Annotated in this window: 37 protein-coding genes and 1 riboswitch (1 of these 38 running past the window's edge); of the genes, 19 read left to right on the top strand and 18 right to left on the bottom strand. The window is 67.6% G+C overall.

Translation table 11 applies throughout. From position 1 onward, the window contains the following. From FQU96_RS12490 to FQU96_RS12505, 4 genes are all read right to left on the bottom strand, one after another. On the bottom strand, positions 1-10,133 hold the 5' portion of the coding sequence (locus FQU96_RS12490) for a filamentous haemagglutinin family protein (protein WP_146541574.1). It extends 1,159 nt beyond the left edge of the window; only the first 10,133 of its 11,292 coding nucleotides appear in the window; its start codon is at positions 10,131-10,133; the stop codon falls past the left edge of the window. Positions 10,134-10,248: 115 nt separating this feature from the next. Beyond that, positions 10,249-11,220, bottom strand: a complete 972-nt coding sequence (locus FQU96_RS12495) for a DUF4880 domain-containing protein (protein ID WP_146541575.1) — start codon at positions 11,218-11,220, stop codon at positions 10,249-10,251. Beyond that, entirely contained in the window at positions 11,217-11,759 is a 543-nt protein-coding gene (locus FQU96_RS12500; protein WP_146541576.1) for an RNA polymerase sigma factor, read from the bottom strand. Before FQU96_RS12500 ends, FQU96_RS12495 begins: the two co-directional genes overlap by 4 nt. An 8-nt stretch (positions 11,760-11,767) precedes the next feature. Then, positions 11,768-12,385 (bottom strand): STN domain-containing protein, encoded by a 618-nt coding sequence (locus FQU96_RS12505; protein WP_178130472.1) that lies wholly within the window; start codon positions 12,383-12,385, stop codon positions 11,768-11,770. Between the two features lie 201 nt (positions 12,386-12,586). Between FQU96_RS12505 and FQU96_RS12510 the strand changes: the two genes are divergently transcribed. The 5 genes from FQU96_RS12510 to FQU96_RS12530 all read left to right on the top strand — a co-directional run bounded on the left by FQU96_RS12510 (position 12,587) and on the right by FQU96_RS12530 (position 16,397). Next, positions 12,587-13,066, top strand: a complete 480-nt coding sequence (locus FQU96_RS12510) for an isoprenylcysteine carboxylmethyltransferase family protein (RefSeq protein ID WP_146541578.1) — start codon at positions 12,587-12,589, stop codon at positions 13,064-13,066. A gap of 82 nt (positions 13,067-13,148) precedes the next feature. Further along, complete coding sequence (locus FQU96_RS12515) at positions 13,149-14,513, top strand: hypothetical protein (protein ID WP_146541579.1); 1,365 nt, start codon at positions 13,149-13,151, stop codon at positions 14,511-14,513. A gap of 74 nt (positions 14,514-14,587) precedes the next feature. Further along, positions 14,588-14,648: riboswitch (Fluoride riboswitch) on the top strand. Positions 14,649-14,681: 33 nt separating this feature from the next. Further along, entirely contained in the window at positions 14,682-15,074 is a 393-nt protein-coding gene (gene crcB, locus FQU96_RS12520; RefSeq protein ID WP_146541652.1) for a fluoride efflux transporter CrcB, read from the top strand. A 13-nt stretch (positions 15,075-15,087) separates the two neighbouring features. Further along, positions 15,088-15,489 carry a CrcB family protein gene (locus FQU96_RS12525; RefSeq protein ID WP_146541580.1) on the top strand — a complete coding sequence of 134 codons (402 nt, stop codon included), beginning with the start codon at positions 15,088-15,090 and terminating at the stop codon, positions 15,487-15,489. A 212-nt stretch (positions 15,490-15,701) separates the two neighbouring features. Continuing rightward, the gene (locus FQU96_RS12530) at positions 15,702-16,397 is read left to right on the top strand and encodes a PQQ-binding-like beta-propeller repeat protein (protein WP_146541581.1); all 696 of its coding nucleotides are present in this window, start codon (positions 15,702-15,704) and stop codon (positions 16,395-16,397) included. An 84-nt stretch (positions 16,398-16,481) separates the two neighbouring features. Here FQU96_RS12530 and FQU96_RS12535 read toward each other — a convergent pair whose 3' ends face one another. The 4 genes from FQU96_RS12535 to FQU96_RS12550 form a co-directional block, all read right to left on the bottom strand. Continuing rightward, positions 16,482-17,105 (bottom strand): YceI family protein, encoded by a 624-nt coding sequence (locus FQU96_RS12535; RefSeq protein ID WP_146541582.1) that lies wholly within the window; start codon positions 17,103-17,105, stop codon positions 16,482-16,484. A gap of 87 nt (positions 17,106-17,192) precedes the next feature. Beyond that, positions 17,193-17,783 (bottom strand): YceI family protein, encoded by a 591-nt coding sequence (locus tag FQU96_RS12540; RefSeq protein ID WP_178130473.1) that lies wholly within the window; start codon positions 17,781-17,783, stop codon positions 17,193-17,195. Between the two features lie 11 nt (positions 17,784-17,794). Next, positions 17,795-18,355 (bottom strand): cytochrome b, encoded by a 561-nt coding sequence (locus tag FQU96_RS12545; protein WP_146541584.1) that lies wholly within the window; start codon positions 18,353-18,355, stop codon positions 17,795-17,797. A 100-nt stretch (positions 18,356-18,455) separates the two neighbouring features. Then, a complete protein-coding gene (locus FQU96_RS12550; RefSeq protein WP_146541585.1) occupies positions 18,456-19,751 on the bottom strand; it encodes an FAD-binding oxidoreductase in 1,296 nt (431 codons plus the stop codon). Between the two features lie 125 nt (positions 19,752-19,876). On the opposite strand from FQU96_RS12550, the gene FQU96_RS12555 reads away from it, so the two are divergent. Both FQU96_RS12555 and FQU96_RS12560 read left to right on the top strand, forming a co-directional pair. Then, the gene (locus tag FQU96_RS12555; RefSeq protein ID WP_146541586.1) at positions 19,877-20,566 is read left to right on the top strand and encodes a response regulator transcription factor; all 690 of its coding nucleotides are present in this window, start codon (positions 19,877-19,879) and stop codon (positions 20,564-20,566) included. Positions 20,567-20,586: 20 nt separating this feature from the next. Then, entirely contained in the window at positions 20,587-21,948 is a 1,362-nt protein-coding gene (locus FQU96_RS12560; RefSeq protein ID WP_178130474.1) for a cell wall metabolism sensor histidine kinase WalK, read from the top strand. Between the two features lie 36 nt (positions 21,949-21,984). Here FQU96_RS12560 and FQU96_RS12565 read toward each other — a convergent pair whose 3' ends face one another. Beyond that, a complete protein-coding gene (locus tag FQU96_RS12565) occupies positions 21,985-22,494 on the bottom strand; it encodes a helix-turn-helix domain-containing protein (RefSeq protein WP_146541588.1) in 510 nt (169 codons plus the stop codon). A 174-nt stretch (positions 22,495-22,668) separates the two neighbouring features. Here FQU96_RS12565 and FQU96_RS12570 point away from each other — a divergent pair, with 174 nt between their 5' ends. After that, positions 22,669-23,226: a tautomerase family protein gene (locus FQU96_RS12570; RefSeq protein ID WP_146541589.1), complete on the top strand. Its 558-nt coding sequence runs from the start codon at positions 22,669-22,671 to the stop codon at positions 23,224-23,226. A gap of 50 nt (positions 23,227-23,276) precedes the next feature. Here the strand turns inward: FQU96_RS12570 and FQU96_RS12575 are convergent, their stop codons facing one another. After that, entirely contained in the window at positions 23,277-24,371 is a 1,095-nt protein-coding gene (locus FQU96_RS12575; protein WP_146541590.1) for an adenylate/guanylate cyclase domain-containing protein, read from the bottom strand. Positions 24,372-24,373: 2 nt separating this feature from the next. Next, positions 24,374-25,378 carry a threonine/serine dehydratase gene (locus FQU96_RS12580; protein WP_146541591.1) on the bottom strand — a complete coding sequence of 335 codons (1,005 nt, stop codon included), beginning with the start codon at positions 25,376-25,378 and terminating at the stop codon, positions 24,374-24,376. Between the two features lie 108 nt (positions 25,379-25,486). On the opposite strand from FQU96_RS12580, the gene FQU96_RS12585 reads away from it, so the two are divergent. The 3 genes from FQU96_RS12585 (at position 25,487) to FQU96_RS12595 (ending at position 28,261) form a co-directional block, all read left to right on the top strand. Further along, positions 25,487-26,908, top strand: a complete 1,422-nt coding sequence (locus FQU96_RS12585) for an enoyl-CoA hydratase/isomerase family protein (protein WP_146541592.1) — start codon at positions 25,487-25,489, stop codon at positions 26,906-26,908. 8 nt (positions 26,909-26,916) lie between these two features. After that, entirely contained in the window at positions 26,917-27,291 is a 375-nt protein-coding gene (locus FQU96_RS12590) for a hypothetical protein (RefSeq protein ID WP_146541593.1), read from the top strand. A gap of 256 nt (positions 27,292-27,547) precedes the next feature. Then, entirely contained in the window at positions 27,548-28,261 is a 714-nt protein-coding gene (locus tag FQU96_RS12595; RefSeq protein ID WP_146541594.1) for a hypothetical protein, read from the top strand. A gap of 4 nt (positions 28,262-28,265) precedes the next feature. Here the strand turns inward: FQU96_RS12595 and FQU96_RS12600 are convergent, their stop codons facing one another. From FQU96_RS12600 to FQU96_RS12610, 3 genes are all read right to left on the bottom strand, one after another. After that, positions 28,266-29,834, bottom strand: a complete 1,569-nt coding sequence (locus FQU96_RS12600; protein WP_146541595.1) for a hypothetical protein — start codon at positions 29,832-29,834, stop codon at positions 28,266-28,268. A 176-nt stretch (positions 29,835-30,010) separates the two neighbouring features. Continuing rightward, complete coding sequence (locus tag FQU96_RS12605; RefSeq protein ID WP_146541596.1) at positions 30,011-34,459, bottom strand: cytochrome P450; 4,449 nt, start codon at positions 34,457-34,459, stop codon at positions 30,011-30,013. Between the two features lie 39 nt (positions 34,460-34,498). Then, entirely contained in the window at positions 34,499-36,322 is a 1,824-nt protein-coding gene (locus tag FQU96_RS12610) for a tetratricopeptide repeat protein (protein WP_146541597.1), read from the bottom strand. Positions 36,323-36,513: 191 nt separating this feature from the next. Here FQU96_RS12610 and FQU96_RS12615 point away from each other — a divergent pair, with 191 nt between their 5' ends. The 3 genes from FQU96_RS12615 to FQU96_RS12625 are packed head-to-tail and all read left to right on the top strand — an operon-like array spanning position 36,514 to position 38,499. Then, positions 36,514-37,386: a helix-turn-helix transcriptional regulator gene (locus FQU96_RS12615; protein ID WP_178130475.1), complete on the top strand. Its 873-nt coding sequence runs from the start codon at positions 36,514-36,516 to the stop codon at positions 37,384-37,386. Beyond that, a complete protein-coding gene (locus FQU96_RS12620) occupies positions 37,383-37,586 on the top strand; it encodes a hypothetical protein (RefSeq protein ID WP_146541599.1) in 204 nt (67 codons plus the stop codon). Before FQU96_RS12615 ends, FQU96_RS12620 begins: the two co-directional genes overlap by 4 nt. Positions 37,587-37,629: 43 nt before the next feature. Further along, a complete protein-coding gene (locus FQU96_RS12625) occupies positions 37,630-38,499 on the top strand; it encodes a caspase family protein (protein WP_146541600.1) in 870 nt (289 codons plus the stop codon). Between the two features lie 436 nt (positions 38,500-38,935). Here the strand turns inward: FQU96_RS12625 and ruvX are convergent, their stop codons facing one another. The 3 genes from ruvX to FQU96_RS12640 all read right to left on the bottom strand — a co-directional run bounded on the left by ruvX (position 38,936) and on the right by FQU96_RS12640 (position 41,050). Further along, entirely contained in the window at positions 38,936-39,454 is a 519-nt protein-coding gene (ruvX, locus tag FQU96_RS12630; protein ID WP_146541601.1) for a Holliday junction resolvase RuvX, read from the bottom strand. Positions 39,455-39,462: 8 nt separating this feature from the next. Beyond that, positions 39,463-40,251, bottom strand: coding sequence for an alpha/beta hydrolase (locus FQU96_RS12635; protein WP_178130476.1), 789 nt, complete (start codon positions 40,249-40,251; stop codon positions 39,463-39,465). A gap of 157 nt (positions 40,252-40,408) precedes the next feature. Continuing rightward, the gene (locus FQU96_RS12640; RefSeq protein ID WP_146541603.1) at positions 40,409-41,050 is read right to left on the bottom strand and encodes a flavodoxin family protein; all 642 of its coding nucleotides are present in this window, start codon (positions 41,048-41,050) and stop codon (positions 40,409-40,411) included. A 118-nt stretch (positions 41,051-41,168) separates the two neighbouring features. Here FQU96_RS12640 and FQU96_RS12645 point away from each other — a divergent pair, with 118 nt between their 5' ends. The 3 genes from FQU96_RS12645 (at position 41,169) to gatA (ending at position 43,954) form a co-directional block, all read left to right on the top strand. Continuing rightward, positions 41,169-42,017: a helix-turn-helix transcriptional regulator gene (locus tag FQU96_RS12645; RefSeq protein WP_146541604.1), complete on the top strand. Its 849-nt coding sequence runs from the start codon at positions 41,169-41,171 to the stop codon at positions 42,015-42,017. A 146-nt stretch (positions 42,018-42,163) separates the two neighbouring features. Beyond that, positions 42,164-42,481 carry an Asp-tRNA(Asn)/Glu-tRNA(Gln) amidotransferase subunit GatC gene (gene gatC, locus FQU96_RS12650; protein WP_146541605.1) on the top strand — a complete coding sequence of 106 codons (318 nt, stop codon included), beginning with the start codon at positions 42,164-42,166 and terminating at the stop codon, positions 42,479-42,481. A 3-nt stretch (positions 42,482-42,484) separates the two neighbouring features. Beyond that, a complete protein-coding gene (gene gatA, locus FQU96_RS12655) occupies positions 42,485-43,954 on the top strand; it encodes an Asp-tRNA(Asn)/Glu-tRNA(Gln) amidotransferase subunit GatA (protein ID WP_146541606.1) in 1,470 nt (489 codons plus the stop codon). Positions 43,955-44,007: 53 nt separating this feature from the next. On the opposite strand, the gene FQU96_RS12660 is transcribed toward gatA, so the two are convergent. Beyond that, positions 44,008-44,913 carry a class I SAM-dependent methyltransferase gene (locus FQU96_RS12660; RefSeq protein WP_146541607.1) on the bottom strand — a complete coding sequence of 302 codons (906 nt, stop codon included), beginning with the start codon at positions 44,911-44,913 and terminating at the stop codon, positions 44,008-44,010. 265 nt (positions 44,914-45,178) lie between these two features. On the opposite strand from FQU96_RS12660, the gene FQU96_RS12665 reads away from it, so the two are divergent. Together FQU96_RS12665 and FQU96_RS12670 are read left to right on the top strand one after the other, a co-directional pair. Further along, on the top strand, positions 45,179-45,484 hold the full coding sequence (locus tag FQU96_RS12665) for a hypothetical protein (RefSeq protein ID WP_146541608.1): 306 nt from the start codon (positions 45,179-45,181) through the stop codon (positions 45,482-45,484). 13 nt (positions 45,485-45,497) lie between these two features. Next, positions 45,498-46,409, top strand: a complete 912-nt coding sequence (locus FQU96_RS12670; protein ID WP_146541609.1) for a 5'-methylthioadenosine/S-adenosylhomocysteine nucleosidase — start codon at positions 45,498-45,500, stop codon at positions 46,407-46,409. The last annotated feature ends 192 nt before the right edge of the window (positions 46,410-46,601 follow it).

Raw genomic sequence — 46,601 nt, forward strand, 5'->3', positions numbered from 1 at the left:
TATCGCTCGGCGAACGCGTCGTAGGCGATGCGGCCGGCGGTGCCCGTGGTCACGGCGACCTTGGCGCCCACGCCATCGGTCAGCCACGGGTTGAAACCGTTGCCGACCGTCTGGATGCCGTCGCTGCTGGCGAGCCTGACGTGGCGGCCGGCGCTGACCTCGAGTCGGCCAGGGCCGCCGATCTGGATGGCGTTGCCGGTCTGACGGTTGAACGTATAGGGCTCGAAGACGATGTCGCGCCCGGCCTCGACGACGGTGACGTCGCCGGCGTTGAAGTTCTGGCCGGCGAAGATCAGGTTACGGATATCCTTGCCGGCGCGGACGATCGCCGGCTTGGGCACCACGATCTGGATACCATTGCCGTTCGATTTGGCGATCGGGCTCGACAGGATGCTGCCCTCGAGCGCGTAGATGCGCACCGGATCGGTGTCCAGCGCGCGGTACAGCGTGCGGGCATGAACGCGGCCCTTGTCCATGCCGGCCGACGCGCTGCCGCTTTCGTTCGATGCGATCACCTCGGTCAGGCGATCCAGCAGGTCGTCGAACATCATGGTGCCGGGATTGAACACGCCGGGCATCTGCGCCGGATCGGCATCGGAGACCAGGATGTTGTTGCCGCGCGCACTGTTGGCCGCAGAATTCGCATTGGCCGTCAGGTCGATATCGTGGGCGGCCAGCAGGGTCAGGTTGCCGTTCTGCGCCGGCCACAACGTCATGCGTCCCGACGCGGCGCTGTTGTCGATGTAGTCGCGACCCACGACAATGTCGCTTTGCAACGACACGACCCGCACGCGCGGGGCATAGAAAAAGAACGGAGCGGCGCCGCTGCCGTATCCGAGACCGAGTTTCGACATCGTCTTCATGACGGCGTCCGGCATCGCGGACATCGTCACGCGGCCGACAGCCGATTGCACGTCAAGGGCGCTGTCGGTTGCGTAGGTCGAGAAGTATGTGCCGTCGGGTGTTCCCGGCGTGGCATTGAAGTTGGGGTCGGACGATCCCGTGGCGTTGCCCTCCATGCCCACCAGGGTGGGGTTGAACATGCCGCCGATGCTGATGTCGCCATGGGCGGAGACGTCGAAGCGTCCGCGTCCGAGTGCCAGCATGGTACCGACCGGTTGTAGGGGCTTGTTGTAGCTGTTCAGGTTCGGCACCCCCAACATCCCGATCGATCCGCCGGCGGTGATGTTTCCGCGCCCGTTGGCGACGTAGAACAGGTTGCCGTCGGCATTGCCGCCCGCGGTGACCGTCAGGTCGCCGCCGCCCCAGGTCTGCAGCATGCTGCCGGTGACCTTGCCGTTGTCGGAGGCCACGGCGGTGAGCGCCGAGATGCGGCCGCCGGCCGCGACGCTGACGTCGCCACCGCCAAGCGTGCCGACGCCCTGGGTGAATTTGGCGAAGTCGACGCCCCATGCGGTCAGCGGTTGTCCGTTTGCATCGTAGCCGCCGCGACGCAACAGCCAGTCGGCGACGTACTGCCGATTGGCGAATGTGCGCAGATCGCACGTCGCGGACCAACTGGCGCAACCGTACAGGAACAGTTTTGGACCCTGCACATCCTGCTGCGCCACGATGGTGAGATCGCCGCCTTTCTCCGCCAAGCTGATCGTGCCGGCATAACTTGCGTTGGGCAGCGTGCTCTGGATGGCCAGCGTTCCTGCCGCAGACAGGCGGCCGGCCGTGTAGACGACGCCTTCATGGTCGTTGTCGACGCCGGCGATGGTCGTCGACCAGACGTCCCATGACGAGCGCCAGGAAGCGTACATCGGCTTGATCGTGCCGTTGGTGTTCATGACCGCGCTGATGTCCTGCGGCGACAATGCGGGATTGGTGGGATGGTTCGCGCACTGGGCGTTGCGGCAGACCACGGTCGTCGTGCCCGGTTTGATGAACCAGCCGAGATACCGGAGATCGACCATGCCGTTGGGCAGAAACACCTCCATGACGTCGGCGACGCGGCCACCGCCGCTGCGCCAGCTGGCAGAGAACTGCGCGGTGAACGCGTCGTTGGCGTAGAGGCTGCGCCAGCCGCGATAGGCCGGCAGCAGCGCGCCGCTGGCATCGAAGGCGTCGAGGAAGCGGATCTGGCGCGATGGATCGGCCGGATCGTAGATGATGTCCAGGCCCGATACGCTGCGCCAGCCGCGATAGGTCGTGTTCAGCCGGCCGTCAGGTCGGAACGCAACCCTTGCGAAGTCCACGGCTGTGGACGGGTTGTTGGGGTCGAAGATGTAGTTGGTGTCGCCCGCAATCTTCAGCCATGACTCGTATTGCGTCTGCAACGCCAGACCGTCCGGCGTCACCGCCTGGCTGAGATTGATGATCTGGCTGGGGTTCTCGGGATTGAAGATCTGCTCGCCGCCCTGGCGCTGCAGGATGACGCTGCGGCCGGCACGGACCTGGATGTCGCCGGTGCCGGTGCGCACGATGGCGTTGGGGGCGATGATCACGTCGCCGCGGTTGACCGCAGCCAGGTCCGCCGGTTGGCGCAGGCTGAACACGTCGGCTGCATCCAGGCGGGCGCCGCCGATGAGCCGGTAGGACCAGGACTCGTCCGCCAGCAAGGCTGCACGGGCTGTGATGCCGTCGAAGCCGTCGCTGAGCGATGCCGCCAGCGTCAGGTTGCCGGCCGCGCGCAAGGTCAGGAAACCGGGCTTGCCGCCCGGCCGCGTCGCGTGCAGATCCCAGTCCGCGGCCAAGGTCATGTCGCCCGCCGAGCGCAGCTCGATGCCGGCCGCCAGGTCGAAGGCGCCAAGACGCGCCGGTGCTTGCGCCATGAACGTGTTGGCCGCGCTCGTCACGCGATCGATCAGCGCCCGGTCGATCGTCGCGACACCGTCGTAGGCCCAGAAGGCTTCCGCCGTGGCACCCAGGGCACCGACCACGGTGCTGTCGAGGTGGCGGGCCTTGATCGTACCGGCGACCTCGCCCGTGCGGGCAGCCCGCACATGCACCTTGCCGCCCAAGGTGGCGCCGCTGACGTCCAGCGTCGATCCTGCGGCCAGGTCGAGAGCGCCGCTGGCGGTCTCCAGATCGATGCGGCCACCCTTGCCCTTGCTGCCGCGCGCCGCGATCAGGGCGCCGCCGTCCAGGATCAGGTCATCGCGCGCCACCAGGCGGACGCTGCCGCCATTGTCGCTGTCGGCCAGCAGGCGGGCGCCGCTGCGCACGATGATCCTGCCAGTATCGGCCGTGACCTGCAGGTTTCGGGCCTGAGCCGTGCCATCGAGCGCGACATCGCCGCTGCGGACCGTCACGAGACGCTGCTCGAAGAAGCTGCCCGCGTTGAGGGTGGCCATCAGGGCGCCGATGTCGGAGAGCGTGCCGGTGTCGAGCGTAAACGAACCCCGTGTCGCGCCGGCTTTGGCGCCGGCGCGCACATCACCGGCGAGGATGAGGGTGCCCTTGGGAACGTTGACCCGCAGGGTGCCGGCGTTGCCGCCGTCGGTGGCGGAGAGGTCGATCAGCGCGCCGCTCTCGACGACGGCCGTGCCCGACGCGGCCTTGAGTTCGACAGTGCCGGCCGACGCGAAGGCTTCCTGGTCGAAAAACGCTTTGCGGAACGCCTTGACGCTGATCACCGACGCGCCCGCAACGGTGACGCCGTCGGCAGCGGCGTTGCCGGTGGCTTCCAGGCGAAGCGTGCCCGCTGGCATATCGATCGTGCCGCCGTGGAACACGCGCGCACCGCGCAAGGCCAGTGCACCGCCGAACAGCGTGATCGCGCCGAGATCGGCCGGCACCGCCGTGCGGATGGTGGTCAAGCCGCCGGTCGCCACTGCGGCCTGGTCGGCGCCGCCCTTGGCCGTCAGCCGCGGCGCCGACAGCGTCAGGTCGGCGGCATGCGCCGCGGTGCCGGCCGTGAAGCCGCCGCGGCCGGCAAAGACGATCTCGCGGTCGGCCGCGAGGATGACCGCGCCGAAGCCACGGGTGGCGCTCTGTCCGGCATCGATGGTGATCGTGCCGGCCTGCAGGCGCAGGGTGCCGGCAGCGGCGGGATCGTCGCCGGCGGCAACGGTGCCGCTGCTGTTGCGCACGTCGAGCGCGACGGCATGAAGCGATACATCGCCCGATGCGCGCTGCACGAAGGCGCCGGCATCCAGCGTCAGGCGAGTGAGCCCGGCGCCACCGATGTCCGTTGCGCCCCAGAAGTCCATCGTGCCGTAGCTGCGCAGGGTCAGGTCGCTGACGGCCGACAATGCGGCCAATGTCGACGACGACAGCACGAGGCCCGTGACGCCGTTCGGTACGGCGCCGAAGCTCACGGCGCTGGATGCCGCATCGAGCGCTTTTGCCCGCAGGACAGCGCCGCTGGCCAACTGCATGTCGCCGGTGGCGTCCAACACCAGGCGGCCGTCCGAGTGGAGGACCGCGCCATCCTGGATGTCGAGCACGCCGCGCACCGGTCCGTCGGCGGCCGCGATGTCGCGGCGTACGATGCGCGATGGCGCCGCGGTGCTGGCGATCACCAGCACGCCCATGCCGGTACCGCCCGGCGGCAGGGGGGTGGTGCTGCCGGGCGCAGCGGCGTTGCCGATGGTGATCGTGCCGCCGGGCCGGCCGCTGTAGGTGCCGGTCGCGTGCACGGCGCTGCCGCGCGCGAACGTCACGGTGCCGGTGCCGTCGACGGCCTGTCCGTCCACGATCTGCGTGCCGGCGGCGAACATGATCTCGGGGCCGACCAGCACGGCGGCGCTGTCGTTGGCGACCAAGATCTGGCGGGCGAGCGGCGTGATCTTCACGCCGTCGGCGGTTTGCGTGCGGCGGCCACCCAGCAGCAGGCTTTCGGCGCCCATGCGCGACAGTTCATCGCCGCGCAGGTTCAAGCCGTAGCCGGCCACGGGTTGGCCCGACGCACCGATGATGGCGATCGACTCGGCGGCAATGTCGAGCAGGCCGCCGCGGCCATCCTTGCCGGGCGCGAAAGAAATCGAGCCGTCGAGCCGCAGGGCTTGAGTGGCGCTCAGGATGACCTGGCCAGCGTCGACGGCCAGGCGGGGGATCACCCGGTCGGCATCCAAGGCAACCTGCGTGAAGAAGCGCTGGCCGGTGTAATCGCGATATTCGGAGAAAGTCCGCAGCACGTCTGCCGGCATGATACGCAGCAGGGATGTCCGCGAGTCGGCGACGCCCAGTCCCGCCACGCCGAAGCGGCTGGCGACGAGGAACGTGCCGTCGGCCTGCCGGGAGGCGAAGCCGGCCGGCACGTCGGCGGCTGCCCGCGCGATCGTCACACGGAATGCGCCGGGCATCAGCGCATAGTGGCCAGGCAGCAAAGTGTACCAGCCGGCCGACAGGCCCGGCACGCTGTCGAGATAGACAGCGTCGCCAACGTTGAGACCGGTATTGGTCGATGCGACCGAGTCGGCGGGGGCCGCCACACCGGCGTAGTGCGGCAGCACGGCGAACACCGGCGCGCCAGGTTGCGAGGCCAGAATGTCGCGCGAACCGCCTGGACCTGGCACCCACTCGAAGGCGCTGATATCGCCACCGCCCGATACGTCGAGCCGCGAGCCGGCCTGCATGTCGATCTGCTGGCCGGCGATCTCGATGCGCTTTTCCGGCGGCATGTCCATATCGATCAGGCCGGTCGGATTACCGACGACATCGCCGAGATACCAGGTCCGTCCGTTGCGCACGCGGCCCATCGGCAGAAGGGTGCCCTCGGTCGCGACCGACGTCAGGCTGCCGGGGGCGAGTGTGACGGTGCCGGTCGTACCGGCGTCGAAGCGGATCGCGCCCATCGGCGCGCGGATCACGCCGGCTTGCATGATGGCGGGGGCCGCCAGGGTGATGCCGCCGCCGGCCGACAGCGGTACGGGATGGGCGTTGCCGTTGGCGTGCACGGCAATCGATGTCGTGCTGGCGAGCGTGTAGTTGCTGAGGACCGTGGGGTAGATCTGGGCCGCGGTGATGTCGAGATCGCCTGCCGTCGCGAAGCGGCCGACGAGCGATGGCTTGCTGGCGTTGACGACCGGATCGTAGGTCCACTTGGTGACGCCGGTCAGCCGGACATCACCCGCGACGTCGAAGTGCGCCCGGTCAATGCCCATCAGCGTGACATTGCCGGTGATGTCGAGCAGATCGGCTTTCACCCGCAGCATGCCGTCGCCCGCGGTCGGCTCGCCGGCATGGTTCTGCTTGTCGTCGCGGGCGTTGGCGAGGCTGACATGGCCGGCTTCGATCAGCGCGGGTGCAGGCGTGTCGCTGGCGCCTACCGCAAGCTGGGGCGCCGCGATGACAATGCTGCGCCGGGCAGCGAGCCGGGTGCCACCTTCCATCATCACCTGGGCACCGGCCTGCAGTGTGATCGCATCGAAGCCGGCGTCGGCAAGCGCCGCGGCGGCGACGCTGGCCTTGTTGCCAAGATCGAGCGCAGCCCCGGGGCGGACTGTCGGCGCCGTCGGCGCCTGGGCCAGAACCTCAACGGTGCCGGTGTTCGACGATGGCAACAGGACGTCGCCGCTGAACAGGCTCAGCGTGCCACGGCGCGTGGTGCTACTGCCGGCCGCGGCGCGATAGCTGCCGTTCAACGACATGCCGCGGGCCGCGACGCTGATCATGCCGGCATCGCTGTAGACGGTCGCCGGCATGTCGGCCATCCGCATGCCCTGGAGTGACGGCACCTCGATGATTCCGCTGCCGCCGGACACATCGATCACCGATCCGGCTTGCGTTACGACGATACCGCGCGCGTTGTCGCTGATCCTGACCGTGCCGCCGTTCAATACCGAGCGATCCGGTTGACGGGTGAGGTCGCGCGGGTCGTAGACGACCATGGCCGTGCCGCTGACGTCGAGCGTGCTGCCCGACAACAGCCAGATCGATTGACCAGGATTGGTGACGGTCTGCGCGGCTTCGGCCAGGCTGACGTCGATGCGGCCACCGTGTGCCGTCACGGTGCCGTCGACGGTAACCAGGCGGCCTGCGGTGAGGCTTACCGATCCACCGGCGGCTGTGCGGATGTCGGCGCCGGTGCCGATTTCCAGCGTGCCCGTCGCTGTGACCTGGCCAGGGCGGGAGCCGGTGACGTCGTAGACCGGTCGGGTGGCGCTGAAGGACAGGTTGGCGGCGGGCCATGCCGCTATGCTCAGCGGCGTAAATGCCAGTGGCGTGCCGCTGGGCAGCGTGGTGTCAGCCACGGTCAGTGCGGTGCGCGTGGCCTCGATGCGGGTACCCGGCGCCACAACGAAACTGTCGTAGCCGTTGAGGACATAGGCGCCGAACCCTTGCCGGAACAGCGATGGGTCGATCTGCAGGGTGTCGGCCGGCGCGGTGCCGCCAACCTGGATCTGGCGCGCCGTCAGCGACAGCGTGCCGCCCTTGCCCATCGCCTCGGCGCTGACCGTGCCGTCAAGATGCAGTTCCTTGCCGCGCACGGTGAGCGAGCCGCCGTTGCCGGCCTTGAGCGTACCCTTGCCGGTCAGCTGGCCGCCGCCGGTGACATTCAGCACGCTGCCGCGCGCCACGGTGACGACGCCGACGTCGAAGTTCGGGGTCTCCCGGCTGCCCGCCGCGTAGCCCGGCGCCAGAATCTCGATGCGGCCGCCGTCGATCGCCAGCGGCAGTGTCGGTTCGCGATCGAGCAGGTCGTTGACCCACAGGCCGCTGACATCGAGCACGGCGCCGCGGCCGACGGTAATGTCGCGCGGTTCCGTCACGTTCAGAAACGACGTGGCGGCCGGCGCCAGGGTCGACAGCCGGATGGTGCCACTGCGGCTGATGATCGTACCGTCGATCGTCACGTTGGCGCCGGCCAACGACACCGTGCCACGCGCCGGCAGCGTGAGGACCGCATCGGCGGCAACCTCGATCTTGCCGGAGCTGTAGATTTCGAGATTGCCGAAGCCGCCTTGGCTCAGCATGTCGGTCGACAGCACCAGGGGCGTGTTCGGCAGTGGTGTCGGGTCGGTGAAGTCCGGCGCAACGGCGCCGGCTGGTGTCTGCGCTTGAAGCCGCACATCACCGACGCGCACGGCGCGGTTGGGATTGACGACGTCGTTGCCCAGCACCAGGGATCCGCCACGCGTGATGGCGTCACGGTCGCGATCGCCGACGCCGGCCGCCGCGTTCATCGCGCCGCTCAGCTGCGTGCGGGGTGCCGTCAGGTTGATCGTGCCGCCGGCGCCGCCCTGGGTGTAACCGGGATCGTAGCGCCGACCGCCGGCCAACGGCGATGTCCAGGTCTCGGACACACCCCAGCGTCCATGCTGGCGGGTGAACTGGCCGGCAATGCCGATGTAGGTCTGCGCCGGGTCGGCATCGCCGATATTGACCATGCGGCCGTTGGCGGCGACCAGGCGTGTCGTGTTCGCATAGCCCGGCGTATAGGTGATCGCGCCGCCCGAGGCGGTCAGCAGCGAACCGGCCTTGGTCACCAGGTCACCGGAGGATTGCAGCTTGATCGTGCCGCCGGCGGCTGACAACTCACCGATGCCGCGCCGGACCAGGCCGATGTAGCCGGACACATCGGCCAGCGGCGTGCCGTACCATTTGCCCGGTTCGCCCTTGAACCATTCCACGCCCTTCATCAGGTCGTCGGAGAAGGAGCCCGACTGGCGGGTGTCGACGTAGATCGACCGGCCGTAGAGAAACGACCGCCGGTGCAGCGGTGAATCCTTGAGTTCCGGGCCGCGCAATTCGACTTTCACGACGCTGCGCTCGCTGGGTGCCGAGGCGCCGAGCACCCCCGACACGTCGATCCAGGCGCCTTCCTCCATGAAGATCCGGGTCCTGAGGTCGCTGCCGATGGCCGCGGAGTCGACGACAGCCAGGGCGGCGACGTCGCCACCGGTGGCCTGCACGAGCGAATCGCGGCCGAAGCGGATCTGCCGGCCGACGATGTCGATCATCGATCGGTCCGTCAGCTTGGCGGTTGCGAGCGTGGTGGGATCATCGAGCTCCGGCCGGATCGACGTCAGGCTGCCGTCGCCCAGGATGACCGATCCGGTGCGCCCATACTCGATGCTGTAGGTCGAATACTCATAGGTGAAGCCATCGCGCGCATGCAGCGTAATGGAGCCGTTGGCCAGCACCGACGTGGTGCTGGTCGCGACGCCGTTTTGCGCGACGTCGAGGCCGACCAGCGAGATGTTGCCCCGGCGCGCCGTGATCAGGCCGTCGTTGGTCGTCGTGCCGCCGCTGCGTGTATTGATCTCGAACTCGAAGCCACGCAGGTTGCTGGTGTCGCTGGCGCGCATGACGACGCTTCTGCCGGCGACCAGGGCAACTTGTCCGTCATCGGCACGGATCTCACCTGAATTGGCCACGTTCTGGGCCAGCAGCATCACCCGGCCGCGGTCGTGGGCCACGATCAGCGCGCCGCGCTCGACGCGCACGTCACCGGCGGAACCGACATTGTATCCACCGAAGACGGGGATCTCGAACTGATCCCAGCGTGTGTCGGCCAGTGCGCCCTTGAACGTGGCGTCGGTGATGTTGAGCGTCGATGCCACCAGCGTGCCGACGTTGACCTGCGAGGCGCCGCCGAAGATGATGCCGTTCTGGTTGATGACATAGACCTGCCCGGGCGCCTTGATGGCACCCAGGATCTTGCTGGGCGCGGCTTGGGGATCGAGCACGCGATTGAGCGCCACCCAGTTGTTGCTGCCATCGGCCGCGGTGCCGGCGCGCTGGTCGAAGTGCAGCGTGGTGTCCGTGCCGATGTTGAATGTCTTCCAGGTCAGGATCGCTTTCTGCTGGTTCTGCTTGACCGTGACCTCCGAGTGGCCACCAGCGATGACCTCGGTCGGCAGGTCGGCACCCTGCCACAAGGTGGAGCCGGGGACGGCACCGGGGGCGACTTGCAGGCCGCCCGGCCGCAGGCCGTTGGGAACGCCGCCGGGTATCAGCCGGGCCGCGCCGCGCGCCGCGGCCTGTGACGCCTGCATGGCCTGGATCGCCCGGGTCGTGCGGCTCAGTGCATTCTGTGCGCGCTGCGCCGCGCGCGCTGCCTCCATCGCGCCGGCCTGTGCACCGGCGACGGCGGCTGCCGGCGAGGCCGGGGCCGATTTGCCGCCCAGCGGGCGTGCAGTTGCCATGGGCGCGGCCAACAGCAGCACCAGGGCGCTGACGCCGGTGAGCAGGGCGGCGCGGGACAGCACGACGGTCGTTTGAGCAGCACGCACGGACATCAGCCAGGATCCTCGAGGGGAGATTTGCGTTCCTGTCCGGTACGACCGTCTCAGACAGGCAAAACTACCGCGCGTCTTCAAAATTTTTTCGTCGGTCGGTGATGAATCGCGACTCTCAGCCCAGCAGGACGATCCCGCCCGGCAGGCGGCGTGCGGGGACGTGCAGGACCTCGACGATGAAGTCGAGGGCGCCCTCGATGTGGTCGAGGCGGAAGGTGGCCACCACGCGCCGGTCCCGCAGGGGCGTGCTGTTGAGGATGACGCGGCCGGCACGATAGCGGTTGATCTCGTCGATCACCGCCGCCAGCGGCGTGTCCTGGAAGACCAGCAGGCCGCGTCGCCAGGCGAGACTGACGTCGGGATCGATGCCGGTCGGCGCGCCCAGCCCACGCGCACCATGGGACACCTGAAAGCCCGCCTGCAGCGACTCGGCGCGCGCGCCACCGCGCACATCGAGTGCGCCCTCGACGCAGGTTACGTGGACTGTCTCGCCGTCCTTGCGCACATCGAGGCAACCCTGGCGCATGTGCACGATTGTACCGCCCGCGCGCACGGTGATGTCGCCGCGTATGTCGGCCTTGGCGATCGTCACCTCGCCGGCGATCAGGTTGACCGTTGTGCCGCCGTCAGTCGCCGGCCGCAGATCAAGGCTGGTGCGCGTGTTCATCTCCACCGACAGGGAACCCGCAACGTCGATCTGGCGGCGTTCGCCGATCTGCGTTCGATAGTCGGCATCGATCTCGGAAAAGGACGGCCACAGGCCCAGGGGCGGGCGCGCCACCAGAAGGGCCGCTGCTGACGCCGCCAGCGCCGGCCCACCGACCATGATCGCCCGGCGCCGCAGGGCCCGTGGCGGCGGCGCGGCGGCGATGGCCGGGCTGCGCGCGAGCGCCTGGCGGGCGGCATCGTCCATGATCCGCCACAGCAGGGCAGCCTCGGCGAAGGCTTGCGCGTGCGCCGGACTACGCCGGCGCCACCGATGCAGCGCGTCGGCGTCCAGCGCCGTGGCGTTCCCCGATGTCAGTCGTCGCAACCAGGCCTGTGCCTGCGTCCGCAAGGCTGCCGTATCCGTCGGATGATCGCTCATGGCACGTCCTGCGGCCGCGGTCCGCGCCGCGGCATCGCCTTCTTGTCCAGGATGGCACCGAAATGTGCCAGCGCAGCCTTCAACTCGCGATCCACGGCGCGGACCGATATCGCGTGGCGTTCGGCGATGGCGCGATGGGGCAGTTCCTCGATGCGAGAGGCGATGAAAATCGCCCGCCGCAGCGGCGGCAGCGCCTCCAGCGCCCGGGTCAGGGCCATGAGCTCGGAGCGGGCCTCCACGATGCGGGCCGGGTTCAGGTCATCCGCGGCGCGCCGGCAGATCGCCTCGATCTCGATCTTGTCCAGCCACCGCCGGTCCTGGCGCAGGCGGTCGGCCGCGACGTTCATCGCCACACCGTAGAGATAGCCGGGCGGGTTGCGCACGGCGATGCCGGCCTTGGTGCTGTCCAGGCGGTCCAGGCGCAGCCATGCCTCGTGCAACACTTCGCTGGCGACATCCTGCGATCCCAGCCGGCGTGCCAGCTTGCGTTTAAGCGCGCCGTAGTCGTCGACCAGCAACTGCCGCAGGCGGTGGAACATGCCCTGTGTCACCGGCGCGCCCCGCACACCGTGGGCACCATCGTCGGCGATGGCGCCAGCAGCAGGGTGATGGGTTGCGGCAGGCCGGGTGGTGGTGGCGGCAACGCCAGTCCGTCCAGGATCGACGTCAGAGCGGCATCGCGCGCGTCCTCTCCTGTCGACGTCAACAGGGCCGAGGTCGTCACCTTGCCGGACTCGTCGAGCCACAGCTGGACCAGACTGCGGAATGTGCCCGGTGTCGTGCGTTCGTGGCGGCACAGCGCCCGGCGCACGCCCGCCAGTACCGCGGCAGAGTAGGCGGCATGCCGGGTCGAGGCGTGGGATTGTACCGCGGTCGCTGGCGTAACGCCGGCCGCCGACAACAATGGCGTCAGGGTGAAGCCCTTGTCGCCCACAGGGTGGGGCAGCAGGCCGGTTCCGGCGAGCAGGCGCCGCAATGCCTCTTCAGAAGGATAGCGGCCTTTGATTGCCGTAGAGTGACGGCCGGCGATGAGGCCGGAATCGACGAACAGCTGCAGGCGGGCGACCGTCCCAAACGACGACAGCGCCCGCGCCAGCGGCTGCGCGGCGATATCGAAGGCGATGGTGTCGTTTTGCGCTGGTGCCGCCGTCGCCGCGAGCGTCATGGCGAACGCCAACGCGCAACACGCGCGGACGCGCCGGCGTTGCGTGGCCGCATCAACGCAGGTCTCCTGTTTCATCGGCAAGGGTCACGGTTGCGGGCGACCCTATGCAGCATCTGTTACGCTCGCATGTCAGGGCGCCGGCGGACGGCGGTGGTGAACCGATGCGTGCGGAGCGCCTTGGTGCCATGCTAAACACATCGGATGACTAATCAGCCCGACACCAGCAACGTCCCTGTCCGGCCGACCGTTCTGTTCCTGGCCGCGCTCGCGATCGGCCTGGTGGCGGATCGCCTGATCGTGCCGCTCGATATCCTGTCGGGGCTGCGCTGGTCGTGGCGGCAATTCATCGGCGGCGTGATGATCGTCGCCGGCATGGCGGGCGTCGTGGATTGTCGGCGGCGCTTTCGCGAGGCCGGCACATCGGTGCATTCGCGGCAGGCCAGCCGGGCGATCGTTGACAGCGGCCTGTATCGCTATTCGCGCAACCCGATCTATCTCGCGCTGAGCACCATCCACCTGGGCGTCGCTGTTGCCGACAACAACGCCTGGCTGCCGCTGCTGCTGGTGCCGCTGCTGATCATGGTGCGCTACACCGTCATTGCGCGCGAGGAGCTCTACCTGGAGCGCCGGTTCGGCGAACAATATGCCGCCTACAAAACGCGTGTTCGCCGCTGGCTGTAGATGCGCTGGGCGGCATCAGCGGTCGCAAAACTGACAAGAACGCGGGCCACGGGCCCCGCCGTTCTTATCGCGGAGATGCAGCATGGCCGTGGCCGGCAGCGACGTCGATCTTATGGCCCTGGCGGCGATTCGCCCGGGCGATCGCAAAGAGAAACTGGCGGCCGCGGTGGGCGCGCGCTGGCTCGAACCACAGCCTGCCGTCGCCGGTAAAGTGCACTATCTTGAGCAGGACTTCGGTTTCACGGCGCGGCTCGATCGCGACGACAGGGTCGGTGAAGTCTCCTTCAAGCACAATTTCGATTCGACGATCCCGATCGAAGGTCTGCGCGTGGCCATGCCTGAGGATGACATCGCGGCGGTCTTGCCGGCGCTCAAGCTCACTGAACTGTCCCAGGCCGTGGACCGGTTTGGCGTTCTGGCGCTGGACGGCAGTGCAATGCTCAACGTCCACGTCAGCCATGGACGCATCATGGGCATCCGTATCGCGAGCGATTCGGCAGTGTATCCCGGGAAGGGCCTGCCCCCGCTGCCGCGGCCGACGCGATCATTCGATGTCGCGATCGTCCCCGGCCTGCGGCCGCGCGGTACGGTGGCGGCGGACGGTTGGTGCTGTGGCCTGCCGCGGGGCATCACACCGCTGCAGTGGCCGCTGTCGACAGCGACCGGCTTTCCACTGGAGCACTACTTCACGGTGCGGGTGCCCGAGAGCTACCGGGTCAAAGGTCCGCAGCAGGTCGCCTTGGCCCTGTTCGGCGAAGGCGAGCAATTCGAGGAGTCGCCCGACGTTTCGGCCCTGATGAAGATCGTCTTCGACGGGCGCCCCTTGCCCACCGCCGTCGATGAACACGTGCAGCCCTTTCTGGAGCATCTGCGCAACAGGCATCCCATGGAGTTTCGCAGTCGGGACATCCTGTGCGCGACGTTCGCTGCGATCTGGTTGACCGAGGACGCGTTCACGGGCGCCGAGTGCGCGCCGCCGATGCCGGTCGTGAACGTGGCGAACCGGATGTGCCCGCTGCCCCATTGGCTTCAGGTCAGCGCGGCACAACGGCTGTTCGGATGGGACGGCAAGGAGGCGTTCAATCCCGATTATTTGCTGCACAAGCTGGCCAAGCACCAGCCCCGCGACAAGTGGGATATTCTGTTGCTGGCGATGACCGAACGCGACGACGATCCCAACACGGGCCGCCAGCCTTGCGACTCGATCGCACCTGACAGCAATCCCGACGACTACGTGGCCAAATACAGCGAGGCGTGGAATCGCGCGGACATGGAGGTGTCATACCACGACCTGCATTTTGGCGGCACAGCGAGCCCGGTGCAGGCCATGCCCGATCTCTCGCCCTTTTACATCGAGTTCGAGGAGACGATGGGCCAGATCAACATGGGCGGCGGCAACGGCCAACTCGACCTGCTCACGATGCAGATCGACTGGGCCTGTGGTTGACGGGTGCGATTCAGCGTTGCGTTGAAGCAGGCGTTGCGGCGTTTCATTTTTGGCGGTGCGTGCGCTAGTCTCGGCCTATTGATGGGGATGGGGTCCCCCGACAACCGCCGCGAGGCTGATGACTCCTACCGGACGTGTTCATCGCGGTAGGAGTCTGCGGCCATGATCATCGATCTGACAGCATGCATGCTGGTCCTCGCCGGCGGCTTCGTGGGTGGCGTGCTGCGCTATGCCATTGCCGAGGGTGTGGCGCGCCGCGTGGCCGACGGCTTTCCGTGGGGCACCCTGGTTGTCAACGTCAGCGGCGATATCGTGATCGGTGGTCTGGCCGGGGCGGCGGCCACGGTCGGGGGTGCCCTGGCCAGCGCCGCCTTCCGCGAATTCGCTGTTGTGGGCGTCCTGGGTGGCTACACCACGGTGTCGGCTTTCGCCTTGCAAACCCTGAGCCTGGCCCTCGACGGCCAGCACCGGCGCGCGGTGCTCAACGTGGTGCTGTCGACCGGCCTGGGTCTGGTTGGTGTCGCCGCCGGCTTCTGGCTGGCCGCGCGGCTGCTGGCCTGAGGGGGCGATCGCGATGCTCTATCTTGCGGTCGGTTGCGGCGCCGCCATCGGTGCGCTGGCGCGTTATCTGTGCGCACCCCTGATGCTATCGCTGATCGGTCTCGGGCCGCTGTGGGCGACCGGCTTCGTCAATGTTGCGGGCTCGTTCGTGATCGGGCTGTTTGCGGCTCTCAGCGGACCGGGGGGCCGGCTGCAGGTGTCGCCGGCAGCGCGCCTGTTCGTGACCACCGGCTTCTGTGGTGGTTTCACCACGTTCTCGGCCATGAGCCTGGATACGTTCCTGCTGGCGACAGGTAGCGGCCCCGCTGTTGCCGGCGTCTACCTCTGCCTCTCCGTCGCGCTATCGCTCGCTGCCGTCTGGTCGGGCTATGGCCTCGCCACGCAGATCAACCGCCGTGGTGGGAACAGCACATAACGCCGGTCAGTAGGCAGCGCACGTCAAGCGACGGGCGTTACAAGCGTGACGGGATTGCGCGGCGCGTCGTGCCGGAATTTCGCGCCGATCTTGTTACTCCCGGTGTCTCTGCAGCGTGACCAGCTATGGGCTGTAGCGCACGAAGACGGGCCAGCCTGCGATAGCAGTCGCGTTCGTATCCCCTGGTGCGCGCTTCAGACCGAGGTGACACCATGAAACGATCCGCAGCCAAAATCCTCCGCGAATACGGCCCCTTTCCGGGCGCCGACCATGTGCATGGCGTGACGTTCGATGGCCAGCACGTCTGGTTTGCGTCGGGCGACAAGCTGAACGCCTTCGATGCCAAGAGCGGGACCATGGTGCGTTCGATCGATGTTATCGCCGATGGTGGAACGGCGTTCGACGGCCGGCACCTGTTTCAGATTTCAGGCGATCGCATCATCAAGATCGATCCGACGACCGGCCGTGTGCTCGCCACGATCCCGGCACCCGGCAGCGGCGGCGACTCAGGCCTGGCATGGGCCGAGGGGACGCTGTGGGTGGGCCAGCATCGCGGCCGTCGGCTCTATCAGATCGATCCCGATACGGGCGCGATTTTGCGCACCATCGAATCCAATCGCGTCGTGACCGGCGTGACCTGGGTCGACGGCGAACTCTGGCACGGCACCTGGGAGAGCGACGAGAGCGATATCAGGCGAATCGATCCGCAAACGGGCGAGGTCCTGGAACGGCTCGATATGCCATCCGGCATCGCCATGACCGGCCTGGAGTCCGATGGCAGCGGCCGGTTCTTCTGCGGTGGTGGCGGCAGCGGGAAGGTGAGGGTCGTGCGCCGGCCCCGGCGGCGCGTCGCCGCTGCCATGCTCAAGCGGCCGAAGCGGCCTGCGGGATCAAAGGGGAAGAGCTGAATGTCGATGCCCGGCGAGCCTGGCATCAAAAGCCGTCGGCGCTGGTGATCACCGGCGCCGACATTCCTTGAACGAGACGGAATTTTACGCCTTGCAGCTGGGCGACTCGGCGGCCTCGCCCTCGCAGCGCACGCCTTCGACGTCGATCACGAGCTCGATCTCGTCGCCCAGTGCCGGGATGAACTTGGTCATGCCGAAATCGGAGCGCTTGATCTTGCCGCGGGCGCTGAAGCCGGCGGTCAGTACCTTCTTGTAGGCCGGGAAGGGATGCTCGGCGATGCGCGTGAACTTGACCTCGAGCGTGACCGGCTTGGTGACACCCAACAGCGTCAGCTCGCCCGTCATGCGGCCGGTGTTCTCGCCGGTCTTCTCGACCTTCGTCGACTTGAAGGTCATGGTCGGGAACTTCTCGCTGTCGAAGAAGTCCGCCGTGCGCAGATGCTTGTCGCGTGCCTCGAAGTTGGTGTCAACGCTCTTGGTCTGGACCGTGGCCGACACGGCGCTGGCCTCTGGCTTGTCCTTGTCGAAGGTGATCTCGCCCGTGGCGTCGTTGAAGCGCCCATGCACGGTCGAGAAGCCGATATGGGTGACCTGGAAGCCGATATAGATGTGGCTGCGGTCGAGCTTCAGGTTTACCGGCTCGGCCGCCGCGGGCAGGGCGCCGAACGCAATGCCGGCAGCGAGCAAGGTTGTTGTGATCAGACGCATGAAACCCCTCCTTGGTTGAGTTGCACTTGACACACTTGGCCCACCCTGAGGCCGTATCGCGCGGCCTGCTCAGGATGCGGTTGGCGATCACTTCGCGCGTGTCGCCACGACCTCCAGGATGACGGCGACGTCGTTGGGTACGGCATCGGTGGCTTTCCAGTCGCCCTGGCCGACGCCGTAGTCGAGGCGCTTGATGTCGACGCGGCCGCGCGCCGTGGCGCGCACCTGGCCGGGCTTGGCCGGGTCGTCGGCGATGGCCAAGGTGAAGGGCAGCGCCAGGTCCTTCGACGCGTCGCGAATGGTGAGCTTGCCGTCGGCGCGGTACTTGCCGTCGCCGTCGCTCACCACCTTGTCGGCGATGAAACGCGCGGCGGGAAATTTCTTGGCCGCCAGCAGATCGGGGCCGGTCATCGCCTCGTCGATGTCCTTGGTGCCGGTGGTGCCGGTCCCGACCTCGATGGTGATGTCGATCTTCGCGCCCGTCAGGTTGGCCGGGTCGAGCACGATGGTGCCGCTGAACTTGCCGAAGCTGCCCTTGACCGGCACGCCCATCTGCTTGGTCTCGAAGCCGAGCTTGCTGGCGGCGGCATCGATCGTCCACGGATCGGCCGGACCGGCGACGGCGGGACCGGCCAGCGCCAGTCCAAGCAGGGCAAGACAGCTGCTTCTCGCGATCACGAACAACTCCGTCATTTGGCAAAAGGCAACATGCGCCGCAGCACGCCGTCGCGCCGCAATACGTCGTGGCGGATGACGGCCGCGACATGCAGGACGATCACGGCGATCAAGGCGCGCGAAAGGAAGTAGTGCGTAGTCTGCAGCGTCTTGAACCAGGCCTCATCCTTGCCGACGAGGTCGGGCAGCTGCCAGAGACCGAACCACACCACGGGGATGCCGGCAGCTGAGCTCATCATCCAGCCGGTGAGCGGCATGGCAAACAGCAGGGCATAGAGCGCCGCATGGCCCCAGGGCGCCAGCAGCCGGTCGAGCGGGGCCAGCGTCTGGGGCAGCGCCGGCGGCCGGTGCACATGGCGCCAGACCAGGCGCAGCACGCTCAAGGCCAGCACGGTGATGCCGGCCCATTTATGCCAGGAATAGACCTTGGCCTTCTGCAGGCTGATGGGCAGCCCGACCATCCACAGTCCCAGGCACAGCATGCCGATGACCAGCAGCGCCGTCAGCCAATGGAATGCCTTGGCGGTGGGGTCATAGGTGGGGGAGACGGCTGGTGGAGGGTGAGACCCGGTCATTCTTGTTGCGCCGCGACAAGGAAGCCCGAGCACTAGCAAAAGGTAACCTGACCGACACCTGACAATAAATTGATGAAGCGGGACGCCTGAGCCCCCGAGGTCACACCTCGCGGGCGTCGCGGCGGCGGTAGAGCCAGAGCATGCCGCGCGCGAGGCGCTTGGCGAGCGCGTGGGCGGGAATCGGGCGCAGCGGGGTGACGGGCAGGGCCAGGTCGCTGATCGCGGCGCGGCCGGCTGCCCAGCGCGCCAGCTCGGGGCCCAGGGCCGTGGCCAGCGCCACCCCGCGGCCGTTGCAGCCGATCCAGGTCGCGACGCCGGGGGCAAGTTCATGCAGGTGCGGGAAGTAGTCGGCGGTCATGCCGACATAACCGCACCAGATGTGATCGAACGTCACGTCGCCCAGCTGCGGAAAGAGGCCCTGCAGGCGGGCGCCGACATGGGCGGGCAGGCGGCGCTCCATGTCGGCGCGCCACAGCAGCGGAGCGCCGGTCACCAGGCGATGATCGTGCGTGTAGCGGCAGAAATGCAGATCGCCGCGGGTATCGCTCATCGCTTGGCGGCCGGGCAGCAGGGTCTTGCACACGTTGTCGGACAGCGGCCGTGTTGCCATCTGGAAGCTGAAGACCGGGATCACGCTGCGCTTCAGGCCCGGCCAGACGTCGTCGGTGTAGGCGTTGGTGGCGATGACGACGCGGCCGGCGCGCAGGGCACCGGCCGGCGTGCGCACGCGCCAGCCTCCGTCGGGCAGGGACTCGATCGACCGCGCCGGTGACTGGGTGAAGATGGCGGCGCCGTGGGCGAGGGCGACACGCGCCAGGCCGCGCGCGAACGCGAGCGGGTTGATGTGGCCGCCGCTGCGGTTGAGCCAGGCGCCATGGTAGGCATCGCTGCCCAGCAGCGCTGCCGTCTGCTGTCGATCCAGCAACTCGACCGGCGCACCCAGTGCACCCCATTCCTTGAACCGGCGCGCGGCGACCTTGGTGAGGCGGCCGGGCGTATGGGCCGGCTGCACCCAGCCGGACTGCTCGGCGGCGCAGTCGATGGCATGACGGCGCACCAGGTCGAATACGGTCTGCGCCGAGTCCCGCACCAGGCCAGCGAAGCGCTCGCCACGCTCGCGACCGAATGCCGCGACCATCGCCGAGGGATCGGCCCGGCTCATGGTCGGGATGACCTGGCCGTTGTTGCGACCCGAGGCACCGGAACCGATGTCGCCGGCTTCGACCACGGCGCACGACACGCCGGCTTCAGCCAGGTGCAGCGCCGTCGACAGGCCCGAAAAGCCGCCGCCCACGATCGCGACATCGACGTCCCGGTCACCGTCCAACGGACCGGTGTGCGGTGCCGGCGGGGCCGCGGCGTGCCAGAATGCGGCGGAGAGATCGGTCGAGATCAATGGTCACACCTGCGTGACAGCCAACAAGACCGTCATGATGACCGAAAAACCCTACCGGCTGGTAAGGCTTTCGTCAGTGTCAGTTATCATGTTCCGAAAGTCCCCCCGGATGATTAGGATCAGACATGCGGTTGTTGCTGGTAGAGGACGAGGCCGAACTCGCCCGTCTGGTGCGTGTCAACCTGACGCGCGAAGGGTTCGCGGTCGACCTGGCGCCGACTCTCGAAGAGGCTCGCTCGGCAATGGCGACGGCACGATACGACGTCATCCTGCTCGATCTGTCGATGCCGGATGGCGACGGATTGGACCTGTTGGCGTCATGGCGGCGCACCGGCAATGCGACGCCGGTCATCGCCGTGACAGCGCGCGACGCCATCGACGAGCGGGTGCAGGGGCTGAATGTCGGCGCCGACGACTATCTCGGCAAGCCCTACGCCCAGAGCGAGCTGGTGGCGCGCATCCGCGCCCTGTTGCGGCGTCCCAACGGCGCGCTGGGCATGCGGCTGAAAGCCGGCAACCTGGAGTACGACGCCTCCAGCAGCGCCGTCAGCGTCGGCGGCGACAGCCTGCCGCTGCCGCGGCGCGAGCTCACCCTGCTGGAACTGCTGATGCGTCGCGTCGGCCAGGTGGTGACGCGGCAGACCATCGAGAACGGCCTTTACGGCTTCGACGACGATGTCGACTCCAATGCCATGGAGGCCAGCGTCTCACGCTTGCGCAAACGGCTGGTTTCGGCCGGCGCGACGGTGAACATCCACACCGTGCGCGGTGTCGGCTACATGTTGACCGCCGACAAGTCGGCTGCTGTCGCCTGATGAGCGCGTCGCGGGCAGGCATGTCCGTCCGCCGGCGCCTGCTGCGGAATTTCTCACTGCTGTTTCTTGGCACCATCGCGGTGCTCTCGTTGTTCTATCTGTGGGCGTCGTGGAACAACCGCGATGCCGAGGCCGATGACGAGCTGGAGGAGATCGCCGGCATTGTTGTCGCCAAGGCCGAGCGCGGCCATGACGGAAAGGTCAGCCTGCACTACGGCCCCAGGCGCCAGGAACTGCTGGCTGATGTCCAGGGCCTGCAGGTCTTCGTCTACGATCCGGTGAACAAGGAAGTTCTGATCGAGCAGCCGGTCGGCATGCGCAAGGGGCTGCCGCTGTCGCCGGAGATCGCCTGGAAATTCGCGTTCCTGGTGGTCGACCGCGACAGCGAGCCGGAGAGGCCGCGCTTGCAGTTGCTGCTGGCCACGCTCGACTCGCCGGCCGGGCCGTTGCAGGTGGCCATCGGACGTGACGAGCCGCACGATACGCTGCAGCCGCGCTGGGTGGCCTATACGGTGATGCGCGAGGTGCTGCCGGTGATCGGGCCGATCCTGCTGCTGGCCATCGGTATCGCGCTCTACACCTTGACCAAGGCGCTGGCGCCGGTCGCCAAGGCGGCCGAAGAGGCCAACCGTATCACCGTCGACACCATGGGCAAGCGGCTCGACACGGCGGTGCCGGCCGAGATCCGGCCGCTGGTCGCGGCCTTCAACCGGGCGCTCGACCGGCTGGATGCCGGTTTCGCCGAGCAGCGCCGCTTCACCGCCAACGCCGCGCACGAACTGCGCACGCCGCTGGCCTTGCTGCGCGCGCGGCTGGACGGCATGGGCGACGCCGACGCAGCCGAGGCGTTCCGGCCCGATCTGGAGCGCATGACCCGCCTGATCGAGCAGTTGCTGGCCGTGTCGCGATTGGATTCGCACATGCCGATGACCAAGGCCGATGTCGACCTGATCGATATCGCGGGCGACGTCGTGGCACGCATGGCGCCGCTGGCGGTCGCCCAGGACAAGCAGGTGTCGCTGACGGCGCCGGACCACCCGGTGCAGATCTACGGCAATGCCGATGCCTTGTCGGCCGCCGTGCGCAACCTGGTCGAGAACGCGCTGCGCTTCACGCCGGCCGGCTCGGCGGTCGAAGTGGTGGTGGCCGACGGCCCGCACCTGGAAGTCCATGACGCCGGACCGGGCATTCCCGTCGAGGACCGGCCCCACCTGTTCGAACGCTTCTGGCGTGGCCGCAACCGCCAGGGCGGCGCTGGCCTGGGTCTTGCGATCGTGGCCGAGGTGATCGCCCTGCACGGCGGGCGCATCGCGGTGGACAAGAGCCCGATGGGCGGCGCCCGGTTCGACGTCTCGTTCGGTGCGCCGGCGGCGGCGGAGTAGTTTTGCGACTGCGCGCCCGCACGCGTGGTCCGAAAATCACTCAGCCGGTTTCTTCCGTTGCTCGGCTGCCCGTTCGAACAGAGCCAGGGTTTCGGCGTCGGCGCCGGGGCCGGGCGCGTACGTTACGTCGCGGGCCTCCAGATAGCGGCCGTCGCGCGACGTGACGGCCATCGACTGGACCGGGGCGCGCCTGGCCTTGTCGAGGATCCTCACCGGCTCGCCGCCGGCGCCGGAGATCCACTTGTCGCCCCACTGCACCAGCGCAACGATAAGCGGGAACAGGTCGCGGCCGCGTTCGGTCAGTCGATAGGTGAAGCGCTCGACATCGGGCCGCACGGCGATCTTCTCCAGCACGCCGTGATCGACCAGGGTTTGCAGCCGATCGGCGAGGATGTTGCGCGCCATGCCCAGCCGCTGGTGGAACCCCGTGAACGTCGAGATGCCATAGAAGGCGTCGCGCACGATCAGCATCGTCCACTTGTCGCCCAGGATGTCGAGCGCGCGCGCGGCGCTGCAGTTGAACGCCTCAAGCGAGGTGCGGGTCATGTCGCAACGATGCCGGAAATGGTTTCTATAAGCAACTATCTCTCATAGTGATTTTTTAAGACAACCTGTTATTAAAGACAATTTGTGGGCGTTCATTATAAATAGTAGTTTTACAAAACTAAAATTGCCTGATGAAATTGATACCGCTACAGAGGCACAGAGGAGGAAAGACCGATGCCGATGGTGACCGTTCATCATGTCAAAGGTGCGCTCGAAGCGACGCAGAAGGAGGCGCTGGCCGAGGAGATGACGCACGTCCTGCTGACGATCGAAGGCGGCGAGGACACAGAGGCCGGCCGCTCGCTCGCCTGGGTGCGGTTCCAGGAAGTGGACAATGACGACTGGTATGTCGGCGGCACGACCGGCGCCAAGTACGTCTCGGCGGCAGGCAAATTCCTGGTCATTGTCACGGTGCCGGAGGGCTCGATGGAAAAGACGCGCAAATCGCAGGTTCATGCGGCAGTGAATGCGTCGATCCTGAAGATCACCGGCACGACCGATGTTCCGGGGGCCGGCCGGTCGGCGTGGGTGCACGTCATCGAAATCCCCGAAGGACATTGGGGCACCAGCGGCAAGACCGCGGGCGTCATGGGCATCGCCAGGATCGTGGGGCTCGCGCCGCAATCGCCGCTGCTCGATTATCCGCGCGCCTATTTCGACGCCAAGGATCGCCTCTACGACGCCGCCGGCTTTCCGCCCGACGCCGCCGGCCGCGCGGTAGTGCGGTACTGAGGCTGGCCTTGTTTAGGACCGCGCGCGTGAATGCGCGCGGTCCAAAATTGTTACGCCAACTGCAGTGCTGCGATGGGCAGCGGCTTTTCCTTGCCACGCAGGCGGACGTCGTCGAGCGGCAGCGCGATCAGGCCGGACGGCAGGGTCAGCCGGCCGGCGAGATCACCTGAGACGATGATATCGTGGTTGCTGGCGCGCGCGACATCGAGCAGACGCGCCGTGGTATTGAGCGTGTCGCCGACAAAGGCGATCTCGCGCTTCATGCTGCCCATTTCACCGGCGACGATGTCACCGGCGTGCAGCGCGGCACGGAACGAGGGCACGAAGCCGAAGCGACGGCGATAGTCGTCGGCGGCACGCTCGATTCGCCGCGCGATACCGAACGGGCAGAGTGCGCAGCGGGCGCCGCTCAGGGCGGCGTCCTCGGTCCAGGTCAGGATTGCCTCGTCGCCGATATACTTGTGAATCTCGGCGCCGTGGTCGTAGGCGGCGTCGGCGACATGGCGGAAGAACAAGTTGAGCAGCTGGTGGAAGGCGAGAGCGCCCAGACGCTCGGCGGCGGCGGTCGACGCCTTCATGTCGACCATCAGGAACACCCGGCGCTCCAGGCGCGGGCGGTTGTAGCGACCGGTCAACAGGCGGCGCAACTCGCGGAAGCCGACCAGGCGGCCGATTTCGACCGCGGCATTGGCGCCCAGCGACATGACGCCGGCGAACAGCATGATCTCGAAGAACCGCGCGTCGAAGGCGAACGACTGCGGGTTGAAGGGATGGAACAGCAGTCGCGCGAGCTGGATGGTCGCCACCAGGATGGCGACGTAGAGCGCCAGCTTGGCGAGGAAGAACGCCCAGAACGGCCAGTACCGCATTCGCTGCACCAGACGCGAGCGACTGCCGGCGATTTCGAGCCAGATCACGGGAACCGATGCCATCGACGAATTGACGACGCCCTGCAGGCCGCTCAGCCACCGATCGGTCGCATCCTCGTTGTGGGACATCGTCCAACCGAACGCGAAGCTGGCAATCGCGATGATCGTCGCGATGCCGGCGATCATGCGCCATTCGGCCCGGCGCCGATTGCGGTCCTCCTCGTCGAGCACCGCGAGGCCCGGCGCCGAGGCGGGCGACATCGCCGGCGTCGTCACGGTCAGACCACCCGGCGCGCGGCCGTGGCCAGCGCCGCGCGGAATACCTCGCCGTCGACATTGCCGCCGGAACACACCACGCACACGGTGCGGTCACGGATCGGCAGCGCGCCGTTGAGCACGCAGGCCAGGCCCACGGCGCCGCCCGGCTCGACCACCAGCTTGAACTCGCGGAAGGCGAACTCCATTGCGGTCGCGACCTCATCGTCGGTCGCCACCAGGCTGCCGTTGAGGTGCTGGCGCGCCAACGCGAAAGTGTAGTTGCCGGGGGTGGGTGCCAGCAGCGCATCGCAGAACGAGCCCACCAGGCGCTCGTTGCGCTGGTGGGTACCGCTGGCGAGCGAACGGGCGAGGTCGTCGAAGCCGGCCGGCTCGGCGGCGAAGCACTGCGTGGCAGGGCTGATCGCCTTGACGGCGGTGGCGATGCCGCTCGACAGGCCGCCGCCGCTGCAGGGTGCAATGACGGCGTCGAGGCGGGCGCGGGCGGCCTGCGCCTGGTCGATCAGTTCGGGGCCGATCGTGCCCTGGCCGGCGATGATCCAGGGATGATCGTAGGGCGGGATGGGTGTCCTGCCGTCGCGTTCGGCCAGCCCGCGTGCGATCGCCTCGCGGTCGTCCTTGAGGCGATCATAGAGCACGATCTCGGCGCCGCTGGCGCGGGTGTTGGCGACCTTGATGGCGGGCGCATCGCTGGGCATCACGATGGTGGCCGGCGTCGCCAGCAGGCGGGCTGCCTCGGCGACGCCCTGGGCGTGGTTGCCCGATGACCAGGCCACGATGCCAGCCTTGCGCCTGTCGGCATCGAGCTGGCGGATGAAGTTGTAGGCGCCGCGGAACTTGAACGAACCGGTGCGTTGTAGCGGCTCGGCCTTGATCAGCAGCCGGCCGCCGAGGCGGTCGTTGACCCGGGGATTCTCCAGCATCGGCGTGCGCAGCGCGGCACCGTCGATGCGCTGCGCGGCGGCTTCGATATCGGCATAGGCGGGGAGGGGGAGTGGGAGCGTCATGCGCGGCACCTTAGTGGCTGGGAGCGCGCCACTCCAGCGGCGTGCTGCCAGGCTTGACCCGTTCCGTCACAGCCTGTTCAGTCACCGCTGACTGAACAGGAGAACTTCATGGCGGTAATGGATGTCGACCTGGTGCAGCGCGAGGAAGACAAGCGGGCGCTGCTGGCCGCCGGGATGGACGCTGCGCGGGCCCAGGCCTGGATCGCGGCGCGGCCGGCGGCGGTGTCGAGTTACGAGGTCGACCGCGTTGCCTATGGCCGCTACTGGGAATTGAATCACGACCTGCTGGCGAGCCTGCCGCGGCCGCCGGCGCGCAACGAGGCCGAGCGCCTGGCCGCGGCGCGCCTGCTGCAGTCCGGCCGCCACACCCGCCAGCGTTTCATGGCGGCGCATGCGCTGGATGTCTACCGGGCGCTGACCGACGACATGCGCACCTTCGTGCGGGTCGAGCGGCTGGTGGTCGAGGCGGCCCGCCTGGTGCCGGGCCTGGTGCCGACGCCAGATGACATCGCCCTCGAGGCCGAGGGCAAGCAGGGCGACAAGGACGGTATCGAGATCGACCAGGGCATCTTCTGCCACGCCGTGCTGGCGCGGCCCGATACCGGCACGCACCTGTGCCACGCCATGCTGCTGCCGCGCATCGAGGCACGCGCGCGCCTGGCCGAACTGCAGCAGAACGGCCGCGTCGACCTCACCTATGCCGAGGTCGAGCGCCGGGGCGCCGCATCGTACGTGACGCTGAAGAACCCGCGGTACCTGAACGCCGAGGACGACACCACGATGGATCCGCTGGAGATCGCGGTCGACCTGGCGCTGCTGGACCCGCAGACCCAGGTCTGCGTGATGCGCGGCGGCACCGTCGAGCATCCTAAGTACAAGGGCCGCCGCATCTTCCAGGCCGGCATCAACCTGACCCATATCTATAACGGCAAGATCCCGTACCTGTGGTATGTGCGGCGCGACCTGGGCTGGGTCAACAAGGTGATGCGCGGCCATGCGTTCGAGCACATCTCGCCCGACGAGGTGACGGGCGAGACGCACGAAAAGCTGTGGATTGCCCAGCTCGATACGTTTGCCATCGGCGGCGGCTGCCAGGCGCTCCTGGCCATGGACTACAACATCGCCGGCGCCGATGCCTATATGACCTTGCCGGCGCGCAAGGAAGGCATCATCCCCGGCATGGCGAACCTGCGGCTGTGGCGCTTCGTGGGCGATCGCATCACGCGCCAGGCGATCCTCTACGAGCGCGGCCTGCCGTGCGACAGCGACGAGGGACGGCTGATCATCGACCGCATCGTGCCGCCGGACCAGACCGACGCGGCAGTGGCCGAGGCGGTCGAGGGGTTGACCAGCTCCGGCGTGGTCAGCGCGCGGGGCAACCGGGTCGCCATCCGCGCCTCGCAGGAGCCGCTCGACCTGTTCCGCCGCTACGCTGCCGTCTATGCACGCGAGCAGGCACAGTGCCACTTCAGCCCGGCGCTGATCGCCAACCTCGAACGGCACTGGAACGTAGCCCAGCGCAAGATGTGAGGGCGGCGATGGACAGCATCGCCGCGGCGCTGGCCAACCCCACGGTCTACTGGACGTATTTTGCCCTCTGCTTCGCCGTGCTGGTGCTGCCGATGATCGCACTGGCGTGGTGGTATCATGCCAATATCCATAAGACGCCGGGCGGCCGTGCGCTGATGAGACGGCAGTACGAGGTCGGCGTCAGCCGCCGCCCAACCGATGCCGGCCGCATGTTGCGCGCGGCGGTCGAGATGGGCGGCGATATCGAGTCGGATGTCTATGGCGCGCCGGTGCGGCGAATGCAGCACCGGGTCTATGTCGTGACGGGCGTCTGGCTCGCCATGGTCGCGGTAATGTTCGGCATCCTGATCTGGGCCGACACGGTCAACCACGCGACGGGTTGAGCGGACCGGCCCTCTCTTTTCCATCGGTCGGGTGAACGATGCGTCGGGCGCGGGACCGCTGCTAGTACCTGCTATCGCTCGAGTGTGACTCGGGACTGTCATCCCGAGCGCAGCGAGGGATCTTTTGATGCAGGCGCACCCGTACGTCACTTGCAGAAGATCCCTCGCTGCGCTCGGGATGACAGCTGTATCAGTGACGCGTGATTCCGGGTACTAGCGTGCCGCTCCCTCGCGCACAGCCGTCATGGAGAGTCTCATGGGTGGTTCGACGTTCGGCTACCAGCGGCCCCCGATCCGCTTTCTGGATCAACAGCTTACGCTCGACCCCGCGATCCAGCGGATGATGTTGGAGATCGAGGCGCAAATGCGGGCGCGCCGGATCATCCAGGAGTGGCTGAACCCGAACTTCCAGCTTCTGCTGCCGCAGTGGAGCCAGCTCCTGGGACCGGCGCCCAATCCGGTCTTTTCGATGCCGCCGCTGCCGGCGTCCGGCCCGGGCTATACGCCCGGCGCCGGTCCGGCGACGCCGCGGCCGGGCGAGGTGTCCGACGTGCTGGGTGCCGTTTACAAGCTGCCGGTCGTGCAGCGCCTCGTCCAGCAGGCGCACGATGAGGCGATGCGTCAGCTCGGCGTGTTGCGCGGCGAGTGGACCAACGCCGGTACAGGCGAGCGCATGACGATGGTCACGATGACGGGCATCGTGGCGGGCAGCATGGTCACCATCATCCTCGCCAACCGGCCGACGCGCGATCTCGCCTTCAGCCTGCTCAAGGACAAGGATATCCCGATCCCCGGTGTCGATGGCCTGTCGTTCCGGATCATGGACCGCGGCGGCGGCACGACCGTGCCGCTGGGCGTGCCCGGCCTGCGGGCATCGGGGCACCTCAACCTGCCGTCCGGCCAGCCACCCGACTACGGCGCCACGATTACCTTCGACGTGATGGAATTCATGCGATCGCGCCGCCGGTAGGGTTCTACTGCAGGCTGGTCACACCCAGGGCTGCGCCGAAGCGGCGGCCGGCCTCCAGGAAGTCGCCGTACTTGCGATGCCGCGCCGTGTGCTGCACGCAGCCGAGCAGCAGCCAGTCGCGGCCCGGCGCACGGTTGCGGTGCCAGTCGTCGAGCAGGCACTGCGCGATCTCCTGATTGTGGGGATCGTTGCCGATTCGCGCGGCGACCAGTGCCAGTCGCGTGATCAGCGGATTGCGATCGGCGCCGCTGTCGAGATAGGCGCGGGTCCAGCCGACGGCCTGCGCGCCATCGAGCGCCAGGATCGCCGCATCGATGCGGTCCAGCAGCTGCCCGGCATCCATCTTGTCGGCGCCGGCGGGCGCGCGCACGTCGGCGGCATGCATGTCGCCGGTGTGGCGCTGATGCCAGGCATTGCGGTTGAGGAAGGACGCAGCGACGTACAGCAGCTTCAGCCGCTGCGGATGCTGGAACGTGTCGTAGAACCAACCCAGCGTGCTGCAGTATTCGGCGCAGTGCTGTGGGATGGAGAAATTGATGTCGTCGTGGGTGCGCACCAGGACCTGGGCGGCGCCGATCTGCAGGACGTCCAGGATCTGGCGCGGGCCCTTGCCGGCGAGCAGCAGCCGGCTGATGTGCTCGATATAGGCCGGCTCCGGTGCGTTCAGCACGGCGTCGAGCAGTGCTGTCACGTCGTCCGCATCGAGCGGCGCGGTGTTGGCCAGCATCGCCCGCTCGCGCGCCGTCGTGCCGCTGTAGGGCACCGCGTGCAGGGCGTGGCCCTCGAGATAGACGGTGACCGCGTTGCAGGCCATCTCGTAGGTCGAGTACCAGCGCGGGCCCACGGCAATGTCGAGCGCGCCGGCATAAACGATGTCGTGCGCATGATCCCAGCCCACGGCATCGCCCAATTCGACGGTCGAGCGGGCGCGAAAGGACTTGTGGCCGGTGGTGTAGGACCGATTCTGGAAGGCGCGGTCCTGCACGTCGATCAGGCCGGCGAACACCAGCTCGGCCAGCACGTCGCGGCGCTGCGCGGGATCCTGCATGAGGCCGAGGAACACGCGGTAGGCCTCGATCACCTGGCCGCGATGCACCAGGGTGAGCCAGTGGCCGAGCCGCTCCTTCAGGCTGCCGTCAAGGGCCAGCGGTTCCTGGTCGGGCCAGTAGACCACGGGCGCCGGCGGCGGCCCGGGCGGCTGCTGGAAGCCGCGCGCATAGTGGCCGGGCGCCTTGACGATCTTCTGGTTCCAGATGTCGAGACCGGTGGGGATGTACCAGATGGTCTGCGCCATCGGCAGACTGGCCAGCGAGTCCGGCAGCATCTTCGCCAGGTTGAGCGTGGCACGTGCGCTCAGCAGGCAGTGGTCGTTGTTGACGAAGTTCACGTAACCGTCGTCGATTCGCTCGTGGTACGGCACGTGGGTATAGGGCGCATGGATGCGCACCGCTTCCGTGAGCAGCTCGTTGAGCGGCCGGCCGGCGCGCACGAGATCGTAGTACGCATCGCTGGCGCCGACCTGGTCGCGCTGCAGGATGCGCTCCTCCAGTCTGGCGTAGAGGGCGTTTGCCATGCGCGGCCTCCCGTTCGACTGCCGACGCCTGTGTGCGGCGTGGGCGCTGCCAGCAGGTTAGGGCCGTGCCGGAACGGTGAGCAACCCGCTGCGGGCAGAGCCGAAGCGACGCCAGCGCATGCGTGGGCGTGGTCGTCGCCAGCCGTCATCTGCCCCTTCGGCCGCTCCCCAACCGGTCAGGCGGGCGAGGGCGCTACGGGTTTATCGACCTCGGCCTCGCTCGCGCGCGGTTGCGGCAGGGACTTTCCGTGGTGCAACTCGGTCAGGAACCGTAGCGCGGCGTGGCTGGGCAGGAAGAAGTAGCCGCCCGCCCGCACCGTGACGAAGCTCTGCATGTTATCCAGCACCACGGCGCCGGCCGGTGTCGGGATGGTGAAGACACGCTGGCCGGGGCACGCCGACGCGGTGATGGGATCAGGCTCGCTGTTCAGGCCGTGAAAGGACGGTGAGGCGATCCAGGACTGCTGCACGAACTCGAACTGCCGCTCCAGGTCGGCGCACAGGCCGACGAACATCAGGCCCTTCTCCTCCGGCTGGTTGTCGGCGGCAGGCTTGACGTAGCTGCGTCCGCGCCGCAGCAGGCGATGGCGGTTGGTAATGATGAGTTGCTTAGGGTCGCCCGGCTGCAGGCTGTCGCGCGGGTTGGCGCGGCGGATATGAGCGCCGAACGGGCAGAAGAAGCCCTGCGGGTCCTCCTCGCCGAACTTGAAGTCGTTGGTCGGCTCGGCGCCGGAGCTGCGCTTGCCCTTGCGCTTGGGCTCCTCGGGGCCGGGCCGCTCGATCAGCGGTGTGCCGTCGCGCCAACGACCCATCATCTTGGCCGCTACCCAATCGGCGGTGATCTCGCCGCCGATGAGGGCCTTCAGGTTGGGATACTTCCGCAGTTCCTGCGCCTTGCTCTCGGTGAAGGCATGGAAGCCCTCGACGTCCTGCACCAGTTGGCGCACGGCGATGAACGTGCCGTTGCGCCCGAAGTCGCGGGGCACCGCGGTGGGCCAGGCTCGGAAGCGCGGGAAGCGCGAGGTGACCGTGGCGTTGTCGGCCGGCAGCAGGTTGCCGAGATCGGACTCGGGGGGCACGACCACGCTGGGCGGAAAGTAGTTCTGGTTGTTGCGATAGCCCAGGAGCAGTTCGCCCGGCGCCACGATATCGTTCTCCAGGGCACCCTTGGCAAAGCGCTGGGTGCCGCGGATGATCGGCTGCGAGATGCCGTCGCGATAGCCGAAGTGTTCGTATTCCTTGCTCTTTTCCTTGCCGTTCGCGCTGACGGGCTGCGTCAGCACGACGTCCAGGAACGCACCGCCTTGCTTCAGCATGCGGCGGCGGTGCGCTTCGAGCGCGCGGTCCCGCTTCTCCGCTGAGTCGGCGTAGAGGAACAGCACGGCATCGGCCGTCGGCCGGCCATCAACCGGTTGTCCATCGGCCCAGCGCCAGGTTTCGGGTGCCGAGGAACCGACATCGCCCAGGATGCGGCTGCGGCTGATCATGCCGGCGGTAAACGGTCCCGGGAACGTCTTCAGGCCGACATCAGGCACACCGAACCTGGCAAGCCCGGCGGCCGAGAAGGCGACGAAGGTCGCCACGCGGAAGCCGTTCTTGTCCTTCACCGTCGGTCGGTCGCCGAACGTGATGGGCTCGATGCCCTCGGCCGACGCCGGTTTGCCGTTGGGCGGCATCAGTCCGTCGAGCCACGATGTGCAGTGCTGCGGCTGGTCGGGCAGGCGCAGCACGACGCACGCGGTATAGGGCAGATCGCCCAACGCGCGGAACACGAGCGACTGCACTTCCATGGTTTCGATGGCGTAGTCCGGCCGCGGCATCGAGCCGAAGCAATCGAGCCAGGCCTGGGCCGCCGTATCGGTGCGGGCCCGCATCAGCCCGTCATGGATCAGCGCATTGAGCCGGATCTGGTCGGTCGTCAGCTCCGGAAAGCGGCTGTACCAGAATTGTGTCGGGACCTGCTGGCGGCGGACCCAGCGCTTGAAACGATCGCCGTCCTGGGCACCGTCGCGGGTCAGGAAGCGCGTGCGTGGGAAGCCCACGCCGTTGCTCCACGCCGCGCTCTGGCCCTGGTGCGCCTTGGTGATGAAGTCCTCAAGATAGCTTTCCCAGCTGCCGTCGAAGTTGGCCAGGAAGATCAGTCTCTCGCTGCCCGGCAGGCGGAACCACTTGGCATAGTGGATGGTGCCGATGTTGACGACGAAGCCCGGTCGATACTTGTGGGCGACCAGGACGCCGATGCTCCACATCGCCACGGCGGTCGTCAGCTTGCGGAACCAGCCCGGCTTCAGGTGCGTCACCGCCGTGATGTGGTTCTGCGCGTAGCCCGGCGGGTTCTCGCGGGCGGTGAGCGTCTGAAGGTAGGCCTGTTCGGGATTTCGATCGTCGGGCTCATCGCGCTTTTCGTGCCAGCGCAGCAGGCCGATGAACGCTGCGGCGACGGCGGCAAGCAGCAGGCTGGTGGCGACGACACCGCCCACGACGGCCAGCAGGAAGCGTCCGATGCCGGTCACGGTATTTGTGAAGAAGTGCTGGAACGCCAAACCCGGGCCCAGCGACCAGTCGACCACCACCGAAAGGGCGACGATCAACGCGAACAGCAGAAGCCCCAACCTCAGGGCGGACCGCGTGGTGGCGAAGCTCTTGAAGGCGCCGCCGGCGTTGCGTTCCTTCCACTCCGACATTGCCAACTGACGGCCGCTGGGGCGGATCAGGAAATCGGCGAAACCGGCGCCGCGATCGAGCAGGTCGCGCAGCGGCTCGTCGCTGGCCGCCTGGCGAACATAGTCGTCGTCCTGCTGGATCAGCTTGCGCACATGATCGACGACCCGGATCGGCCGGCTGCCGAACTCGAAATGCTTCTTCTGATAGTACTTGAGGGCGTCGCGGGCGAATGTCGCCAGGGCATCCTGACGGGCGATATCGGAAACCGGCGTGTCTGGCGTGCCGTTGAAGTTCAGGCCGATGGCACCCCATGGCCAGGTGTGCAGATCAAGCGCATGGCGGATCAACTGGTCGTCCAGCGCCAGGGAATCGCCGCTCTGCACGTGCTGGAAGAGCGGTTTCAACCAGGCCTCGGCATGGGTTGCGACCTTGCGCAACGCCGCCTCGCGCGGCCCGTCGACATTCAGTTCCAGCAGCAGGTAGTGCGCGCCATCGCCGGCATCGACCACCGACAGCGATGCGAAATGTACGATGCCGGTGTCCTTCAGGGTCTGCGCGACGTCGGCGCGCGCCGGATTACCCAGGGCCTCGATCTGCCCTTCGAGCTGCACCTTGGCGCTGGCTGGCACCGGAGCGCAGACCTGCACCATGGTCTGCGTCGCCGGTGTCGCGGTGTCGAACACCATGTCGAGCCGGCGCGGGAAGGGGCCGACCCAGACGAGCGCACCGTCGCGGTCCGGCGCCGTCCGCAAGCCCGGTTGCGCCAGCAGGACCTCGAAGATCTCGACGATCTGCTCGGTGGCCAGGTGCTTGCCCAGACACTCGTGAACGCCGGTCCCGAACATCAGGCCGGGTTGCGTCGGCCGATCGGGCCAGAAGCGCCCAGGGGACGTGAATTGCCGCCGGTCGCGCAGCGCCGACAAGGTCGCCACCATCAGGACGGAGCCGGCGGCAACCCGTTTCGTGCCGATGGTGGTGTCCCGCACGGCGTAGCGGAACTGGCCCGGTGCCAGTGCCGGGTTGAGACGCGCAGCCTCGAACAGGATCTTCTTCAGCCCGGCCCGGTCGCCGGCCCGCGCTTTCTCCGTCGCCAGGCGCATGGCGTCGGGGCGGCGCAGCAGTTCCTGCAGGACCTTGCCCGCCGCCAGCGTGTTGGTGGGAATGAACCCGGTCGCCAGCCCGACGAGGATGGCGCGGATTTCGCTGTCGGTCGGCGCCGGCCCGATGCCGGGATTGGACTGCAGCTCGACCAGACGATCGACCAGGGTGCCGGGCCGCGGCTGCATTTTCGCCCGTGCGATCGCCCGATCGATCAGGGCACGGATACGCGCGGCACCGTCCAGCGCCAGCTGACGGTTCTTGTCCTTGCCGAAGGGGTCGGCGAACAGCAGGTTCGACACCGACATCGCGCGGTCGGCGAACGCTTCGGGCTCCTCGATGTCGAGCCCGAAATACCGACAGCAGGTCTCGGCGGCGACGCGCGTGATGAGGTCGTGCATCACGTCGATACGGCCGCCCGACCCGGCGAGGAGCGCATTGGTCAGGTGGCGGGTGTGGGTGCGCACGGCGATCGCATCCGGCGGCAGGACGACCCGCTGGATGATGTCATGCTGCCGGTCGTGCTCAGGCCCTTCCATGCCGAGCACGAAATTCGTGCCGCCGGCCAATTCCTTCATTTCCGGGCCGTACGGCACCTCGAAATCGCCGGCGTTGTTCAACACGGCCATGACATCGGCGTGGCGCGTCACCAGCACCAGGCGTCCGAACCGGGGCGTGGGCCATACGGCGCGGAAGACCCAGAAGACAGCCAGCATCACGTGCCGGGTCAGGCCGGACATGGCCCGTTTGATCCGGCCACTGCTGCCCAGCGTCTTCTTGAGATCGAAGGTGCTGTGCAACGTCGGCGGTGCGGACTGCCCTTGGGCCGTCCGAATCTTGTCGTAGTATTTGAATGCCAGCATGTCCGACTCGCGGCGAGCGACAGAGTTCTGGAACCGGGACTAGCCTAAGACCGCCTTGGCGTCATCCTTCGATCGGCTGATGCGGCCACCCGATGCAATCTCAAGACCGTCGGTGAGATTGTCGATCCAAGTCCGGTCCAGAAAGGGCAGCCACGTCAAATAGGCCGCATACTCCGCGGCGAATCCGGGCTTGGCCGCGACAAGCTGGTCGAAGCTCGAGCGGGCCGCCGCGAGATTGCCGCCGCGGGCCAGGGCCGTGACCTTGATGACTTGCGCATACCAGTAGCCCGGGCGCCGGAGCAGGGACTGATCGGCCCATTCGGCGGCCTCGCGCCACTGTTCGAGCATCCCGTGGGCGACGGCAAGCTCGCCGAACGTGAAAAAGATGTGCACGTCGTTGGGACTGAGGCGCAGCGCCGCCCGCAGCGCCGGAAGTGCCCGGGCAGGTTCACCCGCCAGGTTGTAGCAGCCGCCCAGCTGGGCATGCGCCATCGCCAGGCTGGGGTTGAGCGCGATGGCCTGCTGCAGCAATGCCTGGGCCCGCACCGGTTGGCGCAACCACATTTCGCCCATGCCGGCCAGCAGATGAGCGCGACCATCGTCAGGATCGGCAATGATGGCGCGCTGCGCCAGGCGGCGCATCTCGGCGATTTCATCGGCCGATCCGCGTTGCGACCAGATCGTGTAGTTCAGGCAGGTGGTGGCCTGGATCAGGGCTTCCGGCGAGTTGGGATCGCGCTTGAGGGCTTCGTCGAACAACTGCCGGGCCGTCTCGGAATCCTGCCGGGTGAGCTTGTTGAGGTGCCAGCGGCCGCGCCAGATCAGGTCGTTGACGTCTGGATGATCGGTGTGCCGGTTGCGTGCCCGCATCTGCTCAGCGTAGTCGATGCGCGTATCGAGCAGGGTGACCAGCTCCGCCGCCAACTGGTCCAGCAGTTCGCGCGAGTGCGACAGCGACAGTTCGATGCGCTGCGACCACAGCGTATAGCCGCTGGTCGTGTCCGACAGCGCGATCGTCAACCAGAACGTGTCGGCGGCGCGGCGCAGGCGGCCTTCGAGGACATATTTGGCGCCGAGGCTGCGGCCGACAGCCTTGAGGTCGGCGTTCTCGGCACTCACCGAGAAGCTGGAGCTGCGCGCGATCACCGGCAGCCACCGCAGCCGTGACAGGCGGTCGATCAGGTCCTCGCTGATGCCCTCGGCCAGGTAGTCATTGTCGGCCACGCCGGTCAGGTTGAGGAACGGCAGGACCGCCAGCGACGGCGGCTGGCTGGGATCCGCCACCATCTCGGGAACGCTGAGCGCGGGGCGAGGGGGCGCTTCGGTATTCCGATCGAGCGCTGAGCCGGCCTGCGAAATTTTTTCGGTGCGCTCGCTCTCCGAAACGACGGCCGTCGCGCCCGTGGCCAGCCGCGCCGCCAGCGCCTGGCGCTGCGTGCGCAGCCACTCCTCGAAACCCTCGGCGCCGGCGATGTCGAACCCTTCGAGGAAGTCGCCGGCGCGCCGCTGAGGTCGATTGCCCGCGGTGCCGAACACCAAGGTGCGCGCATCGACGTCGATCTGGTCGAGGTCGAGCTTGACGCGGTCGTGCTCGCTCACCAGCAGCGGCCGCGGCAGGGTGTTGAGGCTGCGGCGCAGAGCCGTCAACTCGCGGCGCAGGCTGCTTTGCGCCTGTGGCCGCTGGCGCTCGCCCCACAGTTTGTCCTGCAGCCAGCCGCGCGTGTGTTCGCCATCGCTGGCCATGGCCAGCATGGCGATCAGCGCAACCCCTTTCTTGCTGGTGATCTCGATCCGCTGGCCATTCGGCCCGGTGAGCCGAAAGGGCCCTAGCAGGTCGAGCGCGAACGGGCGTGTCTCGCTCATGTCCCCAGGAAATCTGCGAAGCCCTGACACTATAACATTTTTCACGCTCGCCGAGCGCAATCCGAGCGCTGTCGTCCCGGCTTTCGAGCCACGGCCGGGGAAACTCCTCGCATCACGGCAGCACGCAGAACGGAAGCGGTCTGAAGAAAGGGGCGATGCGCACCGTTCATGCGGACCAAGGGGGCGAGATCATGGTGGCAGTATCAGTTCTGCAGGACATCAACCCGACACCGGAGCGCACGCGGCCCGTGCTCACGGTCATGGTGAACAATGTCGATGCCGCGGGGGATTTCCAGGCCCGCCACAAGCCCGCCGACGGGCCGGCAGGGCACCCGGCGTCCGTGGCCGGCGATGTCGGTGTCGATCACGACGTGCAGCACCATATCCAGAGCCAACTGGCGCGTGTCCTGCAGTTCATGCCCAGCCCGGCGCTGCTGCTGGATGCGCAGCGGCGCATCGTGAACGCCAACCCGGCCGCCGAGGCGCTGTTGCGCGAGGGCGACGGCGTTGTCGTGAGCCCCGACGGCAGCCTGCAGGCGACGGCGGCCTTTCCCAGCGAGAACCGGGCGCTCAGCCGCTGCCTGGCGGCAGCATTGTGTGTCGCGGCCGGCGAGGAGGTGCCGCTGTGCGCCCCGTTGCGCGTGTCGCGTCCCTCAGGGCGGGCGCCGCTGCTGGTCATCGCCGCGCCCCTGCCGGCGGCGCCTGTGGCGCTGCGCGGCGCGATCGGCGGTGGCATGGCGCTGATCCTGATCGTCGATCCCGAGGCACAGCCGCGTGACGTCACCACGGCGCTGCAGATCGCCGCCGGCCTGACGCCGGCCGAAGCGCGCGTGGCGATGCTGATCGGCGGTGGCTTCAGCCGGCCGCAGGCGGCAGCGATGCTGAACGTCTCGCCATCGACGGCCAATTGCCAGTTGGCGAGCTGCTTCGAAAAGCTGGGCGTGCGCTCCCAGGTGAGCCTCGCCCGTTTGATGAGCGCATTGCCCGAGGCCGTGTCGCCGACGGCGGCCGATGTCGGTCCGCACGGCGGTGCCAAGACCGTGTGGCAGGGAGGTACGCGATGACGAAATCCATCAACGACAGCACATTTGATGCGCAGGCGCGCGATGACAACCAGCCGACCGAGGATTGCTTTGCCGCCGCCGACGCTGGTGGGCGCATCCTGGCGTTCCCCGGCGTGCCTGCCGCGCAGTTTTCGTCGGGCGCGTACGCGGTGCCGGTTTTTCCGTCGTGGCTTCGGCGCTTCTTCGCCGATCTGAGCTGAGCGGGCCAGGTCCGGCATTTTCGGCGCCACAGAGGGAAGGCACATGGCTCGCGGATACTCGTTGCATCTGGGACTGAACAGCGTGGATCCGCTGCACTACGACGGATGGGCCGGCCGGCTCAACGCGGGCGAGAGCGACGCTGCCGACATGGCGTCGATCGCGCAGGCGGCAGGTTTTGTCGAGCGGCGCGTTCACCTGACCCAGCAGGCGACCTCGGACCGGTTCATCGAGGACATGCTCGAGTTCGCGCAGACGCTGGAGGACGGTGATCTGCTGCTGGTGACGTACGCCGGCCATGGCGGCCAGATTCCGGACGAGGCTTCCGACGAGGACGATCGCTACGACGAAACATGGTGCCTGTATGACCGGCAGCTGATCGATGGCGAACTGTACCGCCTCTTCGGCCGCTTCAAGCCGGGCGTTCGCATCGTCGTTCTGTCCGACAGTTGCCACAGTGGCACCGTGGTCAAGCTGCGCCGCGACGCCGGGTTGCTGCCGCTGTCGGTGTTCGCCAACCAGCTGGCGCAGATCGGCAGCGAATCGCCCACGACCGTGTCGGCGGCACCCAGCCGCGCGGCGCCGATCGAAGTGACGGTGGCCGCCTATAATGGCCAGCGCCGCACGTACCTTGCCCTGCAGGCGGCATCTGCCGGGGCACGGGACGCCGAACCGAAGGCCGGGGTCATCCGCATCGCCGGCTGCATGGACGATCAGCTGTCGCTCGACGGCAAGCGCAACGGCCTGTTCACGGCCAATCTCAAGCGCGTCTGGAATGACGGCACTTTTTGCGGTGGCTACCGGCTGTTCCACCAGACCATCGTCAGCCGCATGCCGCCCACCCAGACACCCAGCTTCATGACCGCCGGCAACGTCGGTGCCGGCTTTCTGAACAGCAAACCGTTTTCGATTTGAAGTTTTGGGGCGCGCCAACGCCGCGGCGCGTCCCGGTTTCGGGGCGGCGATCAATCACCGAAGGGAGAACCACATGAAGACCATCTTTGCCATCGCATCCATGGTGCTGCTGCTGGCAGCGTGCAGCGAAGCGCGCGCCCACGTCACGGCGATCGACAGCCCGCCGGCGGCATCGGCCATTCGCTGACGCGCACGAACTGATATCCGTCCCGAGCACGCTCCTCGGCCTCGCTCGGGACAGGTTGCGAAGGGCCTTGCGGCGGCCGGTTTCGGGGGAACGTCGCGCCGTCTGATCCGCCCGGCACGCCGTGGATGGACCGCGACGCTGCAGGGCCCTTCGCTTCCTTGTTGGTATTGCCTGGGAGAGCGGGCGTCCCGCCCGCTCATGTTTCGGCGCTACGCGCGATGCGGGCGAGACGCCGCGCTCCCAGGGCGTCTAGGTCTCGCTGCGGCGCAATCGGTCCAGCCGGTCGAGCACGGCTTGCAGGATCCACGCCGCGGCGCCGGCATCGATGCGCGCATCGCGCTTCTGGCGCGACATGTCGTAGGTCTCGATCATGGTGCGCTCGACGGCGGCGGTCGACAGGCGCTCGTCCTGCAAGACCACCGGCAGGTCGGCGAAGCGCCGCGGCATGCGCGGACCGAGCTCGAGGTCGAGCGCCATCAGATTGGCCACGAACTGACGCACCGACTGGCAGCGCGGTCCCTCGCTGCCATCCATGTTGAGCGGCAGGCCGACGATCAGCGCCACGACCTCGTGTCGGCGCACGATCTCGGCCAGCTGCGCGGCATCCTTCGTGAACTTCGCGCGCGCAATGGTCTGCAGCGGCGTGGCGAGCGAGCGCAGCACGTCGGATGTCGCCAGTCCGATGGTGCGGGTGCCGACATCGAGCCCCAGCAACCGGCCCTGCGCCGGCAGCGTCGCGCTCAATGCCGCAATCTCGATAAGAGCCATGTTTGATCCTACGCGGCAGCCGATGACGGCATGCGTTGTTGCTCGAGCCAGTCGGCGACGAAGGCCGCGACTTCCTGCCAGCCGGGCTGCCCCACGATCCAGTGGCCTTGGCCCGCGAACTCGCGATGCTCGGCGACGGATGCGTAGCGGCGCGCCACCCGGCGCACCATTCCCGGCGGGGTCATGCGGTCCTTGTCGGTGCCGATCACCAGGGTCGGGCATGTGATCGCCGACGGGGCGATCCGCGCGGCACGCCGGCGGTCGAGGAAGGGCAGGCCGATCTCGACCAGCACGCGGCCCGACTCGTGCACGAAGTGCGCATAGTCGTGGTCGCACGCGATGCGGTCGGTGCAGGTGTTGAAGGTGCCGAGCATCGCCTCCTGGTGTGTGGCGCGATGCGGCAGCCGCCACCAACCCCAACGCATCTGGATGCGCAGGAACGCGCGCACGACCGACGGGTGCAGCGCAAAGACACCGGCCGGCGGCGCCGGACACAGCAGCACGGCGGCCGCACAGGCGTCGCGCGCGGCCAGCATCTGCGCCAGCAACCCACCCATGGAGTGGCCGACGACGACCGGCTTGGTGGGCAGGGCTGTGATGTACGCCTCGAGGTCGGCGGCGTAGTCGAGCAGCGAGAGCGTGCCCAAGCCGGCCGGTGCCGACAGCGGCGGTGCGTCGTGGTGGCGCAACACTGGCGTCAGCACGGTCCAGCCGCGCTGTTCGAAGAACGGTTTCCAGTGGCGCCAGACATGGGGCGTGGCCCACATGCCATGGATCATCACAACGCTGCGCTCCATGCCGCACCGTACGCGGTGTCGTGCGGTAACGAAAGCGCCAGGTTTTCGGACCGCGCGCGTCCACGCGCGCATCCGATGCGCGAGCGTGGACGACGTTTCGCTCTACGCTTCGCTCCAAGCGAATGCGCGCGTGGACGCGCGCGGTCCAAAAGCAGAGTTATGCGTTCGGGCTCTCCCACACGCGGGGCGCGCGTGGGGTGTCGATCTGATAATCGGTGTAGCGCAGCGCGAAGAAGTCGCGGCCGAACTGCTCGGCCTGAGCGATGGGGTTGCGGGGATCGCGGCTGACCTCGCCGCGGGCGTTACCCTGGCCGTGCACGACGCCGACGAAAGTCCCGTGCGTGTAGCGGACATATTCCTGGATGGGCTGGATGACGCCCGCCGACAGGGTGGGGTAGGCCTCCTCGGAACTCAGCACCAGGCCGATCCGCTTGCCCTTCATGCGGCGCATGACCGAGTCGGCGCCCGGGTAGGCAGCGAAGAGGTAGCACGACATGCGGTCAAAGAACGCCTTGAGTTGCGCGGACATGCTGTACCAGTAGACGGGCGTCGCCACGACGACGCCGTCGGCGTCCAGGAACCGGTCGAGGAACAGCGACGCATGACCGTCGTCGATCGAGCAGGTGCCGTCGGCGCGCCGGCAGGTCCGGCAGTCGCGGATGAAACCGGTGACGGCATCGGCCAGGTAGACGGTCTCGGTGTCATGGCCGCTGGCGGCCAGGCCGGTGGCCACGGCCCGGGCCAGGCGGGCCGAGTTGCCTTGCTGGCGGGGGCTGGAACACAGGACGAGCGCTTTCATGGATCCTCGCTGAGGCAAGAGGGGCGTGCTTGCGGCCGGGCCGCGCGATCGCCATGTGTGCCCGCGGTCGTGCTGATACAATTTGACTGGTTATGCTGTTGCTCGAGGTAACAGGCTGATGCCGCCGCGTAGTCTTGATCGCAGCCGTCGTGCGCTGTCCGAATTCCTGCGCTTTCGACGCGAGCAGCTGGCGCCTGAGGAGGTCGGCCTGCCGGCGGTGGGTCGCCGCCGTACCAAGGGCTTGCGGCGCGAGGAGGTCGCGGCGCTCGCCGGTGTCGGCATCACCTGGTACACGTGGCTGGAGCAGGGGCGCGAGATCGGTGTTTCCGCCGCCGTCCTCGACAACATCGCGCGCGTGCTGAAGCTCGATTCGATCGACCGCTGCCATCTCTTCCTGTTGGCGCACCAGCGCCCGCCGCCGACCGACGACCTCAGGCCGTGGGGCACGGTCTCCCCTCTGGTCCGCCAGGTCATGGACGATCTCGTGCTGCGGCCGGCCTATGCCATCAACCTGGTATGGGATGTGGTCGCCTGGAACCGCGCTGCCGACCGCCTGTTCGATTTCAGTGCGCGGGACAAGCCCAACCTGTTGCGGATGCTGTTCGCCGATCCGGCGTTTCGGCGTCGGGCACCGCAATGGCAAACCGACGCGCCGCGCCTGCTGGCCGATTTCCGGCGCGACTTCGCCAGCGCACCCAACGATGCGACGCTGGGCAGCCTGATCGGGGACCTGGAGAGCGTGTCACCGGACTTTCGCACCTGGTGGCACGGTCAGGATGCCGACGGCTGCACCAAAGGCCTGGCGCAGGTCGACATCGACGGTATCGGCAGCGTCGATTTCGAGCACGAGACGCTGGTCATCGACGAGGATCGGCGGTTGCGCCTGGTCATCTACGCCGCGCGACCGGAAAATCCCGGTGCCGTCGCTCTGGAGATGTTGCTGATGAATAATGATAAAAAAGATTAGATATTTCATATAATATATTGATATTAAATAATTTTTATCCTCATAAATTACTTTAAAATTGAGCTTTGATCGAGGGCTGCACGGCGGCCTTGCCGCGATGCTGCAAAAGCGGGTAGGTGCAGGCTCGTTTCTCGTTGGAGTTCGTCATGTCGATCGACGTCGATACCGTGGCCAAGATCGCCCGGCTGGCCCGGCTGAAGGTGCCGGAAGCCGAGCAGCCGCAGCTTGCCAAGGAGCTGTCCGGCATCCTGACCTGGATCGAGCAACTCAACGAGGTCAATACGCAAGGCGTCGAACCGCTGGCCAGCGTCTCCGACGTGACCCTGCCGATGCGCGAGGACGTGGTGACCGACGGCGGCATCGCCGCCAAGGTGCTGGCCAATGCGCCCGGCGGCGCCGTCTATCTCGAGCCCGGCGATCACAGCGTCGGCGGTTTTTTTACCGTGCCGAAGGTCGTGGAGTAGGCGATGGCGGATCTGGCCGAACTCACCATTGCCGACATGAGCGCCGCGCTCGCCAAGGGCGAGACGACGGCGCGCGCGCTGGCCGAGACGTTCATCGGGCGTATGGAGACCCATCGCCGGCTGAACGCCTTCATCACCGAAACGCCGGAACGGGCGCTGGAGATGGCCAAGGCCTCCGACGCGCGCCGCGCCAAGGGCGAGGCGGGCCTGCTCGAAGGCATTCCGCTCGCCATCAAGGACCTGTTCTGCACCGAGGGCGTGCGCACCACGGCGGCCTCGAACATCCTCGACGGCTTCACGCCGCCCTATGAGTCGACGGTCACCGCCAACCTGTGGAAGGCGGGCGCCGTCATGCTGGGCAAGACCAATCTCGACGAGTTCGCCATGGGCTCGTCGAACATGACGAGCCACTTCGGCGCCGTCGAGAACCCGTGGAAGCGTCAGGGCGACAACCGCAAGCTGGTGCCGGGCGGCAGCTCAGGCGGCTCGGCGGCATCGGTGGCGGGACGGCTGGCGCCCGGCGCCACCGGCACCGACACCGGCGGCTCGATCCGCCAGCCGGCAAGCTTCTGCGGCATCGTGGGCGTGAAGCCGACCTACGGCCGCTGCTCGCGCTGGGGCATTGTCGCGTTCGCGAGCTCGCTCGACCAGGCGGGACCCTTTGCGCACACCGTGAAGGACACCGCGCTGCTGCTGCAGGCAATGGCGGGGCACGATCCCAAGGATTCGACATCGGCGCCGCTGCCGGTGCCGGACTTCGCCGCCGCCTGTACCGGCGATGTGCGCGGACTGAAGGTGGGGATCCCCAAGGAGTACCGGGTCGACGGCATGTCGGCCGAGATCGAGGCGCTGTGGCAGCGCGGCATCGACATGCTGAAGGCGGCCGGGGCCGAGCCGGTCGAGGTGTCGCTGCCGCACACCAAGTACGCGCTGGCGACCTATTACATCGTGGCGCCGGCGGAGTGCTCGTCCAACCTGGCGCGCTATGACGGTGTGCGCTACGGGTTGCGGGTGCCGGGCAAGGACCTGCCCGAGATGTATGACAACACGCGTGCCGCAGGCTTCGGCGCCGAGACGCGGCGGCGCATCCTGATCGGCACCTATGTGCTGTCGGCCGGCTATTACGACGCCTACTACAAGAAGGCGCAGCAGGTGCGGGCGCTGATCGCGCGCGACTTCAAGCAGGCCTTCGAGCGCTGTGACGTGCTGCTGACGCCGACGACGCCGACGGCGGCGTTCGCCGCCGGCGACAAGATGGACGACCCGGTGACGATGTATCTCAACGACGTCTTCACCGTGCCGACCTCGATGGCGGGCCTGCCCGGCATTTCGGTGCCGACCGGGCTCGACAGCGATGGTCTGCCGCTGGGTCTGCAGCTGATCAGCCGCGCCTTTGACGAGGAGACCCTGTTTCGCGCCGCTTCGGCGCTGGAACGCGCGGCTGGCTTCGCGGCGCGTCCGGCAGGGTTCTAACGTACGTCCTCAACCGGGAGCGCCGGCATCCGTCCGCGCTCCCGGCAAGACGACTAAGCCCAACGCGGCAGGCGCTGCGGGCGCAGGGCGAGGGCGCCGCTGGCAATCGATACCATGCGATGCAAAGGAATCGCGGCGGCGATGGGGGCCGGGCGCGCCACGTAGAGGTCGGCGTGCAGCCAGCCGTCGGCTTCCTTGCCGGCCGGATCCAGGCCACGGCCCTGCAGCACGGTGAGCGCACGGTCCTTTTCGGCCGCGCTTTCGAAACGACGCTGCACGAAGCTGCCGCCCTCGAAGCGCTCGGTGACCAACCCCAGCGGCGCCAGCGCCGCGGCAAGCTCATCGCCCGTCGTGGCGCGACTCATGAACGTGGCGATCCACGGCGGGTCGTCGCGGCGCGCGGCCTGCGCCAGGCGTACAGCCGACCGCACACCGATGCGGCCCGTAGCAAGGACGATATCGGTACGCAGGATTTCGGCGGCAAGGGTGTCGTCAGGATCGGCGCGCTCCAGGTCGGCGGTAATGCCGCCGTCCACCGCGCCGACGCGATGGGCATAGGAGACGGCTTGTTCGCGGGCATCGACGCCGAGGTAGCGGTGACCGTCGCGCGGCCAGGCCGCGTAGTACAGGCGGTCGAGTTCCTCGACCTCGATCGGTTCCAGGGGCTGCATCTCACGCGCCGTGTAGCGTGCCTGCACGGTGGCGAAGGATAGCGGGAAACGCAGCAGCGCCGTGCCGATGCCCCAGGCGCAACCGAGTTCGAGCACCTGCAGCTTTCTGCCGGCATACGACGTGCGCGCTGCGATGAGTTGACGGAAAATCGGTGCGGCGATGTCTGCCAGTGCATAGTCCAGGCGGCCCAGGGTGCGCATCGTGGGCCGGGGATCGTTCTGAAGATAGGTGTGTTTGAGACAGGTCTTGACCGTATCGGTGAGGAAGAGGGGAGAGTCTTTGGGCACGATCGCGTCCTCCTGCGTGATGCCGGGCGATACGAAGCGATTCCAGTGTGGCCACAGTGGGGCGCAGTCGTGCACATCGCTGCCAAATGCGTGCAGATATGCGAACAACAGGACCGCTCCGTCTTTTGTGCGCGCTGCCTATCGCGCGGCCATGACGTGGTCGTGACATCGGCTGTTCAGGTTGGTGACGCGCGCCTGACGAACGGCGTTGACGGCGAACCGCCCCAGCCACACGCTTGACATATTGCGCCGGTGGAGGCGGATCATGGTTTCGATTGTGCGTTGCGGCATGATGGGTGCCGTCGCTGTGCTGATGATGATCGCATGTGCGATGGCCGTGGCCCAGACGCCAAAACCCAAAGCCGATGAAGCGCCGCCATCGATCGGCGTGGCGCAGATGCGCACGGACGGTACCATCGTGCTCTATCTGCGCGCGACCGCACCGGGCGGCGCTGTCGGCCACGGCCTGCTCGAATATCCGCCGGGACACCCGCAGTATCAGGACATCCAGCGCCATCTCGGCGGGATCAAGCCCGGCGAGATGAAGAACGTGCCACCCTGGCCGCAGTAGGGAGATCGATCATATGCGTGCTCTCATCATGGCGACGATGTGTCTCGTGCTCGCGATCGTGGCACCGGCGCGAGCCGCCGATCGTCTGGATCCCGAGCCGCGCATTGCGGTGATCTCCGCCTATGAGCCCGAGTGGGTGGCGCTGAAGGCCGCCGTGAACGATGCCAAGAGCCACCAGGTGAACGGCGTCGAGTTTGTCACCGGGACCCTGGGCGGTCGCAAGGTCGTGTTGTTCCTGTGCGGCATCAGCATGGTGAACGCGTCGATGACGACGCAGATGGTGCTCGACCGCTTCGACATCACCGGCATCGTGATCAGCGGCATCGCCGGCGGCGTCGATCCGGCGCTGCGCGTCGGCGACGTGGTGGCCGTCGCGCGCTGGGGGCAGTACCTCGAGGCGGCATTTGCGCGCGAGACGGATGGACGCTTCCAGCCGCCGCCGTGGATGAAGACGCCCTACGCCAATCACGGCATGATCTTCCCGCTCGATGTGAACGTGCGCAGTGCCAAGGGCGGTGCCGAGAAGCGCTTCTGGTTCGATGCCGACCCGGGGATGCTGGCGGCGGCCGGCCAGATCGGCGCCATCGAGCTCAAGCGCTGTGCGGCGGACAACGCCTGTCTCAGCCATGCGCCGCGCTTCGTCGTGGGCGGCAACGGCGTGTCGGGCCAGGCCTTCGTCGACAATGCCGCCTTCCGGCAATACGTGTTCGGCACCTTCCAGGCCCAGCTGCTCGACATGGAGAGCGCCGCGGTGGCGATGGTGGCCTACGCCAACGGCGTGCCGTTCATCGCCTTCCGCAGCCTGTCGGACCTCGCCGGCGGCGGCGAGGGCGCCAACGAGCTGCGCACGTTCTTCCGCCTGGCGTCGGACAATTCCGCCACCGTGGTGCAGCGGTTCCTGACGCTGTGGACGCCGCCCCGTTAAGTTCCTCCCCACGCAGTGGGGAGGTGCCCCCGATACGACGTTTCGACGCCAAGCGTCGAAACGTCGGTGGGCGGAGGGGGAGCCCACGTGGTCTTTGTTACCAAGACCACGTGGGCTCCCCCTCCGGCCTTAGTGCGACCGCAGCACATGGGTAACAGATTGTACTCAGCACATGGGTGACAGTTTTCTCGC

It is taken from the genome of Reyranella sp. CPCC 100927, from assembly GCF_007859315.1.
Taxonomy (GTDB): Bacteria; Pseudomonadota; Alphaproteobacteria; order Reyranellales; family Reyranellaceae; genus Vineibacter.

Excerpts from the sequence above, each read along its gene's own strand:
- FQU96_RS12495 (WP_146541575.1), bottom strand. The coding sequence starts at position 11,220 with ATGAGCGATCATCCGACGGATACGGCAGCCTTGCGGACGCAGGCACAG.
- FQU96_RS12500 (WP_146541576.1), bottom strand. The coding sequence starts at position 11,759 with ATGTTCCACCGCCTGCGGCAGTTGCTGGTCGACGACTACGGCGCGCTT.
- FQU96_RS12505 (WP_178130472.1), bottom strand. The coding sequence starts at position 12,385 with ATGACGCTCGCGGCGACGGCGGCACCAGCGCAAAACGACACCATCGCC.
- FQU96_RS12510 (WP_146541578.1), top strand. The coding sequence starts at position 12,587 with ATGACTAATCAGCCCGACACCAGCAACGTCCCTGTCCGGCCGACCGTT.
- FQU96_RS12515 (WP_146541579.1), top strand. The coding sequence starts at position 13,149 with ATGGCCGTGGCCGGCAGCGACGTCGATCTTATGGCCCTGGCGGCGATT.
- FQU96_RS12525 (WP_146541580.1), top strand. The coding sequence starts at position 15,088 with ATGCTCTATCTTGCGGTCGGTTGCGGCGCCGCCATCGGTGCGCTGGCG.
- FQU96_RS12530 (WP_146541581.1), top strand. The coding sequence starts at position 15,702 with ATGAAACGATCCGCAGCCAAAATCCTCCGCGAATACGGCCCCTTTCCG.
- FQU96_RS12535 (WP_146541582.1), bottom strand. The coding sequence starts at position 17,105 with ATGCGTCTGATCACAACAACCTTGCTCGCTGCCGGCATTGCGTTCGGC.
- FQU96_RS12545 (WP_146541584.1), bottom strand. The coding sequence starts at position 18,355 with ATGACCGGGTCTCACCCTCCACCAGCCGTCTCCCCCACCTATGACCCC.
- FQU96_RS12555 (WP_146541586.1), top strand. The coding sequence starts at position 19,877 with ATGCGGTTGTTGCTGGTAGAGGACGAGGCCGAACTCGCCCGTCTGGTG.
- FQU96_RS12560 (WP_178130474.1), top strand. The coding sequence starts at position 20,587 with ATGTCCGTCCGCCGGCGCCTGCTGCGGAATTTCTCACTGCTGTTTCTT.
- FQU96_RS12565 (WP_146541588.1), bottom strand. The coding sequence starts at position 22,494 with ATGACCCGCACCTCGCTTGAGGCGTTCAACTGCAGCGCCGCGCGCGCG.
- FQU96_RS12570 (WP_146541589.1), top strand. The coding sequence starts at position 22,669 with ATGCCGATGGTGACCGTTCATCATGTCAAAGGTGCGCTCGAAGCGACG.
- FQU96_RS12580 (WP_146541591.1), bottom strand. The coding sequence starts at position 25,378 with ATGACGCTCCCACTCCCCCTCCCCGCCTATGCCGATATCGAAGCCGCC.
- FQU96_RS12585 (WP_146541592.1), top strand. The coding sequence starts at position 25,487 with ATGGCGGTAATGGATGTCGACCTGGTGCAGCGCGAGGAAGACAAGCGG.
- FQU96_RS12590 (WP_146541593.1), top strand. The coding sequence starts at position 26,917 with ATGGACAGCATCGCCGCGGCGCTGGCCAACCCCACGGTCTACTGGACG.
- FQU96_RS12595 (WP_146541594.1), top strand. The coding sequence starts at position 27,548 with ATGGGTGGTTCGACGTTCGGCTACCAGCGGCCCCCGATCCGCTTTCTG.
- FQU96_RS12600 (WP_146541595.1), bottom strand. The coding sequence starts at position 29,834 with ATGGCAAACGCCCTCTACGCCAGACTGGAGGAGCGCATCCTGCAGCGC.
- FQU96_RS12605 (WP_146541596.1), bottom strand. The coding sequence starts at position 34,459 with ATGCTGGCATTCAAATACTACGACAAGATTCGGACGGCCCAAGGGCAG.
- FQU96_RS12610 (WP_146541597.1), bottom strand. The coding sequence starts at position 36,322 with ATGAGCGAGACACGCCCGTTCGCGCTCGACCTGCTAGGGCCCTTTCGG.
- FQU96_RS12615 (WP_178130475.1), top strand. The coding sequence starts at position 36,514 with ATGGTGGCAGTATCAGTTCTGCAGGACATCAACCCGACACCGGAGCGC.
- FQU96_RS12620 (WP_146541599.1), top strand. The coding sequence starts at position 37,383 with ATGACGAAATCCATCAACGACAGCACATTTGATGCGCAGGCGCGCGAT.
- FQU96_RS12625 (WP_146541600.1), top strand. The coding sequence starts at position 37,630 with ATGGCTCGCGGATACTCGTTGCATCTGGGACTGAACAGCGTGGATCCG.
- ruvX (WP_146541601.1), bottom strand. The coding sequence starts at position 39,454 with ATGGCTCTTATCGAGATTGCGGCATTGAGCGCGACGCTGCCGGCGCAG.
- FQU96_RS12635 (WP_178130476.1), bottom strand. The coding sequence starts at position 40,251 with ATGGAGCGCAGCGTTGTGATGATCCATGGCATGTGGGCCACGCCCCAT.
- FQU96_RS12640 (WP_146541603.1), bottom strand. The coding sequence starts at position 41,050 with ATGAAAGCGCTCGTCCTGTGTTCCAGCCCCCGCCAGCAAGGCAACTCG.
- FQU96_RS12645 (WP_146541604.1), top strand. The coding sequence starts at position 41,169 with ATGCCGCCGCGTAGTCTTGATCGCAGCCGTCGTGCGCTGTCCGAATTC.
- gatC (WP_146541605.1), top strand. The coding sequence starts at position 42,164 with ATGTCGATCGACGTCGATACCGTGGCCAAGATCGCCCGGCTGGCCCGG.
- gatA (WP_146541606.1), top strand. The coding sequence starts at position 42,485 with ATGGCGGATCTGGCCGAACTCACCATTGCCGACATGAGCGCCGCGCTC.
- FQU96_RS12665 (WP_146541608.1), top strand. The coding sequence starts at position 45,179 with ATGGTTTCGATTGTGCGTTGCGGCATGATGGGTGCCGTCGCTGTGCTG.
- FQU96_RS12670 (WP_146541609.1), top strand. The coding sequence starts at position 45,498 with ATGCGTGCTCTCATCATGGCGACGATGTGTCTCGTGCTCGCGATCGTG.